Origin of the sequence: Streptomyces sp. NPDC048416 (assembly GCF_043200435.1) — a bacterium.
Lineage (GTDB): Bacteria > Actinomycetota > Actinomycetes > Streptomycetales > Streptomycetaceae > Streptomyces.
This window is the reverse complement of the sequence record NZ_JBICXU010000004.1, coordinates 343,202-400,353: the sequence shown is the minus strand read 5'-3', so window position 1 is coordinate 400,353 and position 57,152 is coordinate 343,202. Positions and strand designations below refer to the sequence as shown.

48 protein-coding genes (2 of these 48 running past the window's edge) are annotated in these 57,152 nt (G+C 71.0%); 27 read left to right on the top strand and 21 right to left on the bottom strand.

Going from position 1 to position 57,152, the window contains the following annotated elements:
- Positions 1–344, bottom strand: partial view of an AIM24 family protein gene (locus tag ACGFW5_RS08360; protein ID WP_393833407.1) — the 5' portion only. Its footprint begins 289 nt before the window's first position; 344 of the gene's 633 nt are visible here — the first part of the coding sequence; its start codon is at positions 342–344; its stop codon lies beyond the left edge, outside the window.
- A gap of 175 nt (positions 345–519) precedes the next feature.
- Between ACGFW5_RS08360 and ACGFW5_RS08355 the strand changes: the two genes are divergently transcribed.
- From ACGFW5_RS08355 to ACGFW5_RS08340, 4 genes are all read left to right on the top strand, one after another.
- Positions 520–864, top strand: a complete 345-nt coding sequence (locus ACGFW5_RS08355) for a DUF3817 domain-containing protein (protein ID WP_393833381.1) — start codon at positions 520–522, stop codon at positions 862–864.
- Positions 861–1,157 carry an MTH1187 family thiamine-binding protein gene (locus ACGFW5_RS08350; protein WP_114038208.1) on the top strand — a complete coding sequence of 99 codons (297 nt, stop codon included), beginning with the start codon at positions 861–863 and terminating at the stop codon, positions 1,155–1,157. The genes ACGFW5_RS08355 and ACGFW5_RS08350 overlap by 4 nt, the downstream gene beginning before the upstream one ends.
- Positions 1,158–1,393: 236 nt before the next feature.
- Positions 1,394–3,154 (top strand): glycosyltransferase family 2 protein, encoded by a 1,761-nt coding sequence (locus tag ACGFW5_RS08345; RefSeq protein WP_393833380.1) that lies wholly within the window; start codon positions 1,394–1,396, stop codon positions 3,152–3,154.
- Between the two features lie 4 nt (positions 3,155–3,158).
- On the top strand, positions 3,159–5,114 hold the full coding sequence (locus ACGFW5_RS08340) for a galactose oxidase-like domain-containing protein (protein WP_393833379.1): 1,956 nt from the start codon (positions 3,159–3,161) through the stop codon (positions 5,112–5,114).
- An 82-nt stretch (positions 5,115–5,196) separates the two neighbouring features.
- Here ACGFW5_RS08340 and ACGFW5_RS08335 read toward each other — a convergent pair whose 3' ends face one another.
- Positions 5,197–6,210 (bottom strand): glycoside hydrolase family 6 protein, encoded by a 1,014-nt coding sequence (locus ACGFW5_RS08335; protein ID WP_393833378.1) that lies wholly within the window; start codon positions 6,208–6,210, stop codon positions 5,197–5,199.
- Positions 6,211–6,403: 193 nt separating this feature from the next.
- Here ACGFW5_RS08335 and ACGFW5_RS08330 point away from each other — a divergent pair, with 193 nt between their 5' ends.
- From ACGFW5_RS08330 to ACGFW5_RS08320, 3 genes are all read left to right on the top strand, one after another.
- Entirely contained in the window at positions 6,404–6,910 is a 507-nt protein-coding gene (locus tag ACGFW5_RS08330) for a MarR family winged helix-turn-helix transcriptional regulator (protein ID WP_393833377.1), read from the top strand.
- 535 nt (positions 6,911–7,445) lie between these two features.
- Positions 7,446–7,784: a DUF3817 domain-containing protein gene (locus ACGFW5_RS08325; protein WP_393833376.1), complete on the top strand. Its 339-nt coding sequence runs from the start codon at positions 7,446–7,448 to the stop codon at positions 7,782–7,784.
- A gap of 128 nt (positions 7,785–7,912) precedes the next feature.
- On the top strand, positions 7,913–9,613 hold the full coding sequence (locus ACGFW5_RS08320) for a methylmalonyl-CoA mutase (protein ID WP_393833375.1): 1,701 nt from the start codon (positions 7,913–7,915) through the stop codon (positions 9,611–9,613).
- Positions 9,614–9,721: 108 nt separating this feature from the next.
- On the opposite strand, the gene ACGFW5_RS08315 is transcribed toward ACGFW5_RS08320, so the two are convergent.
- Positions 9,722–11,122, bottom strand: a complete 1,401-nt coding sequence (locus ACGFW5_RS08315) for a sensor histidine kinase (RefSeq protein ID WP_393833374.1) — start codon at positions 11,120–11,122, stop codon at positions 9,722–9,724.
- A 148-nt stretch (positions 11,123–11,270) separates the two neighbouring features.
- Entirely contained in the window at positions 11,271–11,966 is a 696-nt protein-coding gene (locus ACGFW5_RS08310) for a response regulator transcription factor (RefSeq protein ID WP_393833373.1), read from the bottom strand.
- Positions 11,967–12,029: 63 nt separating this feature from the next.
- Here ACGFW5_RS08310 and ACGFW5_RS08305 point away from each other — a divergent pair, with 63 nt between their 5' ends.
- Both ACGFW5_RS08305 and ACGFW5_RS08300 read left to right on the top strand, forming a co-directional pair.
- Positions 12,030–13,175: a glycosyltransferase gene (locus tag ACGFW5_RS08305; RefSeq protein ID WP_393833372.1), complete on the top strand. Its 1,146-nt coding sequence runs from the start codon at positions 12,030–12,032 to the stop codon at positions 13,173–13,175.
- Positions 13,172–14,185, top strand: coding sequence for an SDR family NAD(P)-dependent oxidoreductase (locus ACGFW5_RS08300; protein WP_393833371.1), 1,014 nt, complete (start codon positions 13,172–13,174; stop codon positions 14,183–14,185). Before ACGFW5_RS08305 ends, ACGFW5_RS08300 begins: the two co-directional genes overlap by 4 nt.
- A gap of 33 nt (positions 14,186–14,218) precedes the next feature.
- Here ACGFW5_RS08300 and ACGFW5_RS08295 read toward each other — a convergent pair whose 3' ends face one another.
- Positions 14,219–14,854 carry a TetR/AcrR family transcriptional regulator gene (locus ACGFW5_RS08295; protein WP_393833370.1) on the bottom strand — a complete coding sequence of 212 codons (636 nt, stop codon included), beginning with the start codon at positions 14,852–14,854 and terminating at the stop codon, positions 14,219–14,221.
- A gap of 299 nt (positions 14,855–15,153) precedes the next feature.
- Here ACGFW5_RS08295 and ACGFW5_RS08290 point away from each other — a divergent pair, with 299 nt between their 5' ends.
- The 4 genes from ACGFW5_RS08290 to ACGFW5_RS08275 all read left to right on the top strand — a co-directional run bounded on the left by ACGFW5_RS08290 (position 15,154) and on the right by ACGFW5_RS08275 (position 19,433).
- On the top strand, positions 15,154–16,122 hold the full coding sequence (locus tag ACGFW5_RS08290; protein ID WP_393833369.1) for a tetratricopeptide repeat protein: 969 nt from the start codon (positions 15,154–15,156) through the stop codon (positions 16,120–16,122).
- A 643-nt stretch (positions 16,123–16,765) separates the two neighbouring features.
- A complete protein-coding gene (locus ACGFW5_RS08285; protein WP_393833368.1) occupies positions 16,766–17,449 on the top strand; it encodes a DUF6230 family protein in 684 nt (227 codons plus the stop codon).
- Between the two features lie 111 nt (positions 17,450–17,560).
- Positions 17,561–18,079, top strand: coding sequence for a DUF6114 domain-containing protein (locus ACGFW5_RS08280; protein ID WP_393833367.1), 519 nt, complete (start codon positions 17,561–17,563; stop codon positions 18,077–18,079).
- Complete coding sequence (locus tag ACGFW5_RS08275; RefSeq protein WP_393833366.1) at positions 18,069–19,433, top strand: hypothetical protein; 1,365 nt, start codon at positions 18,069–18,071, stop codon at positions 19,431–19,433. The genes ACGFW5_RS08280 and ACGFW5_RS08275 overlap by 11 nt, the downstream gene beginning before the upstream one ends.
- A gap of 197 nt (positions 19,434–19,630) precedes the next feature.
- Here the strand turns inward: ACGFW5_RS08275 and ACGFW5_RS08270 are convergent, their stop codons facing one another.
- The 4 genes from ACGFW5_RS08270 to pta form a co-directional block, all read right to left on the bottom strand.
- Positions 19,631–20,860, bottom strand: coding sequence for a D-alanyl-D-alanine carboxypeptidase family protein (locus tag ACGFW5_RS08270; protein WP_393833365.1), 1,230 nt, complete (start codon positions 20,858–20,860; stop codon positions 19,631–19,633).
- A 463-nt stretch (positions 20,861–21,323) separates the two neighbouring features.
- Positions 21,324–22,754 carry a pyruvate kinase gene (gene pyk, locus ACGFW5_RS08265; RefSeq protein ID WP_393833364.1) on the bottom strand — a complete coding sequence of 477 codons (1,431 nt, stop codon included), beginning with the start codon at positions 22,752–22,754 and terminating at the stop codon, positions 21,324–21,326.
- 114 nt (positions 22,755–22,868) lie between these two features.
- A complete protein-coding gene (locus ACGFW5_RS08260; protein ID WP_393833363.1) occupies positions 22,869–24,098 on the bottom strand; it encodes an acetate kinase in 1,230 nt (409 codons plus the stop codon).
- Positions 24,095–26,182: a phosphate acetyltransferase gene (gene pta, locus ACGFW5_RS08255; protein WP_393833362.1), complete on the bottom strand. Its 2,088-nt coding sequence runs from the start codon at positions 26,180–26,182 to the stop codon at positions 24,095–24,097. The genes ACGFW5_RS08260 and pta overlap by 4 nt, the downstream gene beginning before the upstream one ends.
- Positions 26,183–26,449: 267 nt before the next feature.
- Here pta and ACGFW5_RS08250 point away from each other — a divergent pair, with 267 nt between their 5' ends.
- A complete protein-coding gene (locus ACGFW5_RS08250) occupies positions 26,450–27,475 on the top strand; it encodes an ATP-dependent 6-phosphofructokinase (protein ID WP_393833361.1) in 1,026 nt (341 codons plus the stop codon).
- A 95-nt stretch (positions 27,476–27,570) separates the two neighbouring features.
- Here the strand turns inward: ACGFW5_RS08250 and ACGFW5_RS08245 are convergent, their stop codons facing one another.
- The 3 genes from ACGFW5_RS08245 to ACGFW5_RS08235 all read right to left on the bottom strand — a co-directional run bounded on the left by ACGFW5_RS08245 (position 27,571) and on the right by ACGFW5_RS08235 (position 30,788).
- Positions 27,571–28,245 carry a helix-turn-helix domain-containing protein gene (locus ACGFW5_RS08245; RefSeq protein WP_393833360.1) on the bottom strand — a complete coding sequence of 225 codons (675 nt, stop codon included), beginning with the start codon at positions 28,243–28,245 and terminating at the stop codon, positions 27,571–27,573.
- Between the two features lie 261 nt (positions 28,246–28,506).
- Positions 28,507–29,193, bottom strand: a complete 687-nt coding sequence (locus ACGFW5_RS08240; protein WP_393833359.1) for a response regulator — start codon at positions 29,191–29,193, stop codon at positions 28,507–28,509.
- Positions 29,190–30,788: an ATP-binding protein gene (locus ACGFW5_RS08235; RefSeq protein WP_393833358.1), complete on the bottom strand. Its 1,599-nt coding sequence runs from the start codon at positions 30,786–30,788 to the stop codon at positions 29,190–29,192. Before ACGFW5_RS08235 ends, ACGFW5_RS08240 begins: the two co-directional genes overlap by 4 nt.
- Positions 30,789–30,945: 157 nt before the next feature.
- On the opposite strand from ACGFW5_RS08235, the gene ACGFW5_RS08230 reads away from it, so the two are divergent.
- Positions 30,946–32,298: a cation:dicarboxylate symporter family transporter gene (locus ACGFW5_RS08230; protein ID WP_393833406.1), complete on the top strand. Its 1,353-nt coding sequence runs from the start codon at positions 30,946–30,948 to the stop codon at positions 32,296–32,298.
- Here ACGFW5_RS08230 and ACGFW5_RS08225 read toward each other — a convergent pair.
- The 4 genes from ACGFW5_RS08225 to ACGFW5_RS08210 form a co-directional block, all read right to left on the bottom strand.
- Entirely contained in the window at positions 32,291–33,004 is a 714-nt protein-coding gene (locus ACGFW5_RS08225) for a hypothetical protein (RefSeq protein ID WP_393833357.1), read from the bottom strand. The genes ACGFW5_RS08230 and ACGFW5_RS08225 overlap by 8 nt on opposite strands.
- Positions 33,005–33,068: 64 nt before the next feature.
- Entirely contained in the window at positions 33,069–33,857 is a 789-nt protein-coding gene (locus tag ACGFW5_RS08220; protein WP_393833356.1) for a GntR family transcriptional regulator, read from the bottom strand.
- Positions 33,854–34,396 (bottom strand): UTRA domain-containing protein, encoded by a 543-nt coding sequence (locus ACGFW5_RS08215; RefSeq protein WP_393833355.1) that lies wholly within the window; start codon positions 34,394–34,396, stop codon positions 33,854–33,856. Before ACGFW5_RS08215 ends, ACGFW5_RS08220 begins: the two co-directional genes overlap by 4 nt.
- A gap of 356 nt (positions 34,397–34,752) precedes the next feature.
- The gene (locus ACGFW5_RS08210; RefSeq protein ID WP_393833354.1) at positions 34,753–35,205 is read right to left on the bottom strand and encodes a phospholipase; all 453 of its coding nucleotides are present in this window, start codon (positions 35,203–35,205) and stop codon (positions 34,753–34,755) included.
- Positions 35,206–35,404: 199 nt separating this feature from the next.
- Here ACGFW5_RS08210 and ACGFW5_RS08205 point away from each other — a divergent pair, with 199 nt between their 5' ends.
- Positions 35,405–36,088, top strand: a complete 684-nt coding sequence (locus tag ACGFW5_RS08205; RefSeq protein ID WP_393833353.1) for an alpha/beta fold hydrolase — start codon at positions 35,405–35,407, stop codon at positions 36,086–36,088.
- 193 nt (positions 36,089–36,281) lie between these two features.
- On the opposite strand, the gene ACGFW5_RS08200 is transcribed toward ACGFW5_RS08205, so the two are convergent.
- Positions 36,282–36,929, bottom strand: coding sequence for a TetR/AcrR family transcriptional regulator (locus ACGFW5_RS08200; RefSeq protein ID WP_393833352.1), 648 nt, complete (start codon positions 36,927–36,929; stop codon positions 36,282–36,284).
- 150 nt (positions 36,930–37,079) lie between these two features.
- Here ACGFW5_RS08200 and ACGFW5_RS08195 point away from each other — a divergent pair, with 150 nt between their 5' ends.
- Entirely contained in the window at positions 37,080–38,750 is a 1,671-nt protein-coding gene (locus ACGFW5_RS08195) for an MFS transporter (RefSeq protein WP_393833351.1), read from the top strand.
- A gap of 9 nt (positions 38,751–38,759) precedes the next feature.
- Here ACGFW5_RS08195 and ACGFW5_RS08190 read toward each other — a convergent pair whose 3' ends face one another.
- Both ACGFW5_RS08190 and ACGFW5_RS08185 read right to left on the bottom strand, forming a co-directional pair.
- A complete protein-coding gene (locus ACGFW5_RS08190) occupies positions 38,760–39,626 on the bottom strand; it encodes an aldo/keto reductase (RefSeq protein WP_393833350.1) in 867 nt (288 codons plus the stop codon).
- A gap of 1 nt (position 39,627) precedes the next feature.
- Positions 39,628–40,533, bottom strand: coding sequence for an NAD-dependent epimerase/dehydratase family protein (locus ACGFW5_RS08185; protein WP_393833349.1), 906 nt, complete (start codon positions 40,531–40,533; stop codon positions 39,628–39,630).
- A 77-nt stretch (positions 40,534–40,610) separates the two neighbouring features.
- Here ACGFW5_RS08185 and ACGFW5_RS08180 point away from each other — a divergent pair, with 77 nt between their 5' ends.
- From ACGFW5_RS08180 to ACGFW5_RS08165, 4 genes are all read left to right on the top strand, one after another.
- Positions 40,611–41,141, top strand: a complete 531-nt coding sequence (locus tag ACGFW5_RS08180; RefSeq protein WP_393833348.1) for an Lrp/AsnC family transcriptional regulator — start codon at positions 40,611–40,613, stop codon at positions 41,139–41,141.
- A gap of 131 nt (positions 41,142–41,272) precedes the next feature.
- On the top strand, positions 41,273–41,710 hold the full coding sequence (locus tag ACGFW5_RS08175) for a MerR family transcriptional regulator (protein WP_393833347.1): 438 nt from the start codon (positions 41,273–41,275) through the stop codon (positions 41,708–41,710).
- Positions 41,707–42,039 (top strand): thioredoxin, encoded by a 333-nt coding sequence (gene trxA / locus ACGFW5_RS08170; protein ID WP_393833346.1) that lies wholly within the window; start codon positions 41,707–41,709, stop codon positions 42,037–42,039. Before ACGFW5_RS08175 ends, trxA begins: the two co-directional genes overlap by 4 nt.
- Positions 42,040–42,284: 245 nt before the next feature.
- Positions 42,285–44,516, top strand: coding sequence for a HelD family protein (locus tag ACGFW5_RS08165; RefSeq protein WP_393833345.1), 2,232 nt, complete (start codon positions 42,285–42,287; stop codon positions 44,514–44,516).
- 18 nt (positions 44,517–44,534) lie between these two features.
- On the opposite strand, the gene ACGFW5_RS08160 is transcribed toward ACGFW5_RS08165, so the two are convergent.
- Together ACGFW5_RS08160 and ACGFW5_RS08155 are read right to left on the bottom strand one after the other, a co-directional pair.
- Positions 44,535–45,797 carry a serine hydrolase domain-containing protein gene (locus ACGFW5_RS08160; RefSeq protein WP_393833344.1) on the bottom strand — a complete coding sequence of 421 codons (1,263 nt, stop codon included), beginning with the start codon at positions 45,795–45,797 and terminating at the stop codon, positions 44,535–44,537.
- A 700-nt stretch (positions 45,798–46,497) separates the two neighbouring features.
- Positions 46,498–47,577, bottom strand: coding sequence for a LacI family DNA-binding transcriptional regulator (locus ACGFW5_RS08155; RefSeq protein WP_393833343.1), 1,080 nt, complete (start codon positions 47,575–47,577; stop codon positions 46,498–46,500).
- A gap of 209 nt (positions 47,578–47,786) precedes the next feature.
- Between ACGFW5_RS08155 and ACGFW5_RS08150 the strand changes: the two genes are divergently transcribed.
- The 6 genes from ACGFW5_RS08150 to ACGFW5_RS08125 form a co-directional block, all read left to right on the top strand.
- Complete coding sequence (locus ACGFW5_RS08150; RefSeq protein ID WP_393833342.1) at positions 47,787–49,082, top strand: ABC transporter substrate-binding protein; 1,296 nt, start codon at positions 47,787–47,789, stop codon at positions 49,080–49,082.
- A gap of 16 nt (positions 49,083–49,098) precedes the next feature.
- Positions 49,099–50,061: a carbohydrate ABC transporter permease gene (locus tag ACGFW5_RS08145; RefSeq protein WP_393833341.1), complete on the top strand. Its 963-nt coding sequence runs from the start codon at positions 49,099–49,101 to the stop codon at positions 50,059–50,061.
- A gap of 77 nt (positions 50,062–50,138) precedes the next feature.
- Entirely contained in the window at positions 50,139–51,011 is an 873-nt protein-coding gene (locus ACGFW5_RS08140; protein WP_393833340.1) for a carbohydrate ABC transporter permease, read from the top strand.
- 65 nt (positions 51,012–51,076) lie between these two features.
- Entirely contained in the window at positions 51,077–52,318 is a 1,242-nt protein-coding gene (locus tag ACGFW5_RS08135; protein WP_393833339.1) for a glycosyl hydrolase, read from the top strand.
- A 22-nt stretch (positions 52,319–52,340) separates the two neighbouring features.
- Positions 52,341–54,383 (top strand): endo-beta-N-acetylglucosaminidase, encoded by a 2,043-nt coding sequence (locus tag ACGFW5_RS08130; protein WP_393833338.1) that lies wholly within the window; start codon positions 52,341–52,343, stop codon positions 54,381–54,383.
- A gap of 44 nt (positions 54,384–54,427) precedes the next feature.
- On the top strand, positions 54,428–57,152 hold the 5' portion of the coding sequence (locus ACGFW5_RS08125; protein WP_393833337.1) for an alpha-mannosidase. Its footprint extends 320 nt past the window's final position; 2,725 of the gene's 3,045 nt are visible here — the first part of the coding sequence; its start codon is at positions 54,428–54,430; its stop codon lies off the right edge, out of view.

Below are 57,152 nucleotides of genomic sequence, written 5' to 3'. Positions count from 1 at the left end.
CTCGCGCCGCGCAGGCCGGTGAAGGTGGTGCCGGTGCGCAGCCCGGCGTCGGTGGCGAGCAGGTTGCTCGACTCGACGAAGAGCTTGTCGCCCTGGAGGTTCACCAGGTTGATCTCGCTCGCGCGGTCGGCGAAGTAGCACGTGCCGTGCCCCTTCACTTCCATCACGGTCATCTGTTCGCCGGTGAGACGGCGGGTCACCATGCCGCGCAGACCCTCACCGCCGCCGGACATCTTCTTGAACGCCATCTGGCCGTCGTAGGCGACCATCGAGCCGTTCTTCGCTTTGACGGCGTCGCCGGTCATGTCGACGGCGAGCACCTTGCTGCCCTGGAGTCGGAACATTGCCACGGCCCGACGTTAGCGGCCGGGGACCCGCCCCGACAGGGGCACGGGGTCGATGTCAGAATGGAGAACGTTTGTGCACGCGTTCACAAAGATCACCGCCAAACGATCTCGCCCAACCATCTCGCCCAACGATCTCCGCCGCCCGCTCCCTCCAAGCGAAGGTGCCCCACCCGTGGACCTCAAGACAGCCTCCGCCCTGCACCGCCTCCGACTGATCTCGCTCCCCGAGGCCATCTCGTTCCCGATCCTGCTGGTGTGCTCCGTGCTCAAGCGCACCACCTCGTTCGACGGGGTCATGGTGATGGGCATGGTCCACGGCATCCTGTTCACGATCTACGTGCTCTTCTGGCTCGACGCGTGGAACCGCACCAAGTGGTCCGCGAAGACCGGCGCGCTCTACTTCCTGCTCGCCGTGCTCCCCTTCGGCGGCTTCTTCGCCGAGCGCAAGCTCCGGCGCGAGCTGGACGACGCGGTGATCGCGACCCGCGCCCGCAAGGAAGGCGTGGTCAACGCATGATCGTCGCCTTCTCGGTCAGCCCGCTCGGCGTCGGTGAGGACGTGGGGGAGTACGTGGCCGACGCGGTGCGCGTCGTACGCGAGTCCGGCCTGCCCAACCGTACGGACGCCATGTTCACGTCCATCGAGGGCGAGTGGGACGAGGTGATGGACGTCGTCAAGCGTGCCGTCGCCGCCGTCGAGGCCCGCTCGAACCGGGTCTCGCTCGTCCTCAAGGCGGACATCCGCCCCGGCGTCACGGACGGCCTCACCTCCAAGGTCGAGACGGTGGAGCGTCACCTGGCCGCCGAGTAGTAGCCGCCTTCGCCCAGCACCGCCGGGCGACCCCTTTCGACGAGCCCCCGGCCGCCCAGGCCGGGGGCTCTCGCGCGTGCGTACGCAGCAGGGCGACGGGTCCGCACCGCCCAAACGGCCGACCACCGGAGAACCGCTCACTCGGAGTACTCCAGTCGACACGCCGGGCATTCTCCACTTTTGTGGGGATATCAACCCGATTCGCAACCCCTGCTCGACGATCAGCTGGAGGGCACGTGCGCCCCGAGGGCTACGCATACGACACCCACAGCCGACTGGCCGGACCGCTCACGGAGCCGGGCGCCAAGCCCTACCGGGTGCAGTACCGGAGTCTGCTCGCCCGGGAGCCGCACCGCATACGCGCCGTACTCCTGATGACCCTGGCGCCCATACTCACCGGCCTGCTGCTCGTCTATCTCGTCTGGCCCACCCACTGGGTCGAGCGCGAGGGCGGCGACCACTGGCTCGTGGACCTCGACATCACGATGCTCGTCTCGATCGGCCTGATCGAGCTCTTCATGGTGGCCAACGTCGCCTCCGTCGCCCACGCCACGATGGTCGCCCGCGACCCCGTCCCGGTCACCCCCGAAGACGGCACCCGGGTCGCCTTCCTCACCACCTACGTGCCGGGCAAGGAACCCATATCCATGGTGCGGGCCACCCTGGAGGCGGCCGTCCGGGTCACCCACACCGGCCCCCTGGACATCTGGCTCCTGGACGAGGGCGACGACGGGCAGGCCAAGGCGCTCTGCGCCGAACTCGGCGTACGCCACTTCACCCGCAAGGGCGTCCCCGAGTGGAACCGCAAGAAGGGCGCCCACCGGGCCCGCACCAAACACGGCAACTACAACGCCTGGATCGCGATGCACGGCGGCCACTACGACTTCCTGGCCTCCGTCGACACCGACCACGCTCCGCTCCCCAACTTCCTTGAACGCATGATGGGTTACTTCCGCGACCCCGACGTCGCCTTCGTCGTCGGACCGCAGGTGTACGGGAACTACGACTCGCCCGTCACCAAGGCCGCAGAGTCCCAGCAGTTCCTCTTCCACGCGCTGATCCAGCGGGCCGGCAACCGCTACCGCGCGCCCATGTTCGTCGGCACCAACAACGTGGTGCGGATCGCGGCACTGCGCCAGATCGGCGGCCTGTACGACTCGATCACCGAGGACATGGCCACCGGCTTCGAACTGCACCGGCACCGGAACCCGAGGACCGGCCGGCACTGGCGCTCCGTGTACACCCCGGACGTGCTGGCCGTCGGCGAGGGCCCGGCCTCCTGGACCGACTTCTTCACCCAGCAGATGCGCTGGTCGCGCGGGACCTACGAGACGCTGGTCAAGCAGTACTGGAAGGCGCCGTTCACCATGCCGCCCGGCCGGCTGCTCTCGTACACCCTGATGCTCGTCTACTACCCCATGACGGCCGTCAACTGGCTTCTGGGCATCGTCAGTTGTGTGCTGTTCCTCTGGTTCGGCGCGTCCGGCACCGAGGTCACCGCATCGGTGTGGCTGATGCTCTACAGCGACGCCGCGGCCCTCCAGATCGGCCTCTACCTGTGGAACCGGCGGCACAACGTCTCGCCGCACGAACCCGAGGGCTCGGGCGGACTCGCCGGCATGGGCATGTCGGCGCTGTCGGCGCCCATCTACCTCAAGTCGCTCGGCTCGGCCGTACTGCGCACCCAGGGCCGGTTCGTCGTCACCCCCAAGGGCGGCCAGACGAGCCCCGACCGGCTGTGGACGTTCCGGATCCACCTGTTCTGGGCGGCGGTCCTCGCCGCCTCCCTCATCGCCTCCGTGCACTACGGCCACACCCATGCCGCCATGCGCACCTGGGCCGTGCTCGCCCTGTGCATCGCGCTCGCGCCGGTCGCGATCTGGGCCTGGACGTCACGGCGCGAACGCGCCGCGGCCCGCGCGGCCGGGCAGATCCCGCAGCACACGCCCGGCGGCGAGAGCGAACCCGCCATCGCCACGACGACCGGAGGGAACTGAAGCCATGGCCTACCGGCCCTCGAAGCGGATGAAGAAGACCCTGTTCGGCGGCGGCGCCGTCGTGCTGCTCGCGGGGCTCAACGCCCCCGCCGCGCTCTCCTTCGCCACCGAGCAGTACCACGCGTACGAGATCGCCCAGCCCGAGTACATGGCCCGCTACGGAGCCTGGCACGGCGTCGACATTCCCGAGAAGTACCGCACCAACGCCATCCACGCGGCGCTGCTCCACACCGGCAAGGTGCTGATCATCGCGGGCTCGGGCAACAAGCAGGACCATTTCGACGCGGGCACCTTCGACACCGTGCTGTGGAACCCGAAGGACAACACCTTCAAGAAGATCCTCACCCCCGAGGACTTCTTCTGCGGCGGCCACGCCCAACTCCCCGACGGCAACCTCCTGGTGGCCGGCGGCACGGCCCGCTACGAGGTCCTGGACGGCGCAGTGAAGCGGGCCGGCGGCGGCATGCGGGTCAAGAACGAGGACCCGAACAAGGCCGTCACGCTCAAGAAGGGCACCAGGTTCCGCTCACCGTCCGGCGTGGAGTACGTGTCGAGGTTCGACGTCACGGTGCCGCGCGCCAAGCGCGAGTTCGAGGTCTCGTACTACACGAACGGGCAGATGAAGCCCTGGAAGACGAAGACCACCGCCGCCGAGGCCCGGGTCTTCGTCGAGGCGGTCACCGAGGGCCGCCAGTCGGTCGCCACCGACCAGGCGCAGTACGAGGTGGTCGGCCTGACCGGCAAGGACGCCGACAACGTGTACGGGCTCGCCGAGAAGATCACCCTGGACAAGCAGGACTACCAGGGGATCAGAGCGGCGTACGAGTTCGACCCGAAGGCCGAGAAGTACGTACCCGTCGCCTCCATGAAGGAGGCCCGCTGGTACCCGACGCTCACCACGCTCCAGGACGGCAAGGTGCTCGCGGTCTCCGGCCTCGACGACGTGGGCGCCATCCTCCAGGGCGACAACGAGATCTACGACCCGAAGACCAAGCAGTGGTCCAAGGGCCCCACCCGCTACTTCCCGACCTACCCCTCGCTCTTCCTGACCAAGGGCGGCAAGCTCTTCTACTCGGGCGCGAACTCCGGGTACGGGCCCGCCGACAAGGGCCGTGAGCCGGGGCTGTGGGACGTCGAGAAGAACACCTTCACCAAGATCGGCGGCCTGAAGGCAGGCGACCAGCTGGAGACGGCCAGTTCACTCCTGCTGCCGCCCGCCCAGGACCAGCGTTTCATGCTGCTCGGCGGCGGCGGGGTCGGCGAGTCCAAGAAGGCCACACCGCGCACCGCCGTGGTGGACCTGAACAAGAACAACCCCGCCTTCACATCGGGCCCCGAGCTCCCGCAGGGCACCCGGTACCTGAACAGCGTGATCATGCCGGACGACTCCGTCTTCACCACCGGCGGCTCGTCCGACTACCGCGGCCGGGGCGGCTCCAACATCCTCAGCGCCCAGTTCTACGACCCGAAGGCCAACGCCTTCCGTGAGGCGGCGGACCCCACCGTGGGCCGCAACTACCACTCCGAGGCGCTGCTGCTGCCGGACGGCCGGGTCGCCACCTTCGGATCCGACTCGCTCTACAGCGACAAGAACAACACCAAGCTCGGCAAGTTCGAGCAGCGCATGGAGCTCTACACCCCGCCCTACCTCTACCGCGACAAGGACAAGCGCCCCGCGCTCGGCGACGGCCCCGAGGCCGCGGCGGCCGACGGCCGGGCCACCTTCAGGACCGACCACCCCGAGCGCGTGGTCAAGGCCCGCCTGATGCGTCCGAGCGCGGTGACCCACACCACGGACGTCGAGCAGCGCTCGATCGAACTGGGCCTGACCAAGGACAAGAACTCGGTCACGATCACCGTCCCGAAGGACCGGGCGCTCGTCCCGCCCGGCTGGTACATGGTCTTCGTGAGCGACGAGGCGGGCACCCCGTCCGAAGCGAAGTGGCTGCGCGTGGACTGAGGCCGCGTGGACTGAGGCGGCGAGTGACCTGCTGACGTACGTGCACGGGGGCGAGTGGCCTGCCGACGTACGTGCGCCGAGGTCACAGCCGGGCGCGCCGGGCGAGTCCGAGCGCGTACTCGGGCCACCAGGTCCCGGCGGACGGGCCCCCGCGGCAGGGCCCGTCCGAATCGCCGGGCCGCTTGATCCACAAGAACGCGTCGACGAGCGGGTCCCCGGTCCTGACGGACGGCGGGGTGCCGAGCGAGCGGCCCGGGGGATTGCACCAGGCCTGGTCACGGCCGTCGAGCAGGGGCCCCTCGCCGTTGCGGCTCGTGTCCATGACGAAGTGCTTGCCGTCGAGCCCCTGGGAGACCTTCACGCCGTACGCCCGCACGGCCGCGTCGGTCTGGAAGTTGGAGACGTTCAGGGCGAAGCCGTCCGCCCGGTCGATGCCGGCCCGCTTCAACGGCTCGACGAGGCTGTTGGGATCCGGGATCCAGGAGGGGTTGCCCGCGTCGAGGTAGACCTTGGTGCGGGGCAGCCCCTTGAAGGTCTCGATCGCCTCGCCCAGAAGCTGGTAGCGCTCGGCGTGGTGGTCGGACGTGGTGCACCCGTCGACCATGTGGGCGACCGCGTCGGGTTCGAGGACGATCACGGCAGGGGCGTCGCCGATCGCCTCGGCGAACCTCTGGGTCCAGGCGCGGTAGCCGTCCATTCCGTCCGCGCCGCCGGCGGAGTACTTGCCGCAGTCGCGGTGCGGGATGTCGTACGCCACGAACAGCGCGGTCCGCTTCTCCTTCGCGGCGCCGGCGACGGCCTTGCGGATGCCGGCCCGCGGGTCGTCCCCGGACGGCCAGGTGGCGACGGGCCGCTCGGCGATCCGGCGCAGCGCCTGGGCGTCGGCGGTACGGCCCTGACCCTGCCAGACCTTGACCTGCCGGGCGGCGTCGCTCTCGGGGTCGACCCAGAAGGGGCTGCCCGCCGCGGGCGCGACCCCGGCGTCGGCCTGCGCGCGCTCCCGGACCGATGCGGCCCCGTCGGGACCGGCGCCGGAGGAGCAGCCTGCGACGGCGGTGAGCAGGACGGCGGCGAGGAGCGTGCGGTACCGGGACATCCGGCCCCCTTGGGGGTCGCGAGCGTGGGCGGGACCGGGCCATGGTGACATGACGGTCACTCTGCGCAAGGGAGCGCCATGCCGGGCGGCGAGCGCGAGGCGGTGCGGCGGGCGCGATGCGGTGCCGCGCGCGCCGGGTACCGAACTTCGAGACAGTGCTGACTGACATGTGACCACTGGGTAAGGTCGACGCGTGCCCAAGCCGCTCAGCCTCCCCTTCGATCCCATCGCCCGCGCCGACGAACTCTGGAAGCATCGCTGGGGCCCCGTGCCCTCGATGGGGGCGATCACCTCGATCATGCGGGCACAGCAGATCCTGCTGGCCGAGGTCGACGCGGTGGTGAAGCCGTACGGGCTGACCTTCGCGCGGTACGAGGCGCTGGTGCTGCTCACCTTCTCCAAGGCGGGGGAGCTGCCGATGTCGAAGATCGGCGAGCGTCTGATGGTCCACCCGACCTCGGTCACCAACACGGTGGACCGCCTCGTGAAGTCGGGCCTCGTCGACAAGCGGCCCAACCCGAACGACGGCCGGGGCACGCTGGCGTCCATCACGGACAAGGGGCGCGAGGTGGTGGAACAGGCCACGCGCGATTTGATGGCGATGGAGTTCGGGCTGGGCGTCTACGACGCGGAGGAGTGCGGGGAGATTTTTGCGATGTTGCGGCCGCTGCGGATAGCAGCCAACGACTTCGAAGACTGACCCCACCCGCCCACCCCGGTGCTACGCCCCACGCCCCTGCCCCCCTTTCGGCCGCGGGCCGTGCCCCCTTCTCGCGCAGTTCCCCGCGCCCCTTGGTAGGCCGGCTTTCGGCCGCGGGCCGCGGGCGGCTGGTCGCGCAGTTCCCCGCGCCCCTGAACCCGTTTTCGGCCGCGGGCCGTGGTCGCTTCTCGCGCAGTTCCCCGCGCCCCTTGGTAGGCCGGCTTTCGGCCGCGGGCCGCGGGCGGCTGGTCGCGCAGTTCCCCGCGCCCCCAAATACCTTCGTCCCCTGCGGGCCGTGGTCGCTTCTCGCGCAGTTCCCCGCGCCCCTGGCAGGGTGCGAGCATGGGCATCCTCAGCCCGTCCGGCGATTGAGGACGAGCGCCGTTCAGGCGCGTTGCGGGGGTGCAGGGGGCGGAGCCCCCGCTTGGGGGGCTGGGGCGGAGCCCCAGGGTTGTGAACCTCGGGGGGCGCATACCGGCTCGCGGACCGGCACCCGCGCGAAGATCGCCCGGCATGTCCGGTTAGGCTCAGCCGCATGAAAAAGAGCGTGCTGACCCGCTACCGCGTGATGGCGTACGTCACAGGCGTGCTGCTGGTCCTCCTGACCCTGGGCGTGATCGCCAAGTACATCCTGGACATGAACGGCGCCGCGGACTTCACGAAGATCATCGGCATCGCCCACGGCTGGCTGTACGTGATCTACCTCGTGTTCGCCTTCGACCTGGGCTCCAAGGCGAAGTGGCCGGTCGGCAAGCAGCTGTGGGTGCTGATCGCCGGCACGATCCCCACCGCCGCCTTCTTCGTGGAGCGCAAGGTCTCCAAGGAGCTGGAGTCCAAGGTCGCGGAGACCGTCCCGGCCGGCGCCCGGGCCTGACCCGCCGCCCACCCGGCCGCACCCCACCGAATCCCAGCGCACCCCGCCGACACCCCCGCCGCCGCGCAAGCACAACGCGTGGCGGCCGGCCATCGACATTTACTAGGACGTCCAAGTAAATTCGATTCATGGACGCTGACGCGATCGAGGAAGGCCGCCGCCGCTGGCAGGCCCGTTACGACAAGGCCCGCAAGCGCGACGCCGACTTCACCACACTTTCCGGGGACGCCGTGGACCCCGCGTACGGGCCCCGCCCGGGCGACACGTACGACGGGTTCGAGCGGATCGGCTGGCCCGGTGAGTACCCCTTCACCCGAGGCCTGTACCCGACCGGCTACCGGGGCCGCACGTGGACGATCCGGCAGTTCGCCGGGTTCGGCAACGCCGAGCAGACCAATGAGCGCTACAAGATGATCCTGGCCGCCGGTGGCGGCGGCCTGAGCGTCGCGTTCGACATGCCGACGCTCATGGGGCGCGACTCCGACGACCCCCGCTCGCTCGGCGAGGTCGGCCACTGTGGCGTGGCCATCGACTCGGCGGCCGACATGGAGGTCCTGTTCCAGGACATCCCGCTCGGCGACGTGACGACCTCCATGACGATCAGCGGGCCGGCCGTGCCGGTGTTCTGCATGTACCTCGTCGCCGCCGAGCGGCAGGGCGTCGACCCGGGCGTCCTCAACGGCACGCTCCAGACGGACATCTTCAAGGAGTACATCGCGCAGAAGGAGTGGCTTTTCCAGCCCGAGCCGCACCTGCGCCTCATCGGCGACCTGATGGAGCACTGCGCCACCAAGATCCCCGCGTACAAGCCGCTCTCCGTCTCCGGCTACCACATCCGCGAGGCGGGAGCGACGGCCGCGCAGGAGCTGGCGTACACGCTGGCCGACGGTTTCGGGTACGTCGAGCTCGGCCTGAGCCGTGGCCTGGACGTGGACGTCTTCGCGCCCGGCCTGTCCTTCTTCTTCGACGCGCACGTCGACTTCTTCGAGGAGATCGCCAAGTTCCGTGCGGCGCGCCGCATTTGGGCCCGCTGGATGAAGGAGGTGTACGGCGCGCAGTCGGACAAGGCGCAGTGGCTGCGCTTCCACACCCAGACCGCCGGGGTCTCGCTGACCGCGCAGCAGCCGTACAACAACGTCGTACGCACCGCCGTGGAAGCCCTCGCGGCCGTGCTCGGCGGCACCAACTCGCTGCACACCAACGCCCTCGACGAGACGCTTGCGCTCCCCTCCGAGCAGGCCGCGGAGATCGCGCTGCGCACGCAGCAGGTCCTGATGGAGGAGACCGGCGTCGCCAACGTGGCCGACCCGCTCGGCGGCTCCTGGTACATCGAGCAGCTGACCGACCGCATCGAGGCCGACGCCGAGAAGATCTTCGACCAGATCAAGGAGCGGGGCACGCGGGCGCATCCCGACGGGCAGCACCCGATCGGGCCGATCACCTCCGGCATCCTGCGTGGCATCGAGGACGGCTGGTTCACCGGGGAGATCGCCGAGTCGGCGTTCCGCTACCAGCAGTCCCTGGAGAAGGGCGACAAGCGGGTCGTCGGCGTCAACTGCCACCACGGTTCGGTCACCGGCGACCTGGAGATCCTGCGGGTCAGCCACGAGGTGGAGCGCGAGCAGGTACGGTCGCTGGCCGAGCGCACGTCGCGCCGCGACGACGCGACGGTGCGGGCCGCCCTGGACGCGATGCTCGCCGCGGCACGTGACGGCTCGAACATGATCGCCCCGATGCTGGACGCAGTCCGCGCCGAGGCGACCCTGGGCGAGATCTGCGGCGTGCTGCGCGAGGAGTGGGGCACGTACACGGAGCCGCCCGGCTTCTGAGCCCGCGGCCCCGGGGGGTCGGGGGCTCGTGCCCCGTGCTCATGGGGCACGGAGCCGCCCGGCTTCTGAGCCCGCGGCCCCAGGGGGTCGGGGGCTCGTGCCCTGCGGTTATGGGCGGGTGGGTGGGTAAGCGTCCGGCAGGACCACCCGGAACAGCGCCCCACCCCCCGGCGCCGCATGCGCCGACACCTCCGCCCCGTGCGCCCGCGCGATCTGCCGAGCCATCGCGAGCCCCAGCCCCGACCCCGGCAGCGCCCGCGCCCGCTCCGCCCGGTAGAACCGGTCGAAGACATGGGGCAGGTCGGCCTCCGCGATGCCGGGTCCGTGGTCCCGTACCGTCAACTCACCGGCGAGCAAGGTGACTTCCACCGGCGCGCCCACCGGGCTGAACTTGGCAGCGTTGTCCAGGAGGTTGGAGATCAGCCGGGCCAGGCGGGCCGGCACGCCGGGCAGCGTCGCGGACGCGTCGGCCAGCTCAAGCCGGAACGGTGTGGCCGGCCAGTGCGCCCGAGCCGTGTCCACCGTGTGCGCGAGCAGCGGAGCCAGCCGGACCTCCTCCAAAAGCGGCGTGGGCTCCTCGTCCCTCGCGAGGTCGATGAGGTCGTTGACCAGGACGGACACCTCCCTGATCTGCCGGCCGAGCGCGCCCGACGCCCGGTCCCGCTGCGCCGCCGTCAAGCGATCGGCCCGTGCCAGCAGTTCCGCGTTGGTACGCAGCGCGGTCAGCGGGGTGCGCAGCTCATGGGACGCGTCCGCCACCAGACGGCGCTGGGCCGTCACCGACTGCTCCAGCTCGCCCAGCATCGTGTTGAAGGACACCGCGAGCCGGATCACCTCGTCCTCCTTGCCGGACGGGCCCGGCGGCAGCTCGATGCGGTGGCTCGGGTCGCGGGTCGCCGCGATGTGCTCGGCCGTCGCGGTGAGCCGGGCCAGCGGCGCGAGCCCGGTCCGCGACACCCAGTAGCCGAGCCCGGCCGCGAACAGCACGCCCGCCGCCCCGACCGCGCCCAGCAGCCATGCCGCCTGGCCCACGCCCTTCTGTACAGAGTCCGAACGCAGCGCCACCTGAAGGGACTTGCCACCACCGAAGGGCGTGGTGAGCATCCGGGCGGGCTTGCCTTCGGGCAGGGTGATGTTGCTGAAGTACGGCGTGTGCGCACCGGAAGCCACCGCGCGCACGGGCGGGCCCACCGGCAGCAGGTAGCGCTCGTGGGCGTCCTTCGCCGGATCGGCGGGGACGATCTGCGCACAGGCGGGCGCGGACAGGAAGCGGCACTCCCCGGCCAGCACGCTGGGGCGCGCGCCCCGGTTCTGCTGGATGGCCAGGGTCGCCGACTGGGTCAGATTCAGATCGAGCTGGTGGTAGAGCTCGTAGTGGATGACGAAGAACGCTGCCGTGGACACCCCGAGCACCACCACCGCCACCGCGCCGGACGCGGCCACCGCGAGCCGGGTGCGCAGCGGACGGTGGCGCCGCCAGCGTGCACCGAGACGGCGCCGCGCGCTCATGACGCCGCCCCCAGCCGGTGGCCACCGACACCGCGCCCGCGGTGGCACGCGCCCATGCCGCGTCCAGGCGCATCACCCCCGCGGTGCTCGGGCTGGGCCCGGCCCGTCGTCCCCGGGGTGCGGTGCGGGTGGCCCGCGTACGGCGCGCTCATGACGCGTCCAGGCGGTAACCGACGCCGTGCACCGTGTGGACCAGGCGCGGCTCGCCCTCCGCCTCCAGTTTGCGGCGCAGGTAACCCACGTACACCGCGAGGGAGTTGGAGTCCGGGCCGAAGTCGCGGCCCCAGACCAGCTCGTGGATCAGCTCCCTCGGCAGCACCTGCCCCGGGTTGCGCATGAGGAGTTCGAGCAGGGCGAACTCGGTGCGCGTGAAGTCGATCGGGCGCTCGCCCCGGCGGGCGGTGTGGGCCACCGGGTCCAGGGCCAGGTCCGCATACCGCAGCTCCTGCGGCTCGCCGGGGTCGGGGGCCGCCCGGCGCAGCAACGCCCTTACCCGTGCGATGAGTTCGTCCAGGGCGAAGGGCTTGACCAGATAGTCGTCGGCGCCCGCCTCAAGGCCGTCCACCCGCTCGCTGACCGAGTCGAGCGCGGTGAGCACGAGCACCGGGGTGCGGTCGCCCATCGCCCGCAGCTGGCGGCACACCCCGAGGCCGTCGAGCACCGGCATCATCACGTCGAGGACGATCGCGTCCGGACGCCACGCCGCCACCTCGGACAGCGCCGCGAGCCCGTCGACGGCGCCCCGCACCTCGTACCCCTCCACCGCAAGGCCGTCCTCGACGGCCGCCCGTACTTCCGGCTCGTCGTCGACGACGAGGATTCTGACCGCGCGCGTGGTGCTCATGGGCAAAGCCTGCCAAACGACACTCTTAGAACCCTCTTAAGGCGCCCCGTGAACCTCGGTGCCATGCGCACACCATTGTCAGTAGTGATCGGGGCGGGCGGCACCGGCGGGCACATCTACCCCGGGCTCGCGCTCGCCGAGGCGCTGCGGCGGGCCGTCCCCGACGCGGTGGTCTCCTTCGTCGGCACGACCCGGGGCCTGGAGGGCGAGCTCATACCCCGCGCCGGGTACCGGCTGCACACCGTCGACATGATCCCCTTCGACCCCTCGCTCGGAGCCAAGCGGTACCTGCTTCCCGCCGCGCTCCTGAAGTCGGGCGCGCAGTGCCGGTCCATCCTCAAGGCGCAGGGTGCCCAGGTCGCGGTCGGCATGGGCGGCTACCCGAGCGCGCCCGTCATCGTCGGCGCCAAGATGGCCGGGCTCCCGAGCCTCATCCACGAATCCAACGCCGTGCCGGGCCGGGCCAACCAGTTCGCGGCCCGGCTCACCTCCAACATCGCCGTCGCCTTCGACCGCAGCCGCGCCCACCTGTCGGGCGGCCAGGACGCGCTCACCACCGGCATGCCCATCGCGGCGTCGCTCGCCGCGCTCGACCGGCCGACGCTGCGCGCCGAGGCGCGCCGGGCGCTCGGTGTGCCGGCCGGGGCGCGGCTCGTCCTCGTCAACGGCGGCAGTCTGGGCGCGGCGCGGCTCACCGCGGCGGCCGTCGGCCTCGCCCACCGCTGGCGGGACCGCGCCGACGTCCACCTCCTCATCAAGACCGGGCCCGCCCAACTCGACGACACCGTACGCCAGTTGAGCGGCATGCCCGGCGCGCGAGCCGTGCCCTACCTCGACCGCATGGACCTCGCGTACGCCGCCGCCGACCTCGTCGTGTGCCGGGCCGGCTCCGCGACCGTCGCCGAACTCGCCACGACCGGAGTGCCCGCCGTCCTCGTGCCCTATCCACACGCGCCCGGTGACCACCAGACCCACAACGCGCGGGTCCTGTCCGACGCCGGGGCGGGCCTGCTCGTGCCCGACGCCGAGACCACCGCGTTCCGCCTGGCCGGCCTCATCGAACCCCTTCTGGCCGACCCGGCCCGGCTCGCCGCGATGAGCGGCGCCGCCGACCCCGGCAACCACGCCCGCGCCGCCGGCCTGCTGGCCGCCCGGGTCCTCGAACTCGCCTCCTATCCCACCTCGTACACCAGGGAGTACGCCGCATGAGCACCGTCATCACCCACGAGAACCGCACGTGGCACGGCCGCACCGTCCTGGTCACCGGCGCCGAGGGCTTCATCGGCTCGACGCTGGTCGACCTCCTCGTCGAACTCGGCGCGAACGTCCGGGCGTTCGTCCACTACAAGCCGTACGCCGAGAAGGGCCACCTCGCCCATCTGATGAACCACCCCCGGGTGGAGATGACCGCCGGAGACGTCCGCGACGCGGGCCGGGTCTCGGACGCGGTCGCCGGCTGCGACACCGTCTTCCACCTCGCCGCCCTCATCGGCATCCCGTACAGCTACGACTCGCCGGGCGCCTACGTGCAGACCAACGTGGTCGGCACCGAGAACATCGCCGAGGCCTGCCGCCGCCACGCGGTGCGCCGGCTCGTCCACACCTCCACCAGCGAGGTGTACGGGACCGCCCTGACCGCACCGATCGGCGAGGACCACCCGCTCCAGCCGCAGTCGCCCTACTCCGCGTCCAAGATCGGCGCCGACATGATGGCGCTGTCGCACTGGCACGCCTTCGAGCTCCCGGTCACCGTCGTACGCCCGTTCAACACCTACGGCCCGCGCCAGTCCGCCCGCGCCGTGATCCCCACCATCCTGGCCCAACTGCACGCGGGCGTACGGGAGATCAAGCTCGGCTCGACGACCCCGACGCGCGACTTCACCTACGTCACCGACACCGCGCGGGGTTTCCTCGCCGTCGCGGAGTGCGACCGGGCGCTCGGCGAGGTCGTGAACCTGGGCACGGGCCGCGAGATCGCCATCGGCGACCTGGCGCAGGCCCTCATCGCGGCGTCGGGCCGCGAGGCGTCCGTCGTGGTCGACCCGGCGCGCCTTCGCCCCTCGGGCAGCGAGGTGGAGCGCCTGCTTTCGGACAACGCGCGGGCGCGCGAGTGGGCGGGCTGGAGCCCGCAGGTTTCCCTGGAGGACGGCCTGAAGCACACCTCGGAGTGGGTGCGGGAGAACCTGGCCCTGTTCGCGCCGGAGCGGTACCAGGTCTGAGTGTCCGGCGGCGGCCGGGGAACGGGGCGCCGCTCAGGCCGTCGCGGCGAGGCCCGTGCAGATGAGGAGGGTGAAGTCGCGGGCCCACTCCTCGTCCACGGGCTCCGCGCTGACCAGCGCCCGGTGCACCACCGCGCCCGCCACCACGTCGAAGATGAGGTCGGTGTGGCGGGCGGAGACCACCGGGTCCGCCTCGTAGGGGAGTTCGCCACGGGCCTGCGCGCGCTCGCGGCCGACCAGAACCAGCCGCTTCTGGCGGTCCACGATGGCCGACCGGATCCGCCCGCGCAGCGCGTCGTCCCGGGTGGATTCGGCCACCACCGCCATCAGCGCCGTCTTCGCCTCGGGGCGTTCCAGGAGCGCGGCGAACTGGAGGACGACACCCTCCACATCGGCCATCAGGCTGCCCAGATCCGGGAGTTCGAGCTCGTCGAAGAGGACCGCTACCGCGTCCACGACGAGCTCGTTCTTGCCCGCCCAGCGGCGGTAGAGCGTCGTCTTGGCCACCCCGGCCCGTGTCGCCACGTCCCCCATCGTCAGTTTCGACCAGCCCAGGTCGACCAGCGCCTCCCGGGTCGCCAGCAGGATCGCGGCGTCGGCCTCGGCGCTGCGAGGCCGGCCCGTACGACCCGTACAGGACGGTCTCGTGGCGCGGGATGAAGAAGGCATGACGGCGACCATACCGGCCGGTAGTAATCGCGCCAGGGGGCACGCGGTGTGCGCGAGATCACCCTGCGCGCCGACCCCGCGACCAGTTACGCTACGGCTCGTAGCGAAAGCCTTTGAGCGGCCTTCCGCGACAACCACATGTCACAGGCGCCCGGGTGGGGACCCGGGCGCCGCACGAGAAGACCGGCGTCAGGTCCGGGCCGGCTCGGTGCCTCGCAATCCGGCGGGAGGCAGCGGGGTGGGCCCGGATCCTGCCACCGGATGACCACGCACCGTCGCGGAAGGGGGAGGATGTACGCATGCAGCCTAGGAACATGTCCATGAGCGGCGTCGTCGACCTCGCCGCGGTGAAGGCGGCCGGTGAGGCCAAGAGCAAGGCGGAGCAGGCGCGAGCCGAAGCCGCCCGGCAGGGCGGGGTCCCGGCGGTCGCGCCGTCCGCCCTCGTCAGTGATGTCGACGAGGCCTCCTTCGAGCGCGATGTCCTGACCCGCTCCGCCGAGGTGCCGGTCGTCATCGACTTCTGGGCCGAGTGGTGCGAGCCCTGCAAGCAGCTCGGCCCGCTGCTCGAACGCCTCGCCGTCGAGTACAACGGCCGTTTCGTCCTTGCCAAGATCGACGTCGACGCCAACCAGATGCTGATGCAGCAGTTCGGGATCCAGGGGATCCCGGCCGTCTTCGCGGTGGTCGCAGGCCAGGCGCTGCCCCTCTTCCAGGGCGCGGCCCCGGAGGCGCAGATCCGCGAGACCCTTGACCAGCTGGTGCAGGTCGCCGAGGAGCGCTTCGGCCTGACCGGCATCGCGGTGGACCCGAGCGCACAGGGCCCCGCCGCCGAGGCGCCCGTCCCGGTCGGCCCGTACGACGCCCTGCTGGAAGCCGCCGTGGTCGCGCTCGACTCGGGCGATCTGGCCGGCGCGGCCCAGGCGTACCGCAACGTCCTGAGCGACGACCCGGGCAACCCGGAGGCCAAGCTCGGCCTCGCGCAGGCCGAACTGCTCCAGCGGGTCCAGGCGCTCGACCCCGCGCAGGTCCGCAAGGACGCGGCGGACAAGCCGGCCGATGTGGCCGCCCAGATCGCCGCGGCCGACCTCGATCTGGTCGGCGGACATGTCGAGGACGCCTTCGGACGGCTCGTCGAAACCGTGCGGCGCACGTTCGGTGACGACCGTGAGGCCGCGCGCGTGCGCCTCCTGGAGCTCTTCGAGGTGATCGGCGGGGACGACCCGCGCGTCACCGCGGCGCGAACCGCGCTGGCGAGGGTGCTCTTCTGACCCACGGCTGGACGCCCGCGAGCGTTCATCCACCTGTCACCGAATGAGCGTCTGAGCGGGGTATCCGACGGGCGATTTGGCGACAGAGAGACAAGAGGCGGCCGCGCTTTGCCAAAACTTGGTAAACGCGGCCGCTGTTACTTCCAGTAAGTTGAGCCGCTTCTTACGTCCGCTTTTCTGCGGCAATTTCCCCTTCTGTCGGGCCACTCTGCGGCACCCTGCGTGCCCGCCCGATGCCGACCGGTCGCACCTCGGTTATCAGGCCGTTACTGGCTAGTAACGACCCCCCTTGTGCCTCGGCCCGGAATGGACCACGATCGGCCACGCTCGGTCCAATAACGCACCAGCCCGACAGCCACTCGGCGCGGCCGCTGACTTGGGTCCCCACCGAGCCGGCCGGTGACAGTGGCACCGGCCGTGGACAGGGGGGTCTCTGCTTCCCGCAGGGCCTGTCCAGAGGTTGCGCGAATGCGTGGCCAGTGGTTGTCGCTCGGGGGTGATCGCCGGTGTCGGACGAGGTGCGCGAGTCGTACGCGATCGACCTCCCGCGCGTTCCCCTTCCCGAGGACGTAGCACTTCTCCCATCCCGTGACAGCCCTTGAGGGTCCGTCCCGGAGATGTACGTCCGAGAAGGAGGAAAGTCATGGAGTCCCAAGTACGTGGCGGGACCAGATGGAAGCGGTTCGCTCTGGTCATGGTGCCGAGCGTGGCCGCCACGGCCGCGATAGGCGTCGGCCTTGCGCAGGGCGCGCTTGCGGCGTCGTTCAGTGTGTCGGGTGTCGACTTCAAGGTGACGGCGACGCAGCTTGTCGGGCACAACCTCCTGCAGTACGGGAGCGTGGCGACCGGTAAGACCATGGAGGGCAACGACGATGCGCCGCATCCCGTTGTCGTCTCCGGGTTCTCTGATGCCACCATCACCAACATGTGCCAGTCGGTCGTGCAGCACGTGCCGATCATCGGTGACGTCACGATGACGCTGAACGCTGGGCAGGACGGTCGGCAAGTCTCGGCGAAGGACCTCTACCTCGATGTCTCCCAGCTGGACACCGACGCGACGTTCGAAAACATCGACATCGGCGTAGCGGCGGGCGAGGGCAAGACCGGCAGCAAGGAGCACCCCGGCCAGACGAAGATCCAGCCCGGTGCCAACGGGCAGCCCGGCGGCATGCCGGGCGGCTTCGCGCAGCGTGCCGACACCGCGACGCTCAATAAGGTCTCGCAGCGAGCGTGGGCGACCACGGCGGGACGGTTCGAGCTTCCTGGGCTCAGTCTCAGGCTGAGCACCGGCAAGCACGAGTGCGAGCTTCCCAAGGAAGGCAACTAGTCACCGACTAGGCCCTCGACCGGTGACCGACGGGCGTTCTCCAGGACCTGTCGGTCACCGGGACCTTCTTCTACACCTCACAGCAATTGCGGTACCAGGGAGCTGTTTTCCATGAGCGCCGAGACCACGGGTTCCCGCGACTTCCGATACTGGCGACTGCGTTTCCGGGCGTGGAGGGGCCGCAGGCCCTTCTGGGCCGGGCTCTTCACCCTCGCCGGTGGCGTACCCATCATGTACTTCCCGTACGCCAACATGCACCTCGGGAACGTCACGCTCGCCATGTCGACCACGGCCGGCGCGGGCTCGCTCATCATCGGCGTTCTGCTGATAACGCTCGGCCTGACCATGTGGTTCCACAGTGTGGTGCGGATGTTCGCCGGAGTCGCGTCGATCCTCCTGGCGCTGATCTCCATCCCCATCGCGAACATCGGCGGCTTCGTCATCGGCTTCCTGCTCTCCCTGTTCGGTGGCGCGCTGGCCTGTGCCTGGGTGCCGGCCAAGCCGCGGCGAGGGGACAAGCAGACGGAATACGCGGACGGCGAGCCCTCGCCCGAAGGTGCGCCGGAGCCGGCAACCGCCGCCACCGAAACGACAGTTGACGCCAACGGCGGGAGGAACAGTGCGGGGTGACGAGACGCAGCTGGACTCGACCGGAGGCGGCGACCCGCGGGAAAGAAAGGGGCCGCGTCACGCGGCTCCGAGGAAGTCACTGCTGACCAAGTGGCACATGCCCGCGGGCAAGGCGATGGCTCTGGCCGCCATGCCCACGGCCGTACTGGTCGGAATGACCCTCACGCCCAAGCTGGCGATGGCCGACGAGAGGACGGACATCCCGTTCGCTCCGGGCCCCTGCGTGACCCAGTCGGACAGCCCCTCGGCCTCCCCGAGCCCGTCCAGCAGCGCGTCGGGCAAGGCGTCGCCGAGCCCGTCGGCGTCCAAGTCGGCCGAGAAGAAGTCGGACGACAAGGCGACGCCGGACACGAAGACGCCCACGCCCACCGCCTCCGGTCCGGCCGGGGACGCCGTCGACAAGCTCCTGAAGCCCGCGGCCCAGCCCTCGGACACACCGTCCACGGCACAGGCGCCCGCCGGCCAGTCCGCGACGCCGCCGCCCGCCAAGAAGCCCAACCCGCTGGACCCGCTGGGCCTGGGTGACGCGCTCAAGGGCCTCTTCGGCATCCACGACACGCCGACTCCGACGCCCACGCCGAGCGCGTCGACGCCGGCCGCACCGAAGCCGACGGCCGGCACGGCCGCGTCGAAGCCCTCGACGCAGCCTTCGACCAAGCCGGCGGCGAAGTCGGTCAAGCCGAGCACGCCCGCCGCCAAGACCGGCGACACGACGCTCGACAAGACGGCCGAGGCGATCAAGAAGGCGGCCGACGCGGCCGGCCAGAAGGTCACCGAACTCCCGGACTCGGTCAAGGGGTTGGACCCGAAGGCGGACACCGCCATCCCCGACGGCGCCAAGCCCCGCTTCCCGTGCCCGACCGCCGACCCGAAGGCGCTCGCGGCGGCGAAGCTGGACAGCGGCGTCCCGGTGCTGCCGAGCCAGCCGTGGATCCTCAAGAGTTCGATGCTCACGCTCAAGGGCCTCAACTACGAGGGCATCGTCGAGGTCAGGGCGGGAGACACGACCAAGAAGGTCCTCAAGTTCACGGCCTCGTCAATCGACATCGACAACCTGGATCAGCAGGTGTACGGGCCCGAGGTGAACGGCAAGCCCACCACGGCCCACGTGGTGGCGCGCTCGGGTTCGACCTCGACGATCACCAACGGCACGGTGACGATGTACACGGAGGAGCTGAAGGGCAACCTCCTCGGCATCGTCCCGATCACCTTCAGCCCGGAGACCCCGCCCCCGCTGAACATCCCGATCGTGTTCTTCACCAACGTGACGATCCGCCAAGCCGGCCAGTTCGGCGGCACCCTGAAGGTCCCCGGCCTGCACAACTACGTCACCGAGGGCAACCCGACGACGTAGCGCGAAGCAAGCTGACGTTGAGCCGTGACCCCACTTCCCAAAGAGGGGGTCACGGCTCACTTCGTGTGAATCTGCACCGGCCCTCAGCTACTCGCCGAGTTCCGCATACTCGACCACACCGGCCCGGACGACCGTGCCCGCACCGACACTCGGGGCAGCGACTGGATGACGGGAACTCCCGTGACCGTAAGCCCGGTTCAGCGCACCGCGTCGGTCGGAGACCCGTTCCGCTTGCGCCGGCTCAGGACCAGGACGCCCGCCCCGCCCGCCACGACCACCGCCGCGCCGATGCCGGTCCAGCCGAGCGCGCCGATCCCGGAGTCCGCGGAGCCGGCCGGAGGGGCGGCCTGGTAGCCGGTGGCCGGCTTCGGTGCGAGCGGGTCGAGGGTGCCGATCGGCTGGGTCATGCCGGTCGCCGAGAAGCCCCAGTCCAGAAGCTGGCGCATCTCGGTGTACACCTTGTCGCGCTTGTTCTCCTGGGGGTTCATCACCGTCACCAGGATGGTGTGGCCGTCGCGCTTGGCGGCCTCGGCCAGGGTGTTGCCCGCGTTCGTGGTGTAGCCGTTCTTGCCGCCGATGAGGCCGGGATACTTGGCGACCCCGTCGATGCCGGACAGCAGGCGGTTGGTGTTGGAGATCCCGAACGGCTTGCCCTTGGTGTTGGGGCCGCCGGGGAAGTCGGCCGACGCCGTCCCGCAGTACTCCGTGAAGTCCTTGTTCTTCAGACCCGCCCGCAGGAACAGCGCCAGGTCGTACGCGGAGGACACCTGGCCGGGTGCGTCATAGCCGTCCGGGCTCAGCACATGGGTGTCCTTGGCGCCGAGGCCGTCGGCCTTCTTCTGCATGTCGCCGACCGTCTTGTCGACGCCGCCGTTCATCGCCGCGAGCACATGCACCGCGTCGTTGCCCGAGCGCAGGAACACCCCGCGCCACAGGTCCGGCGCCTGATAGGTCTGGCCGGGCACGATACCGACCGCGCTGCTGCCGTCGCCCATGCCCTTGAGGTCGTCGTCGCTCACCTTGCGGCTCGCGTCGTGCGGGACCACGGGCAGCACGGTGTCGGCGAAGAGCATCTTCAGGGTGCTGGCCGGCGGGAGCGGCCAGTGTGCGTTCCTCGCGCCGAGCACCCGGCCGGTGTCCGCGTCCGCGACCACCCAGGAGAGGGCGGAGAGGCTGGGCGGCAACGCCGGTGCGCCCGCGCCGAGTTGATCGCCGGGCTTGCCCAACTGGGCGCCGCCCGCCTGCGACATGGCCGCGGGCGGCTCCTTCTTGGCCTCGCCGCCCGGCGCCCCCGGCTTCGCCGATGCGGGCGGACTCAGCGGGAGGCTGCTCGCCAGAGCCGGGCCGGCGGCCGTGCCCGCGGTGACCACGGTGGTGGTGAGGGCCACCAGTGCGCGCCGGACCTGCGGCGATATGGGGAGACGCATGGACGTGAACGTACCTCAGGAGCCACGGCGGAGCGGAGCCGTCCGCCCGTGGAATTCGCCACGCCGTGTTCATGGAACGGGCTGCCGCCCCATCCCGTCCACCGCCACCCCACCGGGGCTCCGCCCCAGACCCCGTTGGACCTGAACGCCGCCCGGCGACGAGCAGTCAGGGCCGCGAGGAACTACGCAAGAAGCGACCACGGCCCGCAGCCGAGAGCGGGTTGAGGGGCGCGGGGAACTGCGCAAGAAGCGACCACGGCCCGCAGACACAGCACCTGGAACCCCTCCGGAGGTAGTCAGGGGCGCGAGGAACTGCGCGAGAAGCGACCACGGCCCGAAGACAGCACCCGGCCCCCCCCCGAAACCGGCCCCCCCCCGAAACCGGAACCCATCCGCAAATCGCACAGGAGGGCGGCACCCGTAAGGAATCGGGATGCCGCCCTCCAAGGGGGTGGGGCCGCGGCTACTCCTGCTCGGAGCCGCCGAGGTGGTGCACCCGGACCATGTTGGTGGTGCCGGGGACGCCGGGAGGCGAGCCGGCCGTGATCACCATCGTGTCGCCCTTGTTGTAGCGCTTGAGCTTCAGGAGCTCCGCGTCGACCAGGTCGACCATCGCGTCGGTGGAGTCCACGTGCGGCACGACGTGCGTCTCGACGCCCCAGCTCAGCGCGAGCTGGTTGCGGGTGCCCGCGTCCGTGGTGAACGCGAGGATCGGCTGGCACGTGCGGTAGCGGGACAGGCGCCGCGCGGTGTCGCCGGACTTGGTGAAGGCGACCAGCGCCTTGCCGTTGAGGAAGTCCGCGATCTCGCAGGCGGCGCGGGCCACCGAACCGCCCTGCGTACGCGGCTTCTTGCCCGGGACCAGCGGCTGGAGGCCCTTGGAAAGAAGCTCCTCCTCGGCCGCCTCGACGATCTTCGACATCGTCTTGACCGTCTCGATGGGGTAGGCGCCCACCGAGGACTCGGCGGAGAGCATGACCGCGTCCGCGCCGTCCAGGATCGCGTTGGCGACGTCGGACGCCTCAGCGCGCGTCGGCCGCGAGTTGGTGATCATCGACTCCATCATCTGGGTCGCGACGATCACCGGCTTGGCGTTGCGGCGGCAGAGCTCCACGAGGCGCTTCTGCACCATCGGGACCTTCTCCAGGGGGTACTCCACCGCGAGGTCGCCACGGGCCACCATCACACCGTCGAAGGCGGCGACGACGCCCTCCATGTTGGCGACGGCCTGCGGCTTCTCCACCTTGGCGATGACCGGCACGCGGCGGCCGACCTCGTCCATGACCTTGTGGACGTCCTTGACGTCGTCGGCGTCGCGCACGAAGGAGAGGGCGACCAGGTCGCAGCCCATCCGCAGCGCGAACCGCAGGTCCTCGATGTCCTTCTCGGACAGCGCCGGGACGTTGACCGCCGCGCCGGGCAGGTTGATGCCCTTGTGGTCGGAGATGACACCGCCCTCGATGACGATGGTCTTCACCCGGGGGCCGTCGATCGAGATGACCTTGAGTTCGACGTTGCCGTCGTTGATCAGAATGGGGTCGCCCTTGACGACGTCGCCCGGCAGCCCCTTGTAGGTGGTGCCGCAGATCGACTTGTCGCCCGGAACATCCTCCGCGGTGATCGTGAACTCGTCGCCACGGACCAATTCCACCGGCCCTTCGGCGAATTTCGCCAGCCGGATCTTCGGGCCCTGGAGGTCGGCGAGCACGCCCACCGCGCGGCCCGTCTCCTCGGCGGCCTTGCGGACCCGGTCGTAACGGGCCTGGTGCTCGGCCTGGGTGCCGTGGCTGAAGTTGAAGCGGGCCACGCTCATGCCGGCCTCGATCAGAGCGACAAGCTGCTCATGAGAGTCGACGGCGGGGCCCAGTGTGCAGACGATTTTGGAACGGCGCATAAGGCGGATCCTATCGGTTTGTTTCGCTGCGGAATATTCCGTCTGGTGGAATGTACAAATGGGCGGGGCGACGCTCAGGTGTCGTCCAGGCAAACCGGAAATCCGGTACGGAATTCAGAACTGCTGCCCTGCTCGCACCAGCGCATACGTCTGCTGGGCGATTTCCAGCTCCTCGTCCGTCGGCACCGCCGCCACCGCGACCCGGGCGTACTCCGGGGAGATCAGCCTCGGACGGTCGGACCGTACGGCGTTGAGCTCGCCGTCGACCGCCAGGCCCAGCTCCTCAAGACCGGCGATCGCGGCCTCCCGCACCGGGGCGGCGTTCTCGCCGACCCCCGCCGTGAACGCGATCGCGTCGACCTTGCCGAGCACGGCGTAATAGCCGCCTATGTACTTCTTCAGACGGTGGATGTAGATGTCGAAGGCGAGCTGCGCCCGCTCGTCGCCCTCGTCGCAGCGCCTGCGGATCTCCCGCATGTCGTTGTCGCCGCACAGCCCCACCAGGCCGCTCTTCTTGTTCAGGAGCACGTCGATCTCGTCCACCGACATGCCGGCGACCCTGTTGAGGTGGAAGGTCACCGCCGGGTCGATGTCGCCGGACCGCGTCCCCATGACCAGGCCCTCAAGCGGGGTGAGTCCCATCGAGGTGTCGACGCACCGGCCACCGCGCACCGCCGATGCGGACGCCCCGTTGCCCAGGTGCAGCACGATCACGTTGACGTCCTCGGGCGCCTTGCCCAGCAGCTTCGCCGTCTCGCGCGACACATACGCGTGCGAGGTGCCGTGGAAGCCGTACCGGCGGATGCGGTGCGCGTCGGCCGTCTCGACGTCGATCGCGTACCGGGCAGCGGACTCCGGCATCGTGGTGTGGAACGCCGTGTCGAACACGGCGACCTGCGGCAGATCGGGGCGCAGCGCCTGTGCGGTACGGATGCCCGTGATGTTCGCCGGGTTGTGCAGCGGGGCGACCGGAACCAGGCGCTCGATCTCCGCCATCACCTCGTCGGTGATCACGGTCGGCGCGCTGAACTTGAGCCCGCCGTGCACCACCCGGTGGCCGATCGCCGCCAACTCCGGGGAGTCGAGGCCGAGTCCGTCCACCGCCAGTTCCGCCGCCACGGCCTTGAGCGCGGCCGCGTGGTCGGCGATCGGGCCGTTCTGCTCGCGGGCGGCCCCGCCGGTGGCCAGTGGGGTGTGCTTGAGCCGGGAGGTCTCCTCACCGATCCGCTCCACCAGGCCGACGGCGAGACGCGAGGCGTCCCGCATGTCGAGGAGCTGGTACTTCACCGAGGAGGACCCGGAGTTGAGGACGAGGACACGGGTTCCCTGGCCGGCGGTGGTCATGCGGAGGCCTCCTGCTCCTGCGCCTGGGCCTGGATGGCCGTGATGGCGACGGTGTTGACGATGTCCTGGACGAGGGCGCCGCGCGAGAGGTCGTTGACCGGCTTGCGCAGCCCCTGGAGCACCGGGCCCACGGCCACGGCGCCGGCCGAGCGCTGCACGGCCTTGTAGGTGTTGTTGCCGGTGTTGAGGTCCGGGAAGATCAGCACGCTGGCCTGCCCGGCCACGTCCGACTCCGGCAGCTTGGTCGCGGCGACCGAGGGCTCCACGGCCGCGTCGTACTGGATCGGGCCCTCGATCTTCAGATCGGGGCGGGCCTCGCGCACCCGCTTGGTGGCCTCACGCACCTTGTCGACGTCGGCGCCCGAGCCCGAGGTGCCCGTGGAGTACGACAGCATCGCGATCCTCGGCTCCACGCCGAACCGCTGGGCGGTGGCGGCCGCCTGGACGGCGATGTCCGCGAGTTGTTCCGCGTTCGGATCCGGGTTGACCGCGCAGTCCCCGTACACGAGGACCTTGTCGGCCAGACACATGAAGAAGACCGACGAGACGATCGAGGCTTCCGGCTTGGTCTTGATGATCTCGAAGGCGGGGCGGATGGTGGCGGCGGTGGAGTGCACCGAGCCGGAGACCATGCCGTCGGCCAGGCCCTCCTGGACCATCAGCGTGCCGAAGTAGTTCACGTCCGCGACCACGTCGTGCGCCAGCTCCACGGTGACGCCCTTGTGGGCGCGCAGCTGGGCGTAGCGCTCGGCGAAGCGCGGGCGCAGCTCGGAGGTGGCCGGGTCGATGATCTGGCACTTGGTGACGTCGATGCCGAGGTCGGCGGCCTTCTTGCGGATCGCCTCCACATCGCCGAGCAGCGTCAGCTCGCACACGTCGCGGCGCAGCAGGACGTCGGCCGCGCGCAGCACCCGCTCCTCGGTGCCCTCGGGCAGCACGACCCGGCGGCGCTTGGCGCGCGCCTGCTCCAGGAGGTCGTGCTCGAACATCATGGGGGTGACCCGGCCGCTGCGGGCCACCGAGATGCGGCGCAGCAGGTCGGCGGTGTCCACGTGCCGCTCGAAGAGACCGATCGCGGTCTCCGCCTTGCGGGGCGTCGCCGCTTCCAACTTGCCTTCCAGGGCGAAGAGTTCCTGCGCCGTGGGGAAGGAGCCGTGGCTGACCGCGACCACCGGGGTGCCCGGCGCGAGCCGGTCGGCGAGGGTCAGGATCTCCTGCCCCGGACGCTCGTCGAGCGTGAGCAGCACGCCCGCGATCGGCGGCGTGCCGGCGCTGTGCGCGGCGAGCGAGCCGACGACCAGGTCGGCGCGGTCGCCGGGGGTCACGACCAGGCAGCCCGGGGTCAGCGCGTTCAGGAAGTTCGGCAGCATGGCGCCGCCGAAGACGAAGTCGAGGGCGTCCCGCGCGAGCCCGGAGTCGTCGCCGAGCAGCACCGTGCCGCCCAGGGCCGCGGTGATCTGGGCGACGGTGGGCGCCGAGAGCGCCGGCTCGTCCGGCAGGACGTAGCAGGGCACCGGGAGCCGGGCCCCAAGCCGCTCCTCGATCTCGTGCCGGTCGGCCGGGGCGACCCGGTTGACCACCATGGCCAGCACGTCACAGCCGAGCCCGTCGTAGGCGCGGTGCGCGTTGCGCGCCTCGGCCCGGACGGACTCGGTGGTCTGGCCCCTGCCGCCGACCACCGGTATCACCGACGCGCCGAACTCGTTGGCGAGCCGCGCGTTGAGCGCCAGCTCGTCGGGGAGCTGGGTGTCGGCGAAGTCCGTGCCGAGGACCACGACGGCCTCGTAGTCGCGGGCCACCCGGTGGAAACGCTCGACGAGCCGCGAGACCAGTTCGTCGGTACCCTGCTCGGCCTGGAGGGCCGAGGCCTCCTGATAGTCCATCCCGTACACCGTGGCCGGGTCCTGGCTCAGCCGGTAGCGGGCGCGCAGAAGATCGAAGAGACGGTCCGGTCCGTCGTGCACCAGGGGGCGGAAAACACCCACTCGGTCCACTTGGCGGGTCAGGAGCTCCATGACTCCCAGCTCGATGACCTGACGGCCGTCTCCCCGGTCGGTCCCGGTCACGTACACGCTGCGCGTCACGCGTGCTCTCCTGTTCTGCGTCGCAGGAAATTGTCCCTAATAGGTCCTATAGGGACAGCATTGCCCTCTTGACAATACCTCTGCGGATGGATAGGACGCCCGCCGGACGAAAGGCCCGGAGGGAGGGGGCGAAGGCCCCTCGCCCATCATGGTGGGAGTAGCCGGGTGGGCGGGCGGCCCAGGGTGCGTGGGACAATCTGAATTGCTCACGTTACGGGGGATACGGGCGTGACGTCCCAGGACCGGCGAAGCAGGAGATCGAGCACGATGCGCATCGGAGTACTCACGGCAGGCGGCGACTGTCCCGGCCTGAACGCGGTGATCCGGTCGGTCGTGCACCGCGCCGTGGCCGGCCACGGCGACGAAGTCATCGGATTCGAGGACGGGTTCAAGGGCCTGCTCGACGGTCACTTCCGCCCGCTCGACCTCAACGCGGTGAGCGGGATCCTCGCGCGCGGCGGCACCATCCTCGGCTCCGCCCGCCTGGAGCGCGACCGGCTGCGCGAAGCCGCCGAGAACTGCGCCGAGTTGGCGAGGCGCCACGGCATCGACGCGCTCATCCCGATCGGCGGCGAGGGCACGCTCACCGCGGCCCGCATGCTGGCCGACGCGGGGATGCCGGTCGTCGGCGTGCCGAAGACCATCGACAACGACATCTCCGCCACCGACCGCACCTTCGGCTTCGACACCGCCGTGGGTGTGGCGACCGAGGCCATCGACCGCCTCAAGACCACCGCCGAATCCCACCAGCGCGTCATGGTCGTCGAGGTCATGGGCCGGCACGCCGGCTGGATCGCCCTGGAGTCCGGCATGGCCGGCGGCGCCCACGGCATCTGCCTGCCCGAGCGGCCCTTCCAGGTCGACGACCTGGTCAAGATGGTCGAGGAGCGTTTCTCGCGCGGCAAGAAGTTCGCCGTCATCTGCGTCGCCGAGGGCGCGCACCCCGCCGAGGGCTCCATGCCGTACGAGAAGGGCGCCATCGACCAGTACGGCCACGAGCGCTTCGCCGGCATCGGCAACCGGCTCGCCGTCGAGCTGGAGCGGCGCCTGGGCAAGGAGGCCCGCCCGGTCATCCTCGGCCACGTCCAGCGCGGCGGCGTGCCGACCGCCTACGACCGGGTGCTCGCGACCCGGTTCGGCTGGCACGCGGTGGAGGCGGTGCACCGCGGCGAGTTCGGCAACATGACGGCGCTGCGCGGCACGGACATCGTGATGGTTCCGCTCGCGCACGCGGTCACCACTCTCAAGACGGTCCCCGACAACCGCATGTACGAGGCCGAATCGGTTTTCTGAGCCGGACAGAGGGCCGGAGGTCCCTCTGCGAGGAGCGCGGGGGACCGGCCGGCCGGTGGGTGACGCACCCCCGGCCATGATCCACCAGACACCCCCTAGCTGTGGGTCAGCTCCCAGAAGCGGTCCACGATGCGGTCGAGGAAGTCCCGTCCCGCGTCCCCCGTGTCGGCGTCCGCGCTCCAGTTGAGCGTGGCGACCATGTGCGACTGGTACTCGGTGTGCAACTGGTCGAGGACGCCCTCCAGCTGCTGCTTGGACAGCGGGAGCAGCTTCGCCGTGGGCTTGACGTACGCCTGCCAGCGCGTGGTCACCGCGCTGCGAAGGAGCTCCGAGAGGTCCGCGTTCTGACCGGTGGCCGTCACGTAGTCGCGCAGCGGAAGGTGCAGCAGGTCGGCCAGTGCCGCCGACTGGCGCTCGTTGCCGCGCCAGCGTCCCGCGTCCTCCATGCGCCGGTAGGCCCCGGCGTCGAGCCCGACCCGGCGGGCCATGTCCTCCAGGGCGAGGCCGCGCGCGAGCCGGTGCTCGCGCAGGGTCGAGGCGGCCGCCATGAGATCGCCGGGGGAGCACCACAGGACCCCCGCGAGTGCGGTCAGCTCCCGCGCCTCGGGCGCCGCGAGCCCCCGCTCCCACGCCATCACGGTGTCCGGTGACACCTGGAGGCCGTACTGGGCGCGCATGCCGTACGCGACATGGCCGGGGGCCATGCCGAGGGCTTCGCGCAGTCGGCGGGCCGCGAGGGCGTTGAAGGGAGGGGTGGGGTGCACGCGCACACCGTAGGACGGTAAGTGACATCTGCCTACGGTGTGTTCCACCAAAGAACGTGAATTGGAGGAAAGTACGGTTTTAGTGCCCTCCGGGTTGCCTAAGGGTTCGGTAAGCGTGTGCTCGTGCCGGAGACCCTTCACCGTCGTGGCCCGCGCGAAACCTCCACGGGGGCACGGACATGCCGGCGTTCCGGGCCCGTCCCGCGGCGCAGGCACGGGACTCCCGCGCCACCCCGCACCTGCGGCCGTGCGGGATCGGTACTCGCGTCAACCCCCGTGCCCGCGCGCCGAGTTGAGCCAGCGGTACTGCAACTCCGGGCGGCCGATCTGACCGTACTGCGGGGTGCGTTCGGCGCGGCCCGCGGTGACCAGGTGCTCCAGATACCGGCGTGCGGTGATCCGCGAGATGCCCACCGCGAGGCCGGCCTCGGCGGCCGTCACGCCCTGCGGCGCCGCGCGCAACGTACGCGTGACCGCCTGAAGGGTGGGCGCGCTCAGCCCCTTGGGGAGTGCGGAGGGCTGCGGGGCGCGCAGCGCGGCGAGCGCCCGGTCGACCTCCTCCTGCCCGCTCGCCTCCCCGGCCGCCGCCCGGAACTCGGCGTACCGCACGAGCCGGTCGCGCAGCGTCGCGAAGGTGAACGGCTTCAGGACGTACTGCACCACCCCGAGCGAGACGCCCTCGCGCACCATCGTCAGATCCCGCGCCGAGGTCACCGCCACCACGTCGGCGCTGTGCCCGGCCGCCCGCAGGGACCGTACGAGCTGGAGCCCGTGCCCGTCCGGCAGATACAGATCGAGCAGCAGCAGGTCCACCTCGGTGCGCTCCAGAACGCGCAGCGCCTCGGCCCGCGCATGCGCGACCCCCACCGCGGTGAAGCCCGGCACCCGGCCGACATAGAGGCGGTGCGCCTCGGCGGCCACGGGGTCGTCCTCGACGACCAGCACTCTGATCATGCGCGTCCTTCCTGGTCCAGGGGCAGCCGTACGGTGAACTCGGCGCCGCCGCTGGAGCTGCGGTCCAGCACGATGGTGCCGCCGTGCCGTGCGGCGGTCAGCCGGACCAGCGCGAGGCCCAGGCCCCGGCCCGGGCTCTTCGTCGACCAGCCCCGCTCGAACACCGCCTCGGCCGCGGCCGGATCGATGCCGGGCCCGCTGTCCGCGACCCGCACCACCAGGTGGCCGTCCTCGGTGGCCAGGGTGACGGCGACCTCGGCGGCCGCACTGCCCTGCGCCGCGTCCACCGCGTTGTCGAGGAGGTTGCCGAGGACGGTGACCAGGTCGCGGGCGGGCAGCGTGCCGGGCAGGAGGCCGTCGCCGATCGCGCTGCCCTCGGTCAGGACCAGCTCCACACCGTGCTCGTTGGCCTGCGCGGCCTTGCCGAGCAGCAGCGCGGCGAGCACCGGTTCGCCGACCGCCGTGACCACCTGGTCGGTGAGCGCCTGGGCGAGCTCCAGCTCGGCGGTCGCGAACTCGACGGCCTCCTGTACGCGGCCGAGCTCGATGAGCGACACCACCGTGTGCAGCCGGTTCGCGGCCTCGTGGGCCTGCGCCCGCAATGCCTGGGTGAACCCGCGCTCGGAGTCCAACTCACCGGAAAGCGCCTGGAGTTCGGTGTGGTCGCGCAGGGTGACCACGGTGCCGTGCTGCCCTCCGGAGGAGACCGGGCGGCTGTTGAGGACCACGATCCGGTCGGCCGTCATGTGCGCCTCGTCCGCCCTCGGCCCGGCGGCGAGCAGCGCCCCGGCGAGCGCGGCGGGCAGGCCGAGCTCCGCCACCGGGCGGCCCACCGCGTCCTCGCCGAGCCCGAGCAGTTCGCGCCCGCCGTCGTTGATGAGCGCGATGCGCCGCTGCCCGTCGAGCATCAGGAGGCCTTCGCGCACGGCGTGCAGGGTGGCCTGGTGGTAGTCGTGCATGCGGCTCAGCTCGGCGGCGTTCATGCCGTGGGTGTGCCGGCGCAGCCGCGCGTTGATCACGTAGGTGCCGAGGCCGCCGAGCGCGAGCGCGCCCGTGGCCATGGCGGCGAGCGCGGCCAGCTGCTTGTGCACCTGCTCGCTGATCCGGTCGATGGTGATGCCCGCGCTGACGAGCGCAGTGATCCGGCCATGATCATCGGGGTCGCGCACCGGAGCCACGACACGCACGGACGGGCCGAGCACCCCCATGTGCGTCTCCGCGAACGTCCGCCCGCGCAGCGCGGGGGCGGTGTCGCCCAGATACGCCTTGCCGATCTCGCCCGGCACCGGGTGCGTCCAGCGGGTGCCGTCCGGCGCCATCACCACGACGAAGTCGACGCCGGTCGTCGTGCGCAGCGTCTCCGCGTACGGCTGAAGAGCCGCCGTGGGGTCCTCGGTGCGGGCGGCCGCGATCACGGCGGGCGAGGCGGCCACGGAGGTCGCGGTCGCGATCGCCTGGCGCCGCGCGGTCTCCTCGGCCTGGTCGCGGTCGGTGATGTACGAGAAGAGCGCGCACCCGGCGACGATCGCGGCGACCAGGACCACTTGCATGGCGAAGAGCTGGCCGGCGAGGGAGCGGGGTCCGGGGAGACGCATCCGCTCAGTGTGCTGGCTGGATCTGTATGAACGAAATGCACGTAAGGGTGACCGGCGTCACAGGGTGCTGGATAGTCGCGGAGATCGCTGCATCGGCCGTCGGGACATGGCCGCCAGCCGTACCTGAGCCGCAACGAAGGAGAACCCCGTGGACCCCGTGGCAGAGCCGCCGGCGCGCCGGGAGCGCACCCACTATCTCTACCTGGCCGTGATCGGCGCGGTGGTGCTCGGCATCGTCGTGGGCTTCGCGGCGCCGGGGGTCGCCGTCCAGCTGAAGCCGATCGGCACCGGCTTCGTGAACCTGATCAAGATGATGATCTCGCCCATCATCTTCTGCACGATCGTGCTCGGCGTCGGCTCGGTGCGCAAGGCAGCCAAGGTCGGCGCGGTGGGCGGTCTCGCACTCGGCTACTTCCTGGTCATGTCGACGGTGGCGCTCGCCATCGGCCTCCTGGTCGGCAACGTCCTGGAGCCGGGCTCCGGCCTCCATTTGACGGAGGCCGCACGGCACGCCGGCGCGAAGCAGGCCGCGGGTGCGAGCGAGTCGACGGCGGACTTCCTGCTCGGGATCATCCCGAAGACGATGGTGTCCGCCTTCACCGAGGGCCAGGTCCTCCAGACCCTTCTGATCGCGCTGCTCACCGGCTTCGCCCTCCAGGCGCTCGGCTCGGCGGGACAGCCGGTGCTGCGCGGCGTCGAACACATCCAGCGCCTCGTCTTCCGCATCCTGGCGATGGTGATGTGGGTGGCGCCCATCGGCGCGTTCGGCGCGATCGCGGGCGTGGTGGGCGAGACCGGCGTGGACGCCCTCAAGGCCCTCGCCGTCATCATGATCGGCTTCTACATCACCTGCGCCCTGTTCGTCTTCGTCGTACTCGGCGCGATCCTCAAGCTGCTGACCGGTGTCAACATCTTCAGCCTCCTGAAGTACCTGGCCAGGGAGTTCCTGCTGATCCTCTCCACGTCCTCGTCGGAGTCGGCGCTGCCGCGGCTGATCGCGAAGATGGAGCATCTGGGGGTGAGCCGTTCGGTCGCCGGCATCACGGTGCCGACGGGCTACTCGTTCAACCTGGACGGCACCGCGATCTATCTGACGATGTCCTCGCTGTTCATCGCGAACGCCATGGGCAAGCCGCTGGGCGCGAGCGAGCAGATCTCGCTGCTCCTCTTCATGATCATCGCCTCGAAGGGTGCGGCGGGTGTCACGGGCGCGGGCCTGGCCACCCTGGCGGGCGGCCTCCAGTCCCACCGCCCCGAACTGGTCGACGGTGTCGGCCTGATCGTCGGCATCGACCGCTTCATGAGCGAGGCGCGGGCGCTGACCAACTTCGCGGGCAACGCGGTCGCCTGTGTGCTCGTCGGCACCTGGACGAAGGAGATCGACAAGCCCCGGGTCGCGGAGGTCCTGGCGGGCCGGCTCCCGTTCGACGAGCGGATGCTGACGGCGGGGGAGCCGGAGGTGCCCGAGCCACGCGAGGAGAACAAGACGCCCGCGCCCGCGACTACTTGAGGATATTGACGGCGCGTGCCACGACCAGCACGACGGTGAGCAGCGACACGGCGGACTGGAGCATCATCAGCATCTTCGCCCACCGGTTCAGGGGCATCACGTCTGTCGGGCTGAAAGCGGTGGCGTTGGTGAACGACAGGTACAGATAGTCGGGGAAGGCCGGCTCCCAGTGGGGCGGGGCCAGTTCGGGGCTCTGCATCTGCGGGAAGAGGAAATCGGGGTACACCCGGTCCGCCCGCATCCGGGCAAGCGGGCCGCCCCTGTCCCACTCCCAGTACCAGAGCGCGAAGACGATCACGTTGGTGAGCCAGATGCCGCCGCCCGTCATGAGGAGGGCGGCGGCATCGGCGCCCTCCTGGCCCCGTACGAGCCCGACGACCAGCCGCACCGCCGACCACCCGTTGGCCGCGCTGATGCACGCGATCAGAACGAGCCCGGCCGGCCGGTACAGACGCGCGGGCCGCTCGATGCGGACGGGGTTGGCCGCGATCAGGGCAGCCATGAGCGCGACTTCGAGCCCGGGCAGCAGCCACCCCGGACGCAGGGTCAGCCGCGCGGGCAGCATCCACTGCAACGCGACCGCGACGAGCACGGCAAGCGTGGACGCCCACCGGGTCTCCCCCTGGGTCACCCGCAACCAGGCAGGCACGGGCCGGCCGGCCCCGGGATCGGACTCGGGCTGCGGTACCTCCGGTACGTGCGTCACGCCCCCATGCTCCCGCGCCCACCCCCCGGGCAGCGACCCGGCTCACCCGCCGGGACCGGCCGGGTCAGCCGCCGGGACCGGCCGGGTACTCGTACCGGACCTCGTACAAGTGCCCCGCCTTGACCAGGACGCTGACTTCGACAGGGCGCTCGCCGTCGCTGTACACGACGCGCAGGGTGCGGAGCACCGGCAGATTGCCCGGCAGTCGCAGGGCCCGGGACTGCTCTTGCGTCGGGACGCGTGCCGAGACCCGGTCGACGCTCAGGCGGGGCGGGTGCCCGAGGGCGGCGAGCAGGGTCGGAGTACCGCCTCTGATCCGGCGCCGCTCGGCCAGCGCGGTGCCCGCCGCGATCTCCAACGGGTAGTAGGAGGCGACCAGTTCGGCGGGGTCGTCGTCGATGCTGAGCAACTGGCGGCGCAACAACGCCGTTGCGTCATCGGGGAGGCCCAGAGCAGCGCGCACATCCGAGGGCGGCACCACTTCGGCAACCTCCAGCAAGGCGTAAGCAGCCCGCGTGCCGTGCGCAGCGGCTTCGGTCAGCCAGGGGTACGGCTCTCCAGGTCGGGCCGTGACCAGGGAGGGCGCGGGCCGGATCGTCCGCTGGCGATGGGCCCGTACGGTGACGGCCGCTCCGGCGCGCCCCACGACGAGCCCTTCGCCCTTGAGGAGTTGCAGCGCCTTCTGCACGGTCGCACTCGACGCACCGAAGCGCTCCTTGAGCCGCACGGTCGAGGGCAGGGAACCACCGGGCGGCAGGTCGCCGCTCATGATCTCGTCACGCAGGTCTGCCGCGATCCGCTCATGGAGTGAGCGCGAGTCATGGGCATCGGGTTCGGCGGCGGCCACGGTCATCCGATCCTGATCTCGTAGCGGAGGCGCTGAAGCGCGGCGGGCATCGTCATCATGTCGACCTGGATGGCCCGGTCGTCCGCGTCCATGGTGGTGCGGACGATCCGCAGGACGGGTTCGCCGGGGGCGAGCCGGAGGGTTTCCCGGGCCTCCTCGTCCGGCAACGCAGCGATCACGTCCTCGCGAACGCGGACGCCGACGTGGCCGAGCTCGGCCAGGAGACGCACCGCGCCGCCGCGGACCTTGGCGGTGGAGGCGAGACCCGTGCCGCGCGCGATCTCCAAGGGATAGTAGGTGTCGGTCAGTTCGCAAGGACGCTCATCGAGGTACATCACCCTGCGCCGCACCACGACCTGCATCCCATCGCGCCCACCGAAGGCGTTCGAGACCTCCGAAGGAGCGGCCACCTCCCCGGCGTGCACGATGCGCTGACGCCCCGCGCCGCCCCGGGCCGCGGCTTCGGCCGCCCAGGAATCGGCTGCGGACTGGCTGCGCGGAGCCAGATACGGCATCGAGCTGCTGACCCACTCCTCGGCGCCCAAGACGTCCTCCCACGGCTGACCCACCAGTGACGGTCCGCTGCCCACCGTAAGCGACACGGACGGTCATGCCGTGGCTCAACCTTGCTGCTAGTAGAGGTGGTGGTGCGTCATGTCCCCGCTTGACCCGGACTGGATGTCCGATGACGGCGAGGAGGGTCCTGTGGCAATGACCGCGAGACTGCTTCCCTGGGCGGGGTCCGACGGGAAGCCGTGCTACCTGAGCACCGACGGGCACGGCTACGTCGCGCGCGTGGCCGACCGGATGGAGGCCGTGCAGCTCCGCATGGCGGCCGAAGTGGTCGCGTGCTCCGGCCCGTTGATCGGTCACCGCGGGCGCCGCGAGGGGCCGGCCCCGGTTACTTGCCCAGGGCCTTCACCGCCTCGTAGTACGTCCACGCCGTCGCGTCGCACGACGCCTTCTTCGCGCTGCTGTACGCGCCGCACACGCGCTTGAGGTCGGCGTACAGGGCGCTGTCCAGGCGGGGCTTGTTGGCGGGGAACTGGCCGGCCGCCTTGTAGTTGCGGTAGCCGAAGTCGTGGCGGGCGCAGGAGAGTTTGAAGGGGAAGCCGAAGGGGTTGTCGGGGGACTTCGAGCAGTAGTCGGTCGACCAGTCGAATCCGTACGCGGACCAGCGGGACTGGTCGTTGTGGGCGGCCTGCCACGCCGTGGAGCTGGTCGCGCCGGTCTGGGTGAACGAGGCGAGTACCTGGGCCTTGTCGGCGGGCGCGGCCTGGGCGGGGCCGGTGGCCAGTGCGGCCAGGGTGAGAGCGGTGGTCGCGGTCATGCTCAGGGCCGTACGACGGCGCATCCTGAACCTCCGTGAGGGGAGCAGTAGTTGACGTGACGTCACTCTGGCCCCACGGGCTGTCGGTGCGCTACAGCTTTGCTCAAGGGACACGCCGCCCGGGCCCCGGTCTCGTACATCTCGCGGCCGTGGGCCCGTTGTCACAGCCTCCCGCTAGCGTGCCCAGCAGCGTGCTCCAACTTCTGCCTCCGGGGGGACCACCGTGGACATCCTGCTCATCGCCGGCCTGTGGCTCGACGCGTCCGCCTGGGACGAGGTCGTGCCCGAACTGACCGCGCTCGGCCACCGTCCCGTACCGCTCGCGCTGCCGGGCCAGGGCGACGGCGACACATCCGCGACCCTCGACGACCAGGTGGCGGCCGTGCTCGCGGCCCTCGACGCGATGCCCGGCGAGAGCCTGGTGGTCGGGCACTCCGCCGCGGCGAGCCTGGCCTGGATGGCCGCCGACGCGCGACCCGACAAGGTGGCCAAGGCGGTCCTGGTCGGCGGATTCCCGGCCCCCGACGGGCGGGCCTACGCCGATTTCTTCGACGTCGAAGGCGGCGTAATGCCCTTCCCGGGCTGGGCCCCGTTCGAGGGGGCGGACGCCGCCGACCTGGACCAGGAGGCGCGAGAGCGGTTCGCGTCGGCCGCCGTCCCCATGCCCGAGGGGGTCAGCAGGGGAATCGTGCGCCTGCGCGACGAGCGTCGGCTCCAGGTCCCCGTGGTGCTGGTCTGCCCGGAGTTCAGCGCCGCGCAGGCCAAGGAGCGGATCGCCGAGGGCGAGAGCCCCGACCTCGCCCGCGCCGCCCATGTCGCGTACGTGGACCTCGACTCGGGCCACTGGCCGATGATCACCCGCCCCCGCGACCTCGCCCGCGTCCTGGCGGAGGCCGCCGAAGCCTAGCGAGGGCGGGGGCTCCTGCCACAGGACCGCCGTGCCCCGACCTCAGGCGTGCGGCGGCCTGGGGGCCTCACGCGTGCGGCGACGGCCGCCGAGACCGCCGCGCTCGACCTTCACCCCTGCGGCGGCGACCGCCGGACCGCCGCGCTCGACCTTCACCCCTGCGGCGGCGACCGCCGGACCGCCGCGCTCGACCTCACGCGTGCGGCGGTTGCCGGGTCAGTGCCGCCGCCACCACCTCGGTCGTGCGCTGCGACGGGACCCCCGCCGAGAGCAGGAGGGTCGTCGCCGCGGCGGGGCCGGCCTCCGATGCGGGCAGGGCTCCCTCGTTGACCGCCTCCATGAGGCCGAACAGGGACTGCTCGTGCACATAGGCGAGGGCCGCCGGTGGCAGGGGGGACACGAACACGCCCTGGCTCAGGCCGAGTTGGAGCAGGTCCACGCACTCCTTGCGGACCGGGGCGAGGCGCTGCTTCAGGCTCGCCATGGTGACGCTGCGCTGGGCCAGGGCGACCAGGAGCCGGTAGCGGTCGGCGATCTCCCAGACCGCGAGCGTGGCGCGCGCCAGCGCCTCGGCCGGATCGGCCACACCCTCGCGCCCCTCGCGGTGCGCCTCGGCGACGGTCTCCGCCGCCTCGTCCACCAGCGCCGCGATCAGCGCGTCCCGGCTCGGGAAGTGCCCGTACACCGTGCGCCGTACGACGCCCGCCGACCGGGCGATCTGGTCCATCGAGGCATCCGGGTCGCGGACCAGCTCGGCGAAGGCCACCTCCATGATGCGGCGGCGGTTCGCGTCGGCGCGGCCCCCGAGGGGGGCGGCAGGGGTAGCAGTCACAGCCTCCATTTTGCACAGCGCCGTGCAGCGGCGTAAATTGCACAGCAGTGTGTAATTGCACAGTGATGTGCAAGTAGATCTTCCTCGGCGGGACCGGCAGAAAGCCGGGTCCTCGGGGAAGGGGACCGAAGCAAGGCAGCACAGGAAGGGTGAGACACCGTGGGTCTCGTCATCAAGGAGCCCGTCGAGAAGATGGAGGCGCCGTACAAGCGGCGCTGGTGGGCGCTGCTCGTGCTCTGCCTCAGCCTGCTGATCATCGTGATGGCGAACACCGCCCTCACCGTGGCCGCCCCCGACATGACCAAGGACCTCGGGCTCAGCAGCTCCGACCTCCAGTGGGTCATCGACGGCTACACCGTCCCGTACGCCGCCCTGATGCTGCTGCTCGGCGCGATCGGCGACAAGTACAGCCGGCGCGGCGCGCTCGTGCTCGGTCTGCTCGTCTTCGCCGGCGCCTCGGTGGCCGGCTCCCTCGTCGACAGCTCGACGGGCGTCATAGCCTCGCGTGCCGTCATGGGTGTCGGCGCCGCGCTGATCATGCCCGCGACCCTGTCGCTGCTCGCCTCCACGTTCCCGCGCGGCGAGCGCGCCAAGGCGATCCTGCTGTGGACCGCCACCGCCGGAATCGCCATCGCGGCGGGCCCGTTGGTCGCGGGCGCTCTCCTGGAGGACCACGGCTGGGCCTCGACGTTCCTCATCAACGTGCCGATCGCGCTGCTCGCGGTCGTCGGCGCGTTCGTCCTCGTACCGCCGTCCAGGGCCGCCCACCACGACCGCATCGACTACGTCGGCGGGCTGCTCTCGGTCGTCTCCGTCGGCGCGCTCGTCTACATGATCATTCAGGGCCCGCACTTCGGCTGGGACGCCAAGGCGATCGGCGCCGCCGTCGTCGCCGCCATCGGATTCGTGGCCTTCGTGGTGTGGGAACTGCGCCACCCGCGGCCCGTCCTGAACGTGCGCCGCTTCGCCCACCGCATGTTCTCGGGCTCGCTGCTCGCCGTCGCGCTGTTCTTCCTCGCGGTGTTCGGCGCGTTCTACTACCTCACCCAGCACCTCCAGTTCGTGCTCGGCTACACCCCGCTCGAGACCGGCATCCGCATGCTGCCGCTGGCCGGCGCCGTCTTCGTGGGCTCCGCGCTCACCGGCATCCTGACGCCGCGGCTCGGCATGAAGATCACGGTCACCGCCGGCATGGTCGCCGGAACCGTCGCGCTCGCGCTGCTCACCCGGGTCGACTCGGGCTCCGGGTACGGCGACTTCCTCGCCCCGCTGATCATCCTGGGTGTCGCCATCGGGCTCGCCCTGTCGCCCTGCACCGACGCGATCATGGGCTCCTTCCCCGAGGCCGAGCTCGGCGTCGGCGGCGCCGTCAACGACACCTCGCTCGAACTCGGCGGCTCGCTCGGCATCGCCATCCTCGGCTCGGTGCTCGCCAAGTCGTACTCCTCGCACCTCGCCGACGCGACCGCCGGTACGAAGCTGCCCGCGTCCGCGCTCGCCACCGCCCAGGACTCCGTCGGCGCCGGATACGCGGTGGCCCAGGGCATCGGCGACCAGGCCAAGCAGCTCGGCGCCCAGGCGCTGCACGCGAGCAGTCCCCAGCAGGCCGCCCAGCTGAAGGCCCAGGCCGAACAACTCGCCGCGGGCGCCCAGCAGATGAGCCACGCGGTGGGCTCCGCCTTCGCCGACGCGGTCGCCCGCACCAGCCTCATCGGCGCGGTGATCCTGGGGGTCGGCACGGTCCTGGTGGCCGTGCTCCTGCCGCGCCGGGGCAACGGCGACGAGCAGGCCGCCCAGCCCGCCGCCGAGCGGGAGAGCCTGCCCGTCTGACCCCGCGCCTCACGGCAGCAGTGCCAGCTCCGCCCCGCTCAGTACGAGATCGGCCGCACCCGCCGAGTCGCGTACCGACGCGGGGCGGCTGGCGCCCGGGATCGGCAGCAGGGCGCGTGACCGGCTCAGCATCCAGGCGAGAACCACCTGTTGCGGGCTCACTCCGCGCTCCTTCGCCACGGCATGGAACGCGGTCTCGGGCGCGGGGGCGCCCGGCCCGTCGAGCGCACTGCGCGAGATCCCGCCCAGCGGGCTCCACGGCAAAAATGCGAGGCCCAGCTCCTCGCAGAGCCGCAGCTCGGGCTCGCTGTCGAGGACGGCCGGCGAATAGCGGTTCTGTACGGAGACGAGACGGTCGCCCAGAATGCGCCGCGCCTCGTGGATCTGACCGGTGTCCGCGTTGGAGAGCCCCACCACACGGACCTTCCCCTCATCGGCCAGCTCCCGCAGCACGCCGACCGAGTCGGCGAACGGCACCTCGGGGTCGGGCTTGTGCAGCTGGTAGAGGCCGATCGCTTCGACGCCGAGCCGCTTCAAGGAGGCTTCGGCGGCCCGTCGCAGATGACCGGGGTCGCCGTTCACCGTCCAGCCCCCGTCGTCGGTGCGCCCCCGGCCGCCCTTGGTGGCGACCAGGACATGATCGGTCGCGCCGCCGTAGCAGGCCAGGGCGCGGGCGACCAGGAGCTCGTTGTGGCCGGGCTCGCCCCCCGGCGCGTAGTAGGAGTCCGCGGTGTCGATCAGCGTGATCCCCGCGTCGAGCGCGGCGTGCACGGTGGCGAGCGCCCGGGCCTCGTCCGGGTGTCCCTCGATCGACAGGGGCATCGCTCCGTACCCGATCGCGCCGACCTCGAAGGGCCCAAGCGTGCGGTACTGCATGTCAGTTGACTCCCAGTGTCTCGGTGACGGCGCGCGTCAGCCAGTCCTTGGTGTGTGAGAAGGCGAAGCCGAGCGATTCGGCGCGGGAGTTGTCCATCGCGTACGCACGGGCGAAGGAGAACGGGGAGACCGCGCCGACCTCCACCGGTTGGTAGCGTACGGGCCGCTGTGCGCCGCCCAGCGCGCCGGCCACCTCCGTCACGATGTCCTCGGTGCTCAACGGCCCGTGCGACGCGGCGTTGACGGGGCCGGTGAAGTCCTGGTGGGTCACCCAGAACAGGAACGCGGCGATCTCCTCGACGTCGATGTACGTCGCCGCACGGTTCGGCACGGCCACCGCGACGGGCTCGCCCGAGCGGATCCGGTCCGCGTAGTGGGCCAGGCGCCCGGTGAAGTCGTCGGCCCCGCCCAGCACATGGGCCACCCGCACCGCGACGTACGGGAAGGGCGGGTCCGCGGCGAACACCGCCTCGGCCTGGCGCTTGCCCTCGCCGTAGTACTCGGCGACGAACTCCGGTTCCTGCCAGGGGAGTTCGGTGGTGACGATCACCGTGGCCGCGTCCAGGGCGTCCTCGCCGACCGGCTCGGCGCGGTCCTCGTACTCGTACACCTCGACCGTCGACGTCATGACGTACCGCACGGTGCGGCCGGCGAAGACGCGACGGGCGATCGCCGCCTGCCGCGGGGTGTAACAGACCTGGTCGATGACGACGTCGAAGGTGCGCTCGCCCACGGCGGCCGCGAGAGCGGCCTCGTCGTCGCGGTCGGCGATCAGCCGGGCCGCGCCGGGCGGGGGCGGCACCGAGCCCCGGTTCAGGACCGTGACCCGGTCACCTGCGGCCAGCAGCCGGGCGACGAGCCGCTTCCCGAAGTAGCGGTTGCCCCCGATGACCAGCACCTCACGCATATCCTCGCTCCCCTTCCCACCTGCGGCTTTCCGGATACCAGTGTTACGTTGACGGGCCGGGGACTGAAGGGGGAAACATGGGAGATCTCGCGGCGGTACCGAAAGAACCGCGGCATGCGCGGGGCACGGCCAACGATTCGTCAGGGGGCTTCGATCCGGTCGACCGCCGGCTGCTCGAAGTGGTCCAGCGGGAGGGCCGGATCAAGCTCAGCGAGCTGGGCCGGCGGGTCCGGCTGAGCCCCGCCGCGGTCACCGAGCGGCTGCGCAGGCTGGAGGCGAGCGGCGCGATCACGGGGTACGGGGCGCGGGTCGATCCGGCCCGGCTCGGTTACGGCATCCAGGCGTTCATCCGGGTCAGCCCGCACGGCGGGTACAACCTGAAGCATCCGCGGACCCTGGAGCTGATGGAGCGGCCGGAGGTCATCGAGGTGCACCACGTGGTGGGCGAGGACTGCTGGATCATCAAGGTGGCCGTGGCGGACACGGTCCACCTGGAGGAGATCCTGGAGCAGACCTCGGCGCTCGGCCGCACGACGACGTCGATCGTGCTCTCGTCGCCGGTGGGCGGCCGCGAGGGGAAGCCGCTGCTGCCGCCGGTACGGGACTGATCCGGCGCACGGCGTCCCTGGGGGACCGAGCCGCCGCTCGGCCTCGGTGAGCAGCTGCGCCGCCGGACCTGGCCGCCGTCGCTCCTCTCGCGCTTGCCTTGCCGTCGACGTCAAGGATTACCGTCCTGGGTATGCGCATTGGCGAGCTCGCGTCGCGGGCAGGGACGACGACCCGCACGCTTCGGTACTACGAGTCGCGCGGTCTGCTGGCCGCGCGGCGCGCGGACAACGGCTACCGGACGTACGACGAGGACGATCTGCGGCTGATCCAGCAGATCAAGACCCTCCAGGACTTCGGGTTCGAGCTGGAGGAGACCCGGCCGTTCGTGGAGTGCCTGCGGGCCGGACACCCGGCGGGCGACACCTGCCCGGCGTCGCTCGCCGTGTACCGCCGCAAGCTGACCGACCTCGACGCGCTGATCGGTGAACTCACCGCCGTGCGCGCCCAGGTCGGCGAGGAGCTGGCGCGGGCCGAACTGATGGCGTCGGCGCAGAATCCGGGCGGCCCCGAGCCGCGCTGCGAGTTGAGCCCGCCGGCCGGGCCCCCTACGGAGGAGAGAACGCGATGATCAAGGCAGCAGGCGTGGACGAGGTGACCGATTCGACCTTCGACGCGGAGGTGCGGGAGGCCGGCCTTCCGGTCCTGGTGGAGTTCACCGCCGACTGGTGTCCGCCGTGCCGGCAGATCGCGCCCGTCCTGAGCGCCCTCGCCGTGGAGCTGGCGGACCGTTTGAAGATCGTCCAGCTGGATGTGGACATGAACCCGGAGACCACCGCCAAGTACGGCGTCCTGTCGATGCCCACCCTGATGGTGTTCCGGGCGGGGGAGCCCGTGAAGGCGATGGTGGGCGCGCGCCCCAGGCGCCGGCTGCTCCAGGAGCTCGAAGACGTGCTGTGACACGCGGCGTCATGTGACGCGGCGACCTCGTGCGAGACGGAGGCGGGCGTCATGTGACGCGGCTGGGTCAGGTGGCGCGTGTAGGGCCGACGCGGCGTCGGCAGTACGTCGCGGAACGCAAAAGGAATGCCCCGGATGAATTGACATCCGGGGCATTCCTTTGCGTATATTAGGTGTTTCGTATCTTTGCATGGCAGGGATACGAAGAAGCCTTATGAGTGCACCGTATCGCGTCAGGAGTGGAATTGTCAACCGAGGAATGTCGGAAGGAACAGCAATTCATCACCGATCTGTACACCCGGCTCGATGAGCTGCGGGACCAGGCGGAGGTCGCGATGCGTACGGCGTTGTCGCAGGCCGGCACGGGTCTCCAGGCCCGGCTCGAACGGGATGTGATGGTCGCCGAACAGTCCGGCCTGCTCGGCGCCCTCAACGCGGGCGAGAACGGGCTGTGCTTCGGAAGGCTGGATTTCCAGGACGGCGCGACCCATCACATCGGACGCATCGGAATCCGCAGGAATGACCGCGAACGCACTCCTGTGGTGATCGACTGGCGCGCCGAAGTCGCCCGCCCCTTCTATCTCGCCACCGGGCATTCCCCGATGGGATTGCGGCGCAGGCGGCACATCTCCACCCAGGGCCGCACCGTCACCGCGCTCCACGACGAACTGCTGGACCTGACGGACTCCGAACGGACCGGCCATGAGGGTGCCAACGCCGACGAGGTGCTGCTCGCCGCGCTCGACGCCGCCCGCACCGGCCGGATGCACGACATCGTGCGGACCATCCAGGCCGAGCAGGACCGCATCATCCGGGCCCCGCACAGCGGTGTGCTCGTCGTCGAGGGCGGCCCCGGCACCGGAAAGACCGTCGTGGCGCTGCACCGGGCCGCGTATCTCCTGTACGAATACCGGGAGTTGCTTGCCCGCAGGGCCGTCCTCGTCGTCGGACCCAACCCGGCGTTCCTCGGCTACATCGGCGACGTACTGCCTTCGCTCGGCGAGACCGGGGTGCTCCTGTCCACCATGGCCGAGCTGTTCCCCGGCGTGCACGCGACCGGCGCCGACACCCCCGAGGCGGCCGAGATCAAGGGCCGCGCGGCCATGGCCGACGTCCTCGCGGCGGTCGTGCGCGACCGCCAGACCGTGCCCGAGCGGGCCGTCGAGATCCCGCACGAGGGATACGGCGCGATCCAGCTGGACCGGTCGATGGCCGAGGACGCCCGGTGGCGGGCGCGCGAGAGCGGACTCCCGCACAACCTGGCACGGCCGTACTTCGCCTTCCACATCATCGACGCGCTCACCGCGCAGCTCGTGGAGCGCATCGGCGCCGACCCCTACGGCGGCCCGAACCTGCTCGGTCCCGACGACGCCGCCCAGATGGGCAAGGAGATCGCCACGAGCCGCGACGTGCACGCGGCGATCGACACGCTCTGGCCCCTGTTGACGCCGCAGGAACTGGTGGCGGACTTCCTGGCCGACCCGGCCCATCTCCCCGACGACGAGGCCCGGTCGATCCGGCGCGAGGGCGGCCCATGGACGCCCGGGGACGTGCCGCTGCTCGACGAGGCGGCCGAACTCCTCGGCGAGGACGACAGCGCGGCACGCGCCGCCGCCGAGGCCGAACGCCAGGAGCGGATCGCCTACGCGCAGGGCGTCCTCGACCTCTCCGCCGGTTCGGAGTCGTACGAGTTCGAGGACGAGGAGTCCGAAGTGCTCGCCGCACACAACATCATCGACGCCGAGCGGATGGCCGAGCGGCACGAGGAGGCCGACCACCGCAGCGCGGCCGAGCGGGCGGCCGCGGACCGCACCTGGGCGTTCGGACACATCATCGTGGACGAGGCGCAGGAGCTCTCGGCGATGGCCTGGCGGCTGCTCATGCGGCGCTGCCCGACCCGTTCGATGACGCTCGTCGGGGACCCCGCGCAGACCGCCGACGCGGCGGGGGTCGGGTCCTGGGAACGGATCCTCGCGCCGTACGTGGCCGAAGGGCACTGGGAGCACGTCCGGCTCGGGGTCAACTACCGTACGCCGGCGGAGATCATGGAGGTCGCGGCCGAGGTCCCCCGGGCGGCGGACCCGTCCTTCGTGCCGCCCAGCTCCGTCCGCTCCACGGGGGTACGCCCCTGGGTCCGCCCCCTCGCACCCGAGGCGCCGGCGCCCGCGGTGGCGCAGGCCGTCGCCGCCGAGCGGGGTGGCGGCCGCCTCGCCGTCATCGCCCCGGCCCGGCTGCACGCCGCCCTGCTCGCGGAACTCCCCGACGCGGCGTCCGGCCCCGCGCCCGACCTCACCCGGGAGGTCGTCCTGCTCGACCCGCGTCAGGCGAAGGGGCTTGAGTTCGACACGGTGCTGGTGGTCGAGCCGGGGGAGTACGGAGTGAGCGACCTGTACGTCGCGCTGACCAGGGCGACGCAGCGGCTCGGCGTGCTGTACACGTCCGAACTGCCGGACACCCTCGGCCAGTTGCTGCCCTAGAGCTACTTGTCGTACGGCTCAGCCGAAGTCGGGAATGGGGTGGTCGGGGGTCAGGGCGGCGGCGATGCGCTGGACGATGGTGTGCGCGGTGTGGCCGTCCTGGGAGCCGGGGTTCTGCGTGGTCGAGACGGCGATGGACATGCGCTCGGACGGCAGGTACGCCATCGAGGCCGAGTAGCCGAAGAACAGCGGGTGCTGGGAGATCCAGTCGCCCAGGACGATCACGCCCATGCCGTAGTGCGTCTGCTCGGTCTGCGCGAGGCACACGGTGGCGGGGCACGTGTCGGTCGGGTGGCCGAGGCCGACCGTGCCCGGGTCAAGGAGCTCCTGGTAGGAGGACTTCGAAAGAAGCTCGCCCGAGCCGATGGCACCGGCCGAGCGGGCCAGGTCGCAGATGTCGGTGGTTTCCACCGCACCCGGGGCAGTGGTCCACGAGGGGTTCCAGAACGTGGATTCCTCGTAGGTCCCGCGGTCGGCGGTGAACGCGTGCAAAGCCGGTTCGGGGATTTCGGGCGTGAAGCTGTTGCGGGTCTCGCGCAGTCCGATCGGCCCCAGGACCTCTCGTTCGAGGAGAACGTCCAGGCGGGTGTGGGTGATCTTCTCCAGGGCGGCGCCCAGCAGGACGAAGTTGGCGTGCGAATAGCTCCAGTTGGTGCCGGGGTCGTACCAGGGCTCCTGGCCGGTGGAGATGGCGACGAGTTCCCGGGGGGGCCACTGCCGGAACGGGTTCGCGGTGACGGCCTGCTGGAAGCCGGGGTCGGGGACGTAGTCGCGCAGGCCGGTCGTGGAGTTGGCGAGCATGCGCAGCGTGAACCCCTCGCCGTGCGGGACGTCCGGCAGCCACCGCGAGACCGGGTCGTCGAGGTTCACCTTGCCCTGGTCGACGAGGCGCAGCAGGGCCGTGCCCAGGTAGCTGATGGCGATGTTGCCGTTCCGGAAGTGCATCGCCGGGTCGGCAGGAACACCCGTCATCGACTCGCCGAGCGCGGAGGTGACGAGCTCACGGCCGTCGACGGTGACCCGCAGGATCACGGACTTGAGCTTCAGTTCCTGCTTGGCCTGTTCGGCGATGCGCAGGACATCGTGCGCCGGGCCGTGGGCGGGCCGGTGTGACGTCGCGCAGGCGCCCCGCCGGGCCCCGTCGTCACCCGAGGCGGGGGTGCCCGTGCCCGCGGTGTTCGCGGTGGCGGGGGCCGTGACGCAGAGGGCGAGGGCCGCGGTGAGTGCGGTGAGGGCGGTTACGGCGCCGCGGGGCCGTGATGTTCTGCGCGTGGGGGTCATGGCGGCGAGTATTGGGCGGCAGACGCGGGCCGCCGGGCCGCGCGGCGTCGATCCGCCCCAACTTCACCCGTCCTGCCCAGAATGTCCCAGCCGCGAGCCACCTCGAACGCCGCCCGTTCGCGCAGTTCCCCGCGCCACTTGATGGGCCGGCTTTCGGGTGCGGGTCGCGCGTGGCTGGTCGCGCAGTTCCCCGCGCCCCTTGGTAGGTCCGGCTTTCGGCCGCGGGCCGTGTGTGGCCGTTCGCGCAGTTCCCCGCGCCCCTGACACCCGCTTTCGGGTGCGGGCCGTGGTCGCTTCTCGCGCAGTTCCTCGCGCCCCTGGAACCCGCTTTCGTGTGCGGGCCGTGTGTGGTTGGCCGCGCAGTTCCTCGCGCCCCTTGGTAGGTCCCGCTTTCGTGTGCGGGCCGTGTGTGGTTGGTCGCGTGGTTCCTCGCGTCCCTTGGTAGGTCCGGCTTTCGGGTGCGGGTCGTGTGTGGTTGGTCGCGCGGTTCCTCGCGTCCCTGATGTGGCTGCGGTGGGGCGCCTTTGGGGGTGGGGTGTAGGGGGATGCCGGTCGGGGTGGGCATCTTCAGCCTGTCCGGCGATTGAGGACGAGCGCCGTTCAGGCGCGGGCGGGGTCTGGGGCGGAGCCCCAGGGGGCCGGAACCAACCAACCCCGCGGAACGGGCGGGCGGGTGGGCAAACATCCCCACCCCGAACCCCTAAGCGGGAGGCGCCCCCGTGCTTTCGCGCGGCTGCAACCGAGGCAGCGGATCCTGGAGCTGGCGCGGGGCGCCGCCGTCGAGCAGGGCCAGCAGCTGCGTCGCCGCCCGCTGCCCGAATTCGTCCGCCTTGCGGACCAGCGCGGTGAGTTGGGGGTGCAGGGTGTGGCAGATGACGGAGTCCTCCCAGGACACCACCGAGACGTCCCGGGGAATGAGCAGCCCCCGCTCCGCCGCCACACTGACCGCCGCCACCGCCATGACCTCGTTGTCACAGATGAGGGCGGTGGGCGGGGTGGCGCCGCCGAACAGCCGTCGCGCGGCCTTCGCGCCCTGACGGTCAGTGAAGTCCGTGGTCACGGACACCGCGTGCTCAAGGCCGAGCCGCCGCGCCGCCGCCCGCAGCGAGGCGATCCTGCGGGCGGTGTGGGCGAAGCCCGGCGTACCGGCGATGTGGCCGATGCGGCGGTGCCCGAGTGCGTACAGGTGGCGCACGATCAGGTCCATCGCGCCGGAGTCGTCGGCCCAGATGTTGGACAGGCGTGCCTGGCGCGGGAGTTGGGGCGCCCCCGGGTTGCCGGGCGCCTCCATGCCGCCGATGATCACGGCCGGCAGGCCGAGTACCGCAAGGGTCTCCGGGCGCGGGTCCGAGACCCGGGGGTCGACCACGATGACCCCGTCGACCCGGCCCTCCGCCCACCAGCGCCGGTACAGCTCGCACTCCGCCTGGACGTCGTCGACCATCTGGAACACCAGCGCCTGGTCGTGCGGGGCGAGGCTCGCCTGGATGCCCGAGACGAGCTGGAGGAAGAACGACTCCCCGCCGAGGCTGTCCGCGGGGCGGGCCAGCACCAGGCCGACCGCCCCCGCGTTCTCGCCGGACAGCGCCCGCGCCGCGGAGCTGGGCCGCCAGCCGAGCCGGTCGGCGACCCGTATGACGCGACGCCGGGTCGAATCGGACACGCCGGGCCGGTTGTTGAGCGCGAACGACACCGCGCTCGTGGAGACGCCGGCCTCTCTGGCCACGTCCTTCATCGTCGGACGGCGGGGCGGCGGCGCATCGCTTTCGATCTCGCTCATGCGCAGATGGTAGCGCGGTAACGCGGTTTAGTTGAAGGTCACTAAACCGCCTTAGTTGAGCTCCAACATTCAGGACTTTAGTCCTTTTTAGCGCCGCTGAGCTGGCCCTTTAGTCAATAGGGCCACTTATTCGCTATTGACGCCCAATTAATGCGGGCTGCATGGTGTGCGGCAACGTCATCGGGACGAGGCGAAGGAGTCAGCCACTCATGTCCATTCATCGCAGGGTCGCGATCCGGACGGCCGTCGGACTCGGCGCGGCCCTCTCGCTCACCGTGCTCACCGCGTGCGGCGGCGGCGGGAGCGACAAGGGCTCGGCCACCGACGGGAAGATCGAGGGCGAGATCAAGTTCCAGACGTGGAACCTCCGCGCCAACTTCAAGGACTACTTCGAAGGCGTCATCAAGGACTTCGAGAAGGCGAACCCCGGCGCCACGGTGAAGTGGGTGGACCAGCCCGCCGACAACTACGCCGACAAGCTGAGCGCCGACGCCACCGCCGGCACCCTGCCCGATGTCGTGAACCTCTCCCCGGACCTCGCCTATCCGCTGGCCAAGGCCGGCACCCTGCTCAACCTGGACAAGGACAAGGTCGCCGCCACATTCAAGCCCGAGTACTTGGACGGCGCCTGGAAGGGCTTCGACATGCCGGGGCTCGACGGCTCGTACGCCCTGCCCTGGTATCTGAACACCGGCCCGCTCTTCTACAACAAGTCGATGTTCAAGGACGCCGGCCTCGACCCCGAGAAGGCGCCGAAGACGTTCGACGAACTCTTCGCGGACGCAAGCCGGTTGGCGCAGAAGGGCAAGGCGACGCTGGCCCAGCCGCCGACCGTCGAGGACTTCGGACGGTACGGCGTCCAGATCATGAGCGCGGACGGCACGAAGTTCACCTTCAACGACGCCAAGGGCGTCGCGCTCCTGACGAAGTATCAGAACATGTTCAAGGAGGGCGGGCTGCACAAGCAGGCGCTGACGCTCACCGCCGAGACCGCCGGGCAGAAGTTCCTCCAGCAGGAGGTCGCCATGAACCCGGGCAGCGCCCACGACCTGGACAACTTCAAGAAGAACGCCCCGTCGCTCTACGGCAGCCTCGGCATCACCGACGTACCGACCAACACCGGCAAGCAGAACATGTACTTGCAGGGGCTCTCGGTCAACTCGCAGAGCAAGAACGCCGCGACCGCCCTGGCCTTCGCGCACTTCGTCACCGACCAGAAGAACCAGGAGGACTTCGGCCACAAGGTCGCCGTCTTCCCCAGCACCAAGGGCTCGCTCGACAAGCCGTACTGGACCACGTCCGACGGCAGCGAGGAGGGCAAGATACGGGTCGCGTCGGCCAGGATGCTGCCGAGCGCCGTCAACTACACGCCGGTCCTGTTCAGCGACGAGATGAAGACGATCCTGCGCAACGAGATCGCCAAGTGCCTCCAGGGCAAGGCATCCCCGAAGGAGGCTCTGGACAGCGCGGCCGGCCAGATGACCAAGCTGATCCAGCAGAAGTGACCCGGCGGACCGAACGATGAGCACCTCGACTCCGGCCGTCGCAGCGAAGGGGCCCGCGGACCGTGTCACCGCCGCGGCCCCCGGGCGCCGCGCCGCAGGCCGCCCCGCGGGCCGCACCCACCGGGCGTTCAGCCCCTGGCTGTTCCTCGCGCCCGGCCTCCTGATCACCCTCGCCTTCACCCTCTACCCGTTCCTGGCCACGGTGTGGAAGTCGTTCACCGACGCCCGCACCCTGACCCCCGGCAGCTTCGTCGGCTTCGACAACTTCACCGCACTCCTGGACGACGACCAGTTCTGGGTCGCCCTGCGCAACAGCGCGCTGTACGTGATCGTGGTCGTGCCCTGCCTGGTCCTCCTGCCGCTGCTGCTCGCGCTCCTGGTCCAGCGGCACATCCCCGGCATCGCGTTCTTCCGGTCCGCCTACTACACGCCCGTCGTGGCGTCGGTCGTCGTCGTGGCGCTGATGTGGGTGTGGATGCTGGACGATCGCGGCTTCGTCAACGGCGTGCTGCACATGGTGGGTGTCGACCCCGTCCCGTTCCTGTCCGACCAGTGGCTGCTGCTGTTCAGTTCGATGGCCCTGACCGTGTGGAAGGGCCTCGGCTACTACATGATCATTTACCTGGCGGCGCTCGCCAACGTACCCAGGGAACTGCACGAGGCCGCCGAGGTGGACGGCGCCGGTCCCGTCCGCCGCTTCGTCTCCATCACCATGCCGTCCGTGCGTTCCACGATGGTCCTGGTCGGCGCGCTCTCCGCGGTCTCCGCGTTCAAGGTCTTCAGCGAGGTCTTCATGATCGCGGGGCCGACCGGCGGGCCCGGCGGCGCCGACACCACGCTCGTCATGCTCATCCAGCGGACCGGCACCGGACTCCAGGGCCGCACCGGCTACGCCTCCGCCATGTCGATCGTGCTGTTCCTGCTGACGCTCGCCCTGATGCTCCTGGTGCTGCGGGCCGACCGGAGGGACAAGGACTGATGGCCGACCGGAGGGACAAGGACTGATGGCCGATCGCAAGGACGAACACTGATGGCCGACCGGAAGGACGAACGCTGATGGCCGCCGTCGGCCACCCCCAGGCCCCCGACCGCCCGCGCCGCGGACGTACGCCCCGAGGGCGCGCGGCGCTGCGGTACACCGCCCTCGTCCTCATGCTGCTCGTCATGACCGGGCCGTTCCTGTGGCAGCTGTCCACCTCACTCAAGGGCGCCACCGAGGACATCTACACCTCGCCGCCCCAACTGCTGCCCCAGCACCCCACCTTCGCCAACTACCGCGACGTCGCCGAGATCATCCCGGTCTGGGACTTCATCCTGAACTCCGTGAAGGTGGCCCTCACCAATGTGGCCGCCAATGTCGTCGGCGCCGCGCTGGCCGGATACGCGCTCTCCCGGCTCCGCTTCAGAGGCCGCGCCGCCGCCGGGACCCTGTTCGTCCTCGCCCTTCTGGTCCCGACGGAAGCGACGATGCTGGCCCAGTTCGCCACCATGCGCACCCTGGAGCTCAACAACACCCTGGTCGCCGTGGTGCTGCCGGGCTGCATCGGCGCGATGAACGTGCTCCTGATGCGCAACGCCTTCGACAGCATCCCCTACGAGATCGAAGAGGCGGCCATCGTCGACGGCGCCAACGTCTGGCAGCGCTTCAGCCGGATCGCGCTGCCCGCCGTGAAGGGCACCCTCGCCGTCGTCGCGATCTTCTCCTTCATGGGCGCCTGGGACGACTTCCTGTGGCCCCTGATCGTGCTCTCCGACTCCGAACACTTCACGCTCACCGTCGGCCTGAACTTCCTGCACGGCACGTTCTCCGACAACCAGCGCGTCGTGGCGGCCGGCACCATCATCGCCGTCGCCCCGCTGATCGTGATGTTCGCCTGCCTCCAGCGGTTCTTCTTCCGCGGGGTCGGTGAGGGCGCGGTCAAGGGATAGCGGTCCCTTTTGCCGGTCATCCGGTCGCCACCCCCTTCTCGCAGAACTACCTTGGAGTTCACCCCATGGCAGGCCCGCGCTTCGGCGTCAACTACACGCCCAGCCAAGGCTGGTTCCACCACTGGCTCGACTACGACCCGCAGGCGGTCCGCGCCGACCTCGACTCGATCGCCGCGCTCGGCGTCGACCACATACGGGTCTTCCCGCTCTGGCCGTACTTCCAGCCCAACCGCACCCTGATCAGGCCCCGCGCCGTCGAGCACCTGGTCGATGTCGCGGACGCCGCCGCCGAGCGCGGCCTCGACGTCAACGTCGACGGACTCCAGGGGCACCTGTCGAGCTTCGACTTCCTGCCCGCCTGGACCCGCACCTGGCACCGCCGCAACCTGTTCACCGACCCCGAGGTCACCGACGGGCAGGCCGCCTACCTGCGCACGCTGGCCGCCGCCCTCGCCGACCGGCCCAACTTCATCGGCATGACCCTCGGCAACGAGATCAACCAGTTCGCCGCGGGCCCGCACCCCGACCCCGACCGGGCCACCCCCGACCAGGTCGACCGGTGGCTCGACCGGATGCTGGCGGCCTGCGAGGCGGGGGCGCCCGGCAGGCTCCACCTGCACGCGGAGTACGACGCGTGCTGGTACCAGGACGACATGCCGTTCACCCCCGCCCAGGCGGCCCGGCGCGGCGCGGTGACCGCCGTGCACTCCTGGGTCTTCAACGGCACCGCGCAACTGCACGGGCGGCTCTCCGTGCCGACCGAGCACCACGCCGCCTATCTGGTCGAACTGTCCAAGGCGTGGGCGAAGGACCCGCACCGCCCGGTCTGGCTCCAGGAGGTCGGCGCGCCCGCGCCGCTGGTGCCGCCGGTGCACGCCGCCGCCTTCACCGAGGCGACCGTCGAGAACGCCCTGGACTGTCCCGGGCTGTGGGGCATCACCTGGTGGAGCTCCCACGACGTCTCGCGCGACCTCGCCGACTTCCCCGAACTCGAATACGGGCTCGGCCTCTTGACCAACGACCGGCGCCCCAAGGACACCGCCCGAGTCCTCGCACGGACCGCGGCGGCGTTCCGCGACGGCGCCCGTGCCTACGCCCCCGCGCCCCGCGCCACCGCCGTCGTGGTACCGGACCACCCCGCGTCCCGTTCGGTGTGCGCGCCCGGCGGCGCCGTCTTCGAGGCGTTCTTCGGGCTCACCGCCGACGGCGCCCGGCCCACCACCGTCCTCGCGAGCCGCGCGGGGGACCGGGACCATCTCGCCGCGCGCGGCATCACCGAAGTCGTCACCCCCGACCAGGTCCGGTAACGCTCCCGCCAGGAGGCACCCCGTGAACCAGCACCCCACCAGACGCGCCGTGGTCATCGCAGGCGCCGCGGCCGCCCTCGTGCCCGCGTCACCCGCACACGCCGCGCCCGCGAACACCCCCACGCCGCACGGGGCCGGACCGTCAACCCGGCCCGCCCTCAAGCCTGTTCAGCCGTACGCCTCCTACTGGTACCCCAACTCGCTGCCCGAGGGCGGTCCCGGCGCCGGCATCACCTGGCGCAGTCTGAAGTCCTGGCGCGCGGCGAACGACCCCGACCTGGCGTTCAACGCGGCGTCCGTGCCGCTGGCCGCACGGTTCACGCCCACCGCGGCGAACGCGACCGCCCACGCCGGGCAGGCCCGCGTCCAGTCGCTCGTCTCGTTCGGGCCGACCGCGTCCAACCCGTCCCAGGGCGCGCCCACCGCCGACTACTACGCGCTCACCCACTGGGCGTACCTGGACGAGCTGGTCTTCTGGGGCGGCTCCTCCGGCGAAGGGCTGATCCTCGCGCCGAACGCGCCCGTCGTGGACGCGGCCCACCGGCACGGCGTGCCCGTCCTCGGCAACGTCTTCCTGCCGCCGGCCGCGTACGGGGGGCAGCTCCAGTGGACCCGCGACCTGGTGCAGAAGGATACGGCGGGCCGCTACCCGCTGGCCGCCCAACTGGCCGCGGTCGCCGCCGCGTACGGCTTCGACGGATGGTTCATCAACGCCGAGACCGGCGGCGGCAACACCGCGCTCGCCACGGACATGCGCGGCTTCGTGACGGAGCTGAAGTCACTGGGCACGGCCAAGGGCCTGCGCGTCACCTGGTACGACTCGATGACCGCCAACGGCTCGGTGAGCTGGCAGGGCGCGCTCAACGAGCAGAACCAGGCGTTCTTCCAGGCCGCCGACACCATGTTCCTCGACTTCCGCTGGTCGCCCGGGACCCTCGCCGCGTCCGGCGCCAAGGCCGAGCAACTGGGCCGCAAGCGCTACGAGTTGTGGGCCGGCGTGGATGTGGAGTCCAACGGCTGGGGCTCCTCCGTGGACTGGGACGCCATCGTCCCCGCCGCCAAGCCGCACGTCACCTCGTTCGGCTTCTACCGGCCCGAGTGGACCCGCAACCACCTGCCCGAGCACCGCACCCCCGGCGACTTCCACGCCGCCGACGACCGCTTCTGGACCGGCGCCTCGCTCGACCCCTCGCGTCCGGACCCGGCCGACCCCTGGCGCGCCCCCGCCACCGCCGTCGCCGACCGCTCCACCGTCACCGCGCTGCCCTTCGCCACCACCTTCAACACCGGGCACGGGGCGCGCTGGTACGACGGGGGCACGGTGACATCGCCCGCCGAGTGGAACCACCTGGGGCTCCAGGACCGCCTCCCCTCCCGCCGCTGGGTCACCCGCACGACCGGCCGGCACCCCGCCGTCACCTTCGACTTCGCGGACGCGTGGCGCGGCGGGAGCAGCGTCCTGGTCTCGGGCGAGCCCGGCGCGCCGGTCACGCTCGACCTCTACGCGACCCGGCTGCCGCTCTCCCGGCGTACGGTCGTCGAGCTCACCCACCGCGCGGACGCGGACGTCGCCGTCGAACTGGCCGTCGCCACCCATGAACCCGCCCGGCCGGGCGCCCCGTACCCCTACCGCCTGCTGCCCGCCGGCACCCTGAAGGCGGGCGCCTGGACCACCACGCGCCTGTCCCTCGCCGGCCTGTCCGGCACCGCACGGTCGATCGGCGTACGCCTCGTGGCGCCGGGTGCGCTGCACTACCGGCTCGGCGCGCTCGCCATCCGCGACGAGCCTCAAATGCCTGCCAGGCCGCGGGAGTTGCGTATCGTCGCCGGGTTGGACGGACTGCGGTTCACCTGGCGGCCCGCGCCCGGTCCCGTACGCCACTACGAGCTGCACCGGATCCTGCCCGACGGCACCCGGCGCTTTCTCGGCGGCACCTGCCAGAGCGCCTTCTTCGTGCCGGGCCAGGTACCCGAGCAGGGCGAGCAGTCGGCATGCTTCGAGGTGCGGGCGGTGGGCGAGCTCTACACCGTGTCCGGCCACGCACGGGCCACCCACACCTGGTAGTCCACACCCGGCAGTCCCACCCCATTCCGAACGGAGCACCCCCCATGCATGATGACCGCGGCCTGGTCGAAGCCCGCCTCAAGCGCGTTCTCGACGAGCGCGTCCGCCCGGCCGTGTACCCCGAGTCGGTGCCGCTGGACGTCGCCGTGTGGGTGGCGCCCAGGATCGGGGCCTCCCCCGATCGGACGGAGTCGAAGGCCTGGGGAACGGTGCCGGTCGAGGAAGGCATCGCGGCCGATGTGACGCCGGTCGCGGTCGGCGACCGGTGGGGCGCCCCGTGGGGGACCAGCTGGTTCCGGGTGACCGGGCGGGTGCCCGAGGAGTGGGCGGGCCGGTCCGTCGAGGCGATCCTCGATCTCGGCTTCGACGAGAACATGCCGGGCTTCCAGTGCGAGGGCCTGGTCTACCGGCCCGACGGCACCCCGGTGAAGGGCCTCAACCCGCGCAACCAGTGGGTGCGTATCGGCGCCCCGGTCGACGGCGGCGAGGAGGTGCGCCTGCACATCGAGGCCGCGTCCAACCCGGTCCTGCTCGACTACCACCCCTTCCTGCCGACCCGGCTCGGTGACATCGAGACCTCGCACAGCGACCCGCTCTACACGCTGGCCCGGATGGATCTGGCGGTCTTCGACGAGACGGTGTGGCGCCTGGTCATCGACCTGGAGGTGCTGGGCGAGCTCATGCACGAGCTGCCCGTCGAGTCGGGGCGGCGCTGGGACATCCTGCGGGCCGTCGACCGCGCCCTTGACGCACTCGACCTCCAGGACGTCAACGGCACGGCGGGCGCGGCGCGTTCGGAGCTGACCGGGGTCCTGTCGTCCCCCGCCGAGCCCTCGGCGCACCGGATCAGCGCGATCGGCCACGCCCATATCGACTCGGCGTGGCTGTGGCCGCTGCGCGAGACGGTGCGCAAGGTGGCGCGTACGACGTCCAACATGACCGCGCTCCTGGACGACGAGCCCGAGTTCGTCTTCGCCATGTCGCAGGCCCAGCAGTGGGCGTGGATCAAGGAGCACCGGCCCGAGGTGTGGGCGAAGGTCGTCAAGGCGGTCGCCGACGGCCGGTTCGTGCCGGCCGGCGGCATGTGGGTGGAGGCCGACACCAACATGCCGGGCTCGGAGGCGATGGCCCGCCAGTTCGTGCACGGAAAGCGGTTCTTCATCGACGAGTTCGGCGTGGACAACGACGAGGCGTGGCTGCCCGACACGTTCGGCTTCGCCGCGGGCCTTCCGCAGATCATCAAGGCGGCCGGCTCCAAGTGGCTGCTGACCCAGAAGATCTCGTGGTCCCAGACCAACAAGTTCCCGCACCACACCTTCCAGTGGGAGGGCATCGACGGCACCCGGATCTTCACCCACTTCCCGCCGGTCGACACCTACAACTGCGCCATGAAGGGCAGCGAGATCGCGCACGCGGCCAAGAACTTCAAGGACAAGGGCGTCGCCCGGCACTCGCTCGCGCCGACCGGCTGGGGCGACGGGGGCGGCGGCACCACCCGCGAGATGATCGCGAAGGCGGCGCGGCTGCGGGACCTGGAAGGCAGCGCGCGGGTCGTGTGGGAGACGCCGGCCGAGTTCTTCACGAAGGCGCAGGCCGAGTACGCCGATCCGCCGGTGTGGGTGGGCGAGCTGTACCTGGAACTGCACCGGGCCACGCTCACCAGCCAGGCGAAGACCAAGCAGGGCAACCGCAGGAGCGAACACCTGCTGCGGGAGGCGGAGTTGTGGTCGGCGACGGCGGCCGTGCGGGTCGACGGATTCGCCTACCCCTACGCCGACCTCGACCGCATCTGGAAGACGGTCCTGCTCCACCAGTTCCACGACATCCTCCCCGGCTCGTCGATCGCGTGGGTGCACCGCGAGGCCGAGAAGACGTACGCGATGGTGGCCGCCGAGCTGACCGCCCTCATCGACAGCGCGCAGCGCGCACTGGCGGGGGAGGGCGCCGAGCCCCTGGTGTTCAACGCGACCCCGCACACGCGGGGCGGGGTGGCGGCGGGCGGCGCGGCGGCGCCGGCCGGGGACGAGGAGGCCGGGCTCTTTGCCCGCCCGGACGGCGGTTTCGTCCTGTCCAACGGGCGGCTGAGGGTGGAGATCGACGGGCGGGGCCTGGTCGTGTCGGCGTACGACAGGGTCGCCGGCCGGGAGTCGATCGCGCCCGACCGCCCGGCGAACCTGCTCCAGATCCACCCCGACTTCCCGAACATGTGGGACGCGTGGGACGTCGACGCCTTCTACCGCAACACGGTGACGGACCTGGTCGAGGCGGACGAAGTGGCCGCGGAAGAGGGCGCATCGGTGCGGGTGGTGCGCTCGTTCGGCGCGTCCAGGGTGACCCAGCGGCTCACCCTCGCACCCGGGGCCCCGCGCCTGGACATCGTCACGGAGGTGGACTGGCACGAGACGGAGAAGTTCCTGAAGCTGGCCTTCCCGCTGGACGTGCACGCGGAGCGGTACGCCTCCGAGACGCAGTTCGGCCACTTCTACCGCGCCACACACACCAACACGAGCTGGGAGTCCGCCAAGTTCGAGGCGTGCAACCACCGCTTCGTGCATCTGGAGGAGCCGGGCTGGGGCGTGGCCCTGGTCACCGACTCGACGTACGGCCACGACGTGACCCGTACGGTGCGCGACGACGCGGGCACGACGACCACCCTGCGCGTCTCGCTGCTGCGCGCCCCCCGCTTCCCGGACCCCGAGACCGACCAGGGCCCGCACCGCTTCCGCCACAGCCTCGTGCCGGGCGCGACGATCGGCGACGCGGTGCGCG

Bases quoted from the DNA above. Each gene is read 5' to 3' on its own strand.
- ACGFW5_RS08350 (WP_114038208.1), top strand. From the start codon at position 861: ATGATCGTCGCCTTCTCGGTCAGCCCGCTCGGCGTCGGTGAGGACGTG.
- ACGFW5_RS08340 (WP_393833379.1), top strand. From the start codon at position 3,159: ATGGCCTACCGGCCCTCGAAGCGGATGAAGAAGACCCTGTTCGGCGGC.
- ACGFW5_RS08335 (WP_393833378.1), bottom strand. From the start codon at position 6,210: ATGTCCCGGTACCGCACGCTCCTCGCCGCCGTCCTGCTCACCGCCGTC.
- ACGFW5_RS08325 (WP_393833376.1), top strand. From the start codon at position 7,446: ATGAAAAAGAGCGTGCTGACCCGCTACCGCGTGATGGCGTACGTCACA.
- ACGFW5_RS08320 (WP_393833375.1), top strand. From the start codon at position 7,913: ATGGACGCTGACGCGATCGAGGAAGGCCGCCGCCGCTGGCAGGCCCGT.
- ACGFW5_RS08315 (WP_393833374.1), bottom strand. From the start codon at position 11,122: ATGAGCGCGCGGCGCCGTCTCGGTGCACGCTGGCGGCGCCACCGTCCG.
- ACGFW5_RS08310 (WP_393833373.1), bottom strand. From the start codon at position 11,966: ATGAGCACCACGCGCGCGGTCAGAATCCTCGTCGTCGACGACGAGCCG.
- ACGFW5_RS08305 (WP_393833372.1), top strand. From the start codon at position 12,030: ATGCGCACACCATTGTCAGTAGTGATCGGGGCGGGCGGCACCGGCGGG.
- ACGFW5_RS08300 (WP_393833371.1), top strand. From the start codon at position 13,172: ATGAGCACCGTCATCACCCACGAGAACCGCACGTGGCACGGCCGCACC.
- ACGFW5_RS08295 (WP_393833370.1), bottom strand. From the start codon at position 14,854: ATGCCTTCTTCATCCCGCGCCACGAGACCGTCCTGTACGGGTCGTACG.
- ACGFW5_RS08290 (WP_393833369.1), top strand. From the start codon at position 15,154: ATGCAGCCTAGGAACATGTCCATGAGCGGCGTCGTCGACCTCGCCGCG.
- ACGFW5_RS08285 (WP_393833368.1), top strand. From the start codon at position 16,766: ATGGAGTCCCAAGTACGTGGCGGGACCAGATGGAAGCGGTTCGCTCTG.
- ACGFW5_RS08280 (WP_393833367.1), top strand. From the start codon at position 17,561: ATGAGCGCCGAGACCACGGGTTCCCGCGACTTCCGATACTGGCGACTG.
- ACGFW5_RS08270 (WP_393833365.1), bottom strand. From the start codon at position 20,860: ATGCGTCTCCCCATATCGCCGCAGGTCCGGCGCGCACTGGTGGCCCTC.
- pyk (WP_393833364.1), bottom strand. From the start codon at position 22,754: ATGCGCCGTTCCAAAATCGTCTGCACACTGGGCCCCGCCGTCGACTCT.
- ACGFW5_RS08260 (WP_393833363.1), bottom strand. From the start codon at position 24,098: ATGACCACCGCCGGCCAGGGAACCCGTGTCCTCGTCCTCAACTCCGGG.
- ACGFW5_RS08250 (WP_393833361.1), top strand. From the start codon at position 26,450: ATGCGCATCGGAGTACTCACGGCAGGCGGCGACTGTCCCGGCCTGAAC.
- ACGFW5_RS08240 (WP_393833359.1), bottom strand. From the start codon at position 29,193: ATGATCAGAGTGCTGGTCGTCGAGGACGACCCCGTGGCCGCCGAGGCG.
- ACGFW5_RS08235 (WP_393833358.1), bottom strand. From the start codon at position 30,788: ATGCGTCTCCCCGGACCCCGCTCCCTCGCCGGCCAGCTCTTCGCCATG.
- ACGFW5_RS08220 (WP_393833356.1), bottom strand. From the start codon at position 33,857: ATGACCGTGGCCGCCGCCGAACCCGATGCCCATGACTCGCGCTCACTC.
- ACGFW5_RS08210 (WP_393833354.1), bottom strand. From the start codon at position 35,205: ATGCGCCGTCGTACGGCCCTGAGCATGACCGCGACCACCGCTCTCACC.
- ACGFW5_RS08200 (WP_393833352.1), bottom strand. From the start codon at position 36,929: ATGGAGGCTGTGACTGCTACCCCTGCCGCCCCCCTCGGGGGCCGCGCC.
- ACGFW5_RS08190 (WP_393833350.1), bottom strand. From the start codon at position 39,626: ATGCAGTACCGCACGCTTGGGCCCTTCGAGGTCGGCGCGATCGGGTAC.
- ACGFW5_RS08185 (WP_393833349.1), bottom strand. From the start codon at position 40,533: ATGCGTGAGGTGCTGGTCATCGGGGGCAACCGCTACTTCGGGAAGCGG.
- ACGFW5_RS08180 (WP_393833348.1), top strand. From the start codon at position 40,611: ATGGGAGATCTCGCGGCGGTACCGAAAGAACCGCGGCATGCGCGGGGC.
- ACGFW5_RS08175 (WP_393833347.1), top strand. From the start codon at position 41,273: ATGCGCATTGGCGAGCTCGCGTCGCGGGCAGGGACGACGACCCGCACG.
- trxA (WP_393833346.1), top strand. From the start codon at position 41,707: ATGATCAAGGCAGCAGGCGTGGACGAGGTGACCGATTCGACCTTCGAC.
- ACGFW5_RS08160 (WP_393833344.1), bottom strand. From the start codon at position 45,797: ATGACCCCCACGCGCAGAACATCACGGCCCCGCGGCGCCGTAACCGCC.
- ACGFW5_RS08155 (WP_393833343.1), bottom strand. From the start codon at position 47,577: ATGAGCGAGATCGAAAGCGATGCGCCGCCGCCCCGCCGTCCGACGATG.
- ACGFW5_RS08150 (WP_393833342.1), top strand. From the start codon at position 47,787: ATGTCCATTCATCGCAGGGTCGCGATCCGGACGGCCGTCGGACTCGGC.
- ACGFW5_RS08145 (WP_393833341.1), top strand. From the start codon at position 49,099: ATGAGCACCTCGACTCCGGCCGTCGCAGCGAAGGGGCCCGCGGACCGT.
- ACGFW5_RS08140 (WP_393833340.1), top strand. From the start codon at position 50,139: ATGGCCGCCGTCGGCCACCCCCAGGCCCCCGACCGCCCGCGCCGCGGA.
- ACGFW5_RS08135 (WP_393833339.1), top strand. From the start codon at position 51,077: ATGGCAGGCCCGCGCTTCGGCGTCAACTACACGCCCAGCCAAGGCTGG.